Raw genomic sequence first — 54993 nt, 5'->3', positions numbered from 1 at the left:
AGAAATCAACGATCACCGGCACCTCGCGCGAGGCGTCGATGACATCGGCCATGAACGTGGCCTCGGTTCCGTCCTTGATCAGGCCGGTCGCGGCAGGCGCGGCGGGTTTGTCGCCAAGTCCAAGCATGTCGTCCTCATGTTCCCGGTTTGCGGTCTATATGATCCTTCGGCGCCAAAACGCCAAGGGGCAGCTCTCAGGCCATCGCGGCACATTCGGCATGGGCCGGACAGGTGACCAGATGATCGTTCACCATGCCAACCGCCTGCATGAAGGCATAGGTGATGGTCGGTCCGCAGAACGTGAAACCACGCGCCTTCAGCGCCCGCGACATGGCGCGGCTTTCAGGCGATTCGGTCAACGCATCCGACATCGAGGCAAGGTTCGACTGAATGGGTGCACCGCCCACGAAAGACCACAGGAAGGGCGAAAACCCCTCCTTCGCCTCGATCTCAAGATAGGCGCGGGCGCTGCGGAGCGTGCCTTCGATCTTGCCGCGATGGCGGACAATGCCCGGGTCTGCCAGCAAGCGGGCAACCTCGTCCTCGCCCCAGGTGGCAATGACCTCGGGGCGGAATCCGTGGAAGGCGGCGCGGAAATTCTCGCGCTTGCGCAGGATGGTGATCCAGCTCAGCCCGGCCTGGAATCCGTCAAGGATCAGCTTTTCCCACAGCGCCCGCGGGTCGCGCTCGGGGCGGCCCCAGTCGGTATCGTGGTACGAGACATAAAGCGGGTCGGTGCCACACCAGGGGCAGCGGGTTTCGGTCATCTGGGGCCTTTCGGAAAATCGTTCTACTTCAAGTCAAATGCCGAAGCTTTGCAGGGTGTTTACCCTTGTCCGCGCAGCCTGTCAGCCAGGACAAGCACGGCACAGGATCAGGGGATGAGCTTTCAGCGTAATGCGGGGCGTGGGTCGAAACGCCCTGCTGCAGATGTGGATGCCGAACTGGCCTCACCTCTGGCTGTGGCCGTTTCGGCCGTGGAACGTGAAACGCTGTCCATGGTGCGCAACGCCCTGATGCTGCGGCGGATGCGGCTGGCGTTCCAGCCCGCCGTCTATGCCGCCGATCCGTCGATCATCGGGTTCTATGAAGGTTACATCCGCCTGCTGGACCCAAAAGATCGGGTGATCCCGGCCCGCGATTTCATGGCGGTGGCGGAAACGCAGGAACTGGGCCGTGAAATCGACGTGGCGGCGCTGCAACTCGGCTTGCAGGTGCTGCAGCGCAACCCCGGCATCCGCATCGCGGTGAACATGTCGGCACGGTCGGTGGGATACAAACCCTGGACACAGATGCTGCGCCGCGCACTGGGACAATCGCCAGACCTTGGCCGTGGGCTGATCCTTGAGATTGGCGAGGCCAGCGCCATGCAGATGCCGGATGTGCTGATCCCCTTCATGGCCGATCTGCGGGCGGAGGGCATTGCCTTCACGCTGGATGACTTTGGCGCCGGCGCCACCTCGTTGCCGCTGCTGCAGGCCTTCGGATTCGAGATCGCCAAGATCGACGGCCAGTTCATCCGCGGGATCGACTGTTCCGAAACCAGCCAGAGAATCGTGCGCGCGGCTGCCGCGCTGGCACGGGAGTTCGGCATGTTCCTGGTTGCCGAATCCGTGGAAACCCCGGCCGAGGCGGGGTGGTTGTGCGATGTGGGCGTGGGCTGTCTGCAAGGCTATCTGTTCGGTCCCCCCGAGGTGAACCCCGACTTCAGCCGGTTTCGCCATGGCCGCAGCGGCGGGTGACGGCGAAGGTTCCCGCAGGCTGCGCATTCTGCTTGCGCAAGTTTGTTGCGGCTGTGATCTTTGCCTCCAGAGGCGAAGGTGACGCGCACCGCGCCGGTCTTCGGGAGAGGGATCACATGACCAATGTCGTAATCGTTTCGGCGGGCCGTACCGCCGTTGGCAGCTTCAACGGCGCTTTCGCCAACACGCCCGCGCATGACCTGGGCGCCACCGTGATTGAAGGCGTGGTGGCCCGCGCGGGGATCGAGAAAGCCGAAGTCGAGGAAACCATCCTGGGCCAGGTGCTGACCGCCGGCCAGGGCCAGAACCCGGCGCGTCAGGCGGCAATCAAGGCGGGTCTGGCCAAGGAAGCCAGCGCCTGGTCGCTGAACCAGGTCTGCGGCTCCGGCCTGCGGGCGGTGGCGCTGGGGGCGCAGCATGTGCAACTGGGCGACGCGCGGATCGTGGTCGCCGGCGGGCAGGAAAGCATGAGCCTGTCGCCCCATGTCGCGCATCTGCGGGCCGGGCAGAAGATGGGCGATCTCAACTTCATCGACTCGATGATCAAGGATGGTCTGTGGGATGCCTTCAACGGCTATCACATGGGCATCACGGCGGAAAACGTGGCCAGCCAGTGGCAGATCAGCCGCGAGATGCAGGACGAATTCGCACTGGCCAGCCAGAACAAGGCCGAAGCCGCGCAAAAGGCTGGCAAATTCAAGGATGAAATCCTTCCCTTCACGGTAAAGACCCGCAAGGGCGACATCGTGGTGGACGCGGATGAATACATCCGCCACGGCGCCACGCTGGACAGTATGCAGAAGCTGCGCCCGGCCTTTACCAAGGAAGGCACCGTCACCGCGGCGAACGCCAGCGGCATCAATGATGGTGCAGCGGCCGTGCTGCTTATGTCGGAAGAAGAGGCATCAAAACGTGGGCTGAAGGTGCTGGCCCGCATCGCCAGCTATGCCACCGCCGGACTTGACCCGTCGATCATGGGCGTCGGCCCGATCTATGCCAGCCGCAAGGCGCTGGACAAGGCGGGCTGGAAGGTGGCCGACCTTGATCTGGTCGAGGCGAACGAAGCCTTTGCCGCCCAGGCCTGCGCGGTGAACAAGGACATGGGCTGGGATCCGTCCATCGTGAACGTGAACGGCGGCGCCATTGCCATCGGCCACCCGATCGGCGCCAGCGGGGCGCGCATCCTGAACACGCTGATCCATGAAATGGGCCGCCGCGGGGCGAAGAAGGGCCTGGCAACGCTGTGCATCGGCGGCGGCATGGGCGTGGCCATGTGCCTGGAACGGGGTTGACCGTCGCCTGACGCTGCAAAGCAGAAAATGGATGCGCAATAAAGTTGCGCATCCATATCAGTTTCGGTAACAGGATTTCCGGTAAGTGTCCTTGGAGGAGGAATCATGGCAAAGGTTGCACTGGTCACGGGGGGGTCGCGTGGCATCGGGGCGGCGATTTCGGTCGCGCTGAAGGCGGCGGGCTACAAGGTGGCCGCCAACTACGCGGGCAATGATGAGGCCGCGAAGGCCTTTACCGCCGAGACCGGAATTCCGACTTACAAGTGGTCGGTTGCCGATTATGACGCCTGCGCCGCGGGCATCGCGAAGGTCGAAGCCGACCTTGGCCCGGTGGATGTGCTGGTCAACAATGCCGGCATCACCCGCGATGCGATGTTCCACAAGATGACGCCCGGCCAGTGGAAAGAGGTGATCGACACCAACCTGACCGGCCTGTTCAACATGACCCATCCGCTGTGGTCGGGGATGCGCGACCGCAAGTTCGGCCGGGTGATCAACATCAGCTCGATCAACGGCCAGAAGGGGCAGGCGGGGCAGGCCAACTATTCCGCCGCCAAGTCGGGCGACCTGGGCTTTACCAAGGCGCTGGCCCAGGAAGGCGCCCGCGCCGGCATTACCGTGAACGCGATCTGCCCCGGCTATATTGGCACCGAAATGGTGAAGGCCATTGACGAAAAGGTGCTGGCCGAGCGGATCATCCCGCAAATTCCGGTCGGCCGTCTGGGCGAACCGGAAGAGATTGCGCGCTGCGTGGTGTTCCTGGCCAGCGACGATGCCGGCTTCATCACCGGATCGACGATTTCGGCAAACGGCGGTCAGTTCTTCGTCTGAGAGCGGACGACGGATGGGAAGGCCCGGCATCACCCGCCGGGCCTTTCGCTTTTGCGGGTGAGCCGCTAAGGACAGCGCGGAAGCAAAAATCTTCGAAGATTTTTGCAAATTCCTTCGAAGGAATTTGTCTGCATGACACGCCAGCGCGCCACGGCAATCGGTTTCACGGCAATCCTGATGTGGGCGCTGCTGGCGCTGCTGACCATCGGGTCTGCGCCGGTGCCGCCGTTCCTGCTGAACGCGCTGTGCTTTGGCATTGGCGGCGTGATCGGCCTGATCTGGACGGCGCGCAAGGGCCTGGGGGTGCTGCGCACGGTATCGTGGAAGGTTTATGCCTTCGGAACGGCGGGGCTGTTCGGCTATCACTTCCTGTATTTCACGGCCTTCCGCCTTGCCCCCAGTGCCGAAACCGGGCTGATCGCCTATCTCTGGCCGCTGTTCATCGTGCTGCTTTCGGGCCTGTTGCCGGGGGAACGGCTGACAGCCTGGCATGTGCTGGGGGCGCTGGTCGCCTTTGCCGGCGCGGCGCTGATCGTGCTGGCACGGGGCGGTGAAAGCGCCGCTTCGGTTCCTGGCCTGATACTGGCCTTTGGCTGCGCGCTGACCTGGGCTGCCTATTCGGTGCTGTCGCGGCGTCTGGGCGAGGTGCCGACCGAAAGCGTGACGGTGTTCTGTCTGGCGACCGCGGCCCTGTCTGTTCCGGCGCATCTTCTGCTGGAACAGACGGTCTGGCCGGTGGGCGCCGTGGGCTGGGTTTCGGTTCTGGCGCTGGGCATCGGCCCGGTGGGGGCGGCTTTCTTCACCTGGGATGTGGGCATGAAAAAAGGCGACATCCAGTTGCTGGGTGTCGCCTCCTATGCTGCTCCGCTTTTGTCGACGCTGGCGCTGGTGGTGGCCGGGATCACCCCCGCGACATGGACCATCGGTCTGGCCGCGATCCTGATTGCCGGGGGGGCCGCCCTGGCCGCGCGCCGCGCGCCCTGACGCGGATCAGTGCTGCTGTTCCTGTTCGGTCAGCCGGGCAATTTCTTCCTTCAGCTTCAGCTTCTGTTTCTTCCATTCGGCAATCTGGAGGTCATCCGATCCGGGGCTGCGCTGGGCTGCGGCAACCATGTCCGAAAGCGATTCGTGCTTCTTGCGGAGTTCCGCCAGATGCGAAGCGATCGTCATGTTCATCCTCCTTTTGATGTCACCCTGATGACACCAGTCCACCACCAAAGCCCGGCCTTGTCACCCAAATTGCGACAACCTGCGTCAGCATTTCACGCCAAGTTCAATGGAACGCAGTCAGCAAAGGGGCGCCATCGCGCAGGATGGCGTTGGCTTGCGGGGTATAGCTCTCTCGGTCGCCGTCATGGGCGGGGCCGGTGTGCAGAATCAGCGGGGGCAACAGGCGGAAGGGGGCTTTGCCGCCCTTGCGGGCCCGCAGCAGGATGCGGGGGGCGGCCCGGCCTTCGCGGGGTTGCAGCGGCAGCACCGCCGCCGAGCCCAGTTTGGGCGCAAGCGCGGCCAGCAGATCAGGCAGGCTGTCGGCGCCCGCGATCAGCGTCAGCCAGCCGCCGGGGTGCAGGCGCTGCGCCGCGGCCTGCACCCAGACCGACAGCGGCAGCGTGACCTGCAAGGCGGTGGCGCGGCCCGGCCGGGGCGACGGCGTGCCCCCGGGCGGATACCAGGGCGGGTTGGCGATCACCTGCGAAAACGGCCGCCGCAGCGCAGGCGGCACCTGCGCCACGTCGCCTTCGACCACCTCCATCGCCATGCCGTTGCGGGCCGCGTTACGGCGGGCAAGATCGGCATAGTCAGGCTGCATCTCAAGCCCGGTCAGCACGAGGTCCGGCACCCGCGCAGCCAGACACAGCGACGCGGCCCCCGCCCCGCAGCCCAGATCCAGCACCGTGTCGCCGGGTTCGGCCGGACAGGCGGCGGCCAGAAGCACGGCATCGGTGGCCGCCCGGTAGCCGCGCGCCGGTTGCAGCAGGCGCAGACGCCCGCAAAGAAACTTGTCGTCGGTCAGATCGGCGTCGTTGAAGATCATGGGCTTGGCGTCAATCCGTTGTCGCGGCAGATGGCGCGGGCCAGGAACAGATCACGATCCGCCACCATCAGGCGCTGCGGCAGGATGCCCAAGCTGCCGTCAAGGATGCTCATGTGGACGTCCATGGCGAAGGCCGCTATACCCTCGCCCTGAAGAAGGGCCTGGGCAAAGGCAATCACGGTCGGGTCGGTCGTGCGCAACAGTTCCTTCATGACCAAGGGTTAATCGCGCCGGCCCGGCCGGGCAAGGGCGGCGGGGGCAGGGATGAACATGGACGGGGCGGTCGACAAGCCGAAGGATGGCCCGCAGGACCGGCTGGCGCTGGCGCTGGCCGAGGATATGGCCGCGGTGAACCTGCTGATCCGCGAGCGGATGTCGAGCGAACATGCCCCCCGTATTCCCGAGGTCACGGCGCATCTGATCGAGGCGGGCGGCAAGCGGTTGCGGCCGATGCTGACGCTGGCCGCGGCCCGGATCTGCGGCTATGCGGGCACCGATCACCGCAAGCTGGCGGCAACGGTGGAATTCATCCACACCGCAACCTTGCTGCATGACGATGTGGTGGACGAAAGCCAGCGCCGCCGTGGCCGGCCGACCGCCAACCTGCTGTGGGACAACAAATCCAGCGTTCTGGTGGGCGACTACCTGTTTGCCCGCGCCTTCCAGTTGATGGTGGAACCGGGCAGCCTGCGGGTGCTGGACATTCTGGCCAATGCCAGCGCGGTGATTGCCGAGGGCGAGGTGCTGCAACTGACCGCCGCGCAGGATCTGGCGACGACCGAGGATATCTACCTGAAGGTCATTCGCGGCAAGACCGCCGCGCTGTTCAGCGCGGCGACCGAGTCTGGCGCGGTGCTGGCGGGTGCGCCGGAAGATCAGGTGCAGGCGCTGTTCACCTATGGCGATGCGCTGGGGATTGCCTTCCAGATTGCCGATGACCTGCTGGATTACGGCGGGTCTTCGGCGGTGATCGGCAAGAACACCGGCGACGATTTCCGCGAACGCAAGCTGACGCTGCCGGTGATCAAGGCCGTGGCCAAGGCCGATGCGGAAGAACGGGCGTTCTGGGTTCGCGTGATCGAGAAGGGCCAGCAGAACGAGGGCGATCTTGAGCGGGCGATGGCGATCATGGCCCGCCACGGCGCGATGGACGCCGCGCGCACGGCCGCGCTGGACTGGTCGCGCCGGGCGCAGGACGCGCTGAAGGTTCTGCCGGAAAACCCGCTGCGCGATATTCTGGCCGATCTGGCGCAATATGTGGTGGCGCGGATCGCCTGAGCGCGGTCAGCCCAGCATCGGCGCCGCGGCGGCCCACCAGCCGGGCTGCGCGGCCCTGATGGCGCGGGCGGCGGCTTCGGCAGACGCCTGACCGGCGAACAGGCCAAAGCAGGTGGCGCCCGAACCCGACATGCGGGCCAGCAGACACCCGTCCTGCGCGGCAAGAGCCGCCTTCACATCGGCGATCACCGGGGCCAGCGCGATGGCCGGAGCCTCAAGATCGTTGCGCTGGCTGGCGACAAAGGCCACCAGCGCGGCCATATCCGGCAAGGGCGGCAGGGGGGTGGGCATGGGCGGGTTTTCCCGCCGGTCAAGCGCCCGGAACACCGACGGAGTTGAAACCGCGACGCCGGGGTTCACCAGCACCATCCAGCCGGGCGGCACGGAAACAGGGGCCAGCCCCTCGCCCACGCCGGTCATCCGCACCGCATGGCCGGACAGGCAGACCGGCACATCGGCCCCCAGCTTCAGCACGGTTTCGGCATCGGGCAGCGGCCGCCCCATCCGGGCCAGCGCGCGCAGGGTGGCCGCCGCATCCGCCGACCCGCCGCCAATGCCCGACGCCACGGGCAGCACCTTGTCCAGCGTGATCGCCACGCCGCCGCCCATGGCACGGGCGGCGCGCAGGCAAAGGTTGTCATCACTGGGGGGCAGAAGCGCGGCCTGCGGCCCGGTGACCGAAAAGCCTTCGCCCGTGGTGACGGAAACACGGTCGCCCACGCCGGCAAACACCACCAGACTGTCCAGCAGGTGATAGCCATCCTGCCGCCGCCCGGTGACATGCAGCGTCAGGTTCACCTTGGCCGGCGCGAATTCGGTCTCAGTTGCCATTCTTCGCGGCTTTGACCTCGGACAACGGGGGGGCGCCTTCTTCGGCAAGCACGGCATCCAGCCCCTTGTCGATCTTGCGGCGGATACGGTCGGCATCCTTTTCGGTCGGGCCAAAGGACAGCGCGCGGTGCCACTGGAATTCGGCTTCACGCTTGCGGCCGACGGCCCAGTAGACATCCCCCAGGTGATCGGTCACCACCGGATCGACGGGTTCCAGAAGCGATGCCTTTTCCATTGGCTCCAGCGCATCCTGATAGCGGCCAAGCCGGAAATAGGCCCAGGCCAGACTGTCGATGATATAGCCCTGATCGGGCTGCGCCTTCACCGCGCGTTCGATCATCGAAAGCGCTTCATCCAGGTTCTTGCCCCGGTCAACGAAGCTGTAACCCAGATAGTTCAGCACCTGCGGCTGGTTCGGGTTCAGCTCCAGCGCCTTGCGGAAATCGGCCTCGGCCTTGTCATAGTTTTTAAGGCTTTCCTCGCAGACACCCCGGCTGAAGAACAGCGGCCAGTGGCCGGGCTTGACCTCGGGGATCAGGGCGATGGCGGCATCATAGACGGGGATCGCCTCGGCCCAGCGCTCTTCGCGGCGCAGCAGATCGGCCAGGGCGCTTTGCACCAGAATGATCTTGCCATGGCTGCGGGCCAGAACCTGCAACGCCTCGATAGCGGCATCCTTCTTGCCGGCCGAATACAGCGCATCGGCGCGGCCGATTTCGGCGCTGTAGTAATTGGGATCATCGGGCGCAAAGCTGGCATAGACATCAACCGCCAGATCGAACTGATCGACGTTTTCCAGCATGGCCGCCGTCAGAAGCAGGGCTTCGGCATGATCGGGGCGCAGGACGCTGGCAATACGGCTGTGCAGCAGGGTGTAGATCGGGTCGGATTCGGCGTTCAGCACGGTTGCGACCGAGAAGAACACTTCGGCAATGCCGTCGCGGGCGGTACGGGCAATGTCGAACGGGATCGGCTCACCCGCCTTCAGCCGCGCGCGCAGGCTGTCAAGAAAGGGTTCTGGCTCGGTTCCGAAGGCGCGTTCAAGCAGGGCCAGCGCATCGGGGTTACGCTCAAGCTGGCTGAGGATCTGCACCCGCGCCAGCACCCCGCGCCGGTTCAGGTTCAGCGGCCCGGCGGTCTGGCCCGACAGAATGGCATCGGCCCCTTCGAAATCGCCGGCCTGCGCAAGGGCAAGCGCCTTGTGATACAGGCCGAAAGCCTGAAACCGCTTGTCGGCGGCCACCTTGTCGAAATCGGCCAGCGCATCGGCCATGCGGCCTTCGCCCAGCTTGGCCCAGGCCAGAACCAGTTCATCCAGCAGCGGGCCGACACTGCGGCCCGCCTCTGCGGCCTTGGTGATGGCGGTGTAATCCTCGCGCATCGCCTCATCCGCCAGCAGCGCCATGTCGGCGACCGGGCTTTCGATGCCGGCTTCGCGCAGCTTGGCCGCGACCTGCGCCGCAAGATCAATCTTGCCAAGGCTGAGATTGGCGAACATCGCGCCATCCAGCACGGCCGGATTGTCGGGGTCGGACAGAGCCGCGCGGGCATACCAGGCGGCCGCGGCGCGGAAATCTCCGTTCGCCTCGGCGTTGCGGGCGGCCAGATAGGCGCCAGGATCGCCATCCTGCACCTGATCCTGCGCAAGGCCGGGCGGAACCGTTACAGCCAGAAGACCGGCGGCCAAAGCGGCGGTCAGGGTCAAGCGGCGGGGCATCGGCAGTCGTCTCCTTGGATCGGCCTGCCCGTCAAGGTATCTGTCACCGCGCCCGCAGGCAATGCGGCCCGCCAGACTGCGGGAAAATGGCGCTGAACTCTTTGTGAAACGGCCCGTGGCCCCGCACGGCCAAGGGGCCCCAGGGGCCGTGCGGACGGCATCATTCCGGTCTGGGGTGATGATGCGCCCGCAGGAACAACCGCAGGGACGCCAAGCCTGCCTGTTTCAAGGGCAGATGCACAGGGAAATGCCGTCCGGCGCAAGCAGGTGCTTGCCAAATCGGCCGATGGCATCACAGACTTGCGAACATGAGTGACACGGTGATCTTTGACGAGATGCATGGGCGGGATGGGGTGCTGCGGTCGCCCTACGCCGCCTTCGATGGCTGGATGAAGGAAGAGGACGCCGCGCGCCTGCGACGAAAGCAGCGCGAAGCCGAGGAAATCTTCCGGCTGACCGGCATCACCTTCAACGTCTATGGCCGGGCCGAGGCGGCCGAGCGGCTGATCCCCTTCGACATCATTCCCCGCATCATCAGCGGCCGCGAATGGAGCCGGCTGAGCCGCGGCATCGAACAGCGGGTGCGGGCGATAAACGCCTTCCTTTACGACATCTACCACCGGCAGGAAATCCTGCGCGCCGGGCGGATTCCGGTCGAGATGATCGAGAAGAACGCGGCCTTCCTGCCCCAGATGGTGGGGGTCACGCCGCCGGGCGGGGTTTATACCCATATCGTCGGCATCGACATCGTGCGGACGGCCGAAAACGAATTCTTCGTGCTGGAAGACAATGCCCGCACGCCCAGCGGTGTCAGCTACATGCTGGAAAACCGCGAGACCATGCTGCAGATGTTCCCCGAGCTGTTCGCCAAGAACCGCGTGCAGCCGGTGTCGAACTATCCGCAAGCGTTGCGGCGCAGCCTTTCGGCCTGCGCACCGGCCAATTCGGCGGAGGAGCCTGTTGTCGCGGTGCTGACGCCCGGCCTCTATAACAGCGCCTATTACGAACACAGCTTCCTGGCCGACAAGATGGGGGTCGAGCTGGTCGAGGGGCATGACCTGCGGGTTGTCGATGGCAAGGTGGCGATGCGCACGACGCAGGGCTACAAGCCGATCGACGTGCTGTATCGCCGGGTCGACGACGATTTCCTGGACCCGCTGAACTTTCGCGCCGACAGCACGCTGGGTATTCCGGGCATCTTCGATGTCTATCGCGCCGGCGGCATCACCATTGCCAATGCGCCGGGCACCGGCATTGCCGACGACAAGGCGATCTACAGCTACATGCCCGAGATCGTGGAGTTCTACACCGGCGAAAAGGCGCTGCTGCAGAACGTGCCCACCTGGCGCTGCAACGACGCCGAGGCACTGAAATACGTTCTGGCCCATCTGCCGGAACTGGTGGTCAAGGAAGTGCACGGGTCTGGCGGCTATGGAATGCTGGTTGGCCCCACCGCCAGCAAGCGCGAGATCGCGGAATTCCGTGCCAAACTTGAGGCGAAGCCCGGCAACTATATAGCCCAGCCGACGCTGGCGCTGTCCACCGTGCCGATCTTTACCAATTCGGGCCTGTCGCCACGCCATGTGGATTTGCGGCCTTATGTTCTGGTCTCGCCCGAGGGGGTGACGATCACGCCCGGCGGGCTGACGCGGGTGGCGTTGAAGAAAGGGTCTCTGGTGGTGAATTCGTCGCAAGGCGGGGGCACCAAGGACACCTGGGTGCTGGACGAATGACGATGTTGGGCAAGACGGCAGGCGGGCTGTACTGGATGTTCCGCTATCTTGAGCGGAGCGAGAACACCGCGCGGCTGGTTGAAGCCGGGCAGCGCATCGCGTTGACGCGCAGCCGGTCGGACGACGAATGGCAAAGCGTGCTGATGACGGCCTCAAGCCTTGACAGCTATCTGGCCAAATACCCGGCGGTGACCAAGGAAAACGCCATCGACTGGCTGCTGCGCGACCGGGACAACCCTTCGTCGGTGCTGTCGGTGGTGGAATCGGCGCGCAACAACGCCCGTCTGGTGCGCACCGCCCTGACGCGCGAGGTCTGGGAAAGCGTCAACGAAAGCTGGATGCTTCTGAAAGAGGCGCTGGCCCGCCGGGTGCCCGAACGCGACCTGCCGGAAGTGCTGACCCGCATCCGCCATCGCAGCGCCCATGTCCGGGGCGCCATGGCCGGCACCATGCTGCGCAACGAGATCTACAACTTCGCCCGGATCGGCAGCTTCATCGAACGCGCCGACAACACGGCGCGGCTGCTGGATGTGAAATACTATGTCCTGCTGCCCTCGGCCCTGTCGGTGGGGTCGTCGCTGGACAATGTGCAGTGGGAATCGCTGCTGCGGTCTGTCAGCGCCGAGGGCGGGTTCCGCATGACCCATGGCCAGACGGTGCGACCGCTGGAAATTGCGCAGTTCCTGATCCTTGACCGGCGGATGCCGCGCAGCCTTGCCTTCTGCGTGGACAAGATCGCCGACAACCTGCGCTATCTGGCGGCCGATTACGGCGCCCGCTCTGCCACGCTGGCGCTGGCCCAGACGCTGATCGAAAACCGGCTGTCGCAGCCTATCGAGGCGATCTTCGACACCGGCCTGCACGAGTTCATTCAGGAATTCCTGTATGAGCTGGGCATGATCGGCCGCCAGTGTGAAATTGACTTCCGGTTTTACGAGTGATGCCCATGCGCCTGCGGATCACCCACACCACGACCTATGACTATGACGAGCCGGTGCCCTATGCGCTGCAACAGTTGCGGCTGACGCCAAAGAACGGCGCCACCCAGACGGTGCTGGCCTGGCAGACCACCATCACCGGCGGTAAAAAGGAACTGTCCTTCGATGACGCCCACCGCAACCGGGTGGATCTGGTCAGCTTCGAACCCGGCACCCGGCAGATCGCCGTGGTCAGCGAGGGCGAGGTCGAGGTGAGCGATACGGCCGGCGTCGTGGGGGTGCAGGGCGGTTTCATGCCGTTGTGGATGTTCCTGCGCCAGACCGCGCTGACCCGCCCCGGCACCGCAAGCCGCAAGCTGGTTGGCCAGATCACACCGGGCACGGCACTGGAGCGGTCGCACGCCCTTATGGCCGCGATCCATGAAGCGGTGCGCTATGAAACCGGCATCAGCCATGTGGGCTGGACGGCCGAGGATACGCTGGCCGCCGGTCATGGCGTCTGTCAGGATCTGGCGCATGTCTTCGTGACGGCGGCCCGGCTGATGGGCCTGCCGTCGCGCTATGTCTCGGGCTATCTGATGATGCCCGACCGGGTGGTGCAGGAAGCAACCCATGCCTGGGCCGAAGTTCACCTGCCCGATCTGGGCTGGGTCGGCTTTGACCCGACCCATAACAAATGCCCCGATGCCGCCTATGTCCGCATCGCGACGGGGCTGGACTATGCCGAGGCCGCGCCTGTAACTGGCACCCGCTTCGGTCGCGCCGACGAACGGTTGTCGGTGGCGCTCGAAGTGGAACAGATGCAGCAGTAAGAGCGTGCGATGACCTATTGCGTTGGCCTCAAGATGAACCGGGGGCTGGTGTTCATGTCGGACACCCGCACCAACGCGGGCGTCGACAATATCTCGACCTTCCGCAAGATGTTCACCTGGACCGATGGCGGCGATACGGTTGTTACCCTGATGACGGCCGGAAACCTGGCCACCACGCAGGCGGTGGTTTCCACCATCGACGAACGGATGAAGGCACCGGGGGACCGCACGCCGTCAATCCTGGGCCTGCCGTCCATGTACCAGATCGCGCGGCATGTCGGGCAACTGCTGGTTGACATCATAGCGGAACGGGCCGGCGGCGGGATGCGGGCGGATTCCGCCTTCAACGCCACCATCATTCTGGGCGGGCAGGTCAAGGGCAGCGAACCGCGTCTGTTCCTGATCTACCCGGAAGGCAACTTCATCGAGGCCAGCGATGACACGCCCTTCCTGCAGATCGGCGAAACCAAGTATGGCCGCCCGATCCTGGTTCGGGCCTTCGATCCGAGCATGAGCTTCGAGGCCGCCGTGAAACTGCTGCTGGTCAGCTTCGATTCCACCATCAAGGCCAACCTCTCGGTCGGGCTGCCGCTGGATCTGCACATCTATGAACGCGACAGTCTGAGACGCGGGATGGAGCGGCGGATCAGGGCCGAAGACCCCTATTTCCAGACCATTTCGAAGGGCTGGGGCGATGCCTTGAAGGGGGCCTTCGACAGCCTGCCGGACATCACCTTCTGATCTTTTCGTTTCGCCCGGTTTTCAGGCAAACCGCACACAGCTTGTGCGGCGGACCCGTCTGACCATTGCCGTGCGCTCCTGCGCATCCGGCGCAGGATACCCTGCCGTGCAGACCACGGCAGACTGGACGGATGATTCAGGAACCCGTCCTCGCCCTTGAACGGTCGCGCGGCCTTGCGCGTGTGGGTTTCGCCCTGCGGGACGGGCGGGCGGTTCTGACCGATCTGGCGCAGGCCGGGTCAGCCAAGGTGCTGTTGCCCAATGTGGCCGGGGCACCCGAGGCGGTGTTCCTCAATACCTCGGGCGGGCTGACTTCGGGCGACCGGCTGGGTTATTCGATGCGGCTGGGCGACGGGGTGACGGCCACGGCCACCACGCAAACCGCGGAACGGGCCTATCTGGCGCGCGACGGGGCCGCGCGGATTGAGGTGGTAGCGCAGGTCGGCGCGGGCGGGCGGCTGGTGTGGCTGCCACAGGAAACCATCCTGTTCGAAGACAGCCGTCTGGACCGGCAGACCGAGATTGCCCTTGCCCCCGGCGCCAGCGTGGTGCTGGCCGAAAGCGTGGTGCTGGGCCGCCGCGCCATGGGCGAGGCGCCGCGCCGCGCCCGCCTGTTCGACCGCCGCCATGTCACGCTGGCCGGCCGCCCGCTGTGGATCGAGGCGCAGCGGCTGGATGCCGGCGTTCTGGCCATGGGTGACAGGCCCGCGCTGCTGGCCGGCAATGTCGCCTTTGCCGTGGTGGCCTTCTGCGGTGCGGGGGCCGAGGCGGCGGTGGATGCCCTGCGTGCCCTGCCCGTGCCGCCGGGGGTGCAGGCCGCCGTCACCGGCTGGAACGGCCGCTGCATCGCCCGGGCGCTGGCCCCCGACGGCTGGCCGCTGAAGCAATGGCTGGGCCGCATCGCCGCCCGGCTGACCGTAGCCCCCCTGCCAAGAACATGGCAGATGCAAGGACTGACCACATGAACCTGACCCCGCGCGAAAAGGAAAAGCTGCTGGTCAGCCTGGCCGCCATGGTGGCGCGCAACCGGCTGGCCCGTGGCGTGAAGCTGAACCACCCCGAAGCGATTGCCCTGATCACCGATTTCGTCGTGGAAGGCGCGCGTGACGGCCGCAGCGTGGCCGATCTGATGGAGGCCGGCGCCCATGTCATCACCGCCAGCCAGTGTATGCAGGGCGTGCCCGAGATGATTCATTCGGTGCAGGTCGAGGCGACGTTTCCCGACGGGACCAAGCTGGTCACCGTCCACCACCCCATCCGCTGAGAGGTTGTCATGATTCCCGGAGAATTCCTGACAGCGCCCGGCGACATCGAATTGAACGCCGGCGCCCCGGTCACCGTGCTGCGGGTGGCAAACACCGGCGACCGGCCGGTGCAGGTGGGCAGCCATTACCACTTTGCCGAAACCAACCCGGGGCTGTCCTTCGACCGGGCGGCTGCTCGCGGGCAGCGGCTGGACATCCCGGCCGGAACCGCCGTCCGGTTCGAGCCGGGCCAGACCCGCGAGGTGCGGCTGGTGCCGCTTGGCGGCGCCCGCCGCGTGTTCGGCTTCAATGCCCAGGTGATGGGGGATCTCTGACAATGTTTCACACTTCAAAACCAGCCCCGATAGCGGCCTAAAGCTATGAATGCAGTGATTGCAGTACTCAGCAGAGTCAGGACAAGTTCCGTGTGCGACATGCAGGTTAGCCTTTCCTTAGAGCGCCAATTCCAGTGGATGACCAATCCATCAAATACGCAGAATAAGGCGGCTACGAAGCTATTTCTGATAATGACTTTGATTTTCAACTTTCGAGCGTCAGATTGAAAAACTTATGCTCCGCAAATAAATCCAACAAGTTGCGTGACAATTTACACGCGTTGATCAAAAATTTTTCAAAACAAAATCAAGATCATACAAGAATAGGCAATATCTTGCCAAATCATGTTTTGCTTTCATTTTCAAACCGATACCTTTCAATGAGTCTAATTTGTTTGCGTCCGCGTCGGACAGGCGTCAAAAGTAAGAAACAATCCGAAGGATAGCGTGATGGCACACACTATTTCCCGCGCAGATTATGCCCTGATGTTCGGCCCCACCACCGGCGACAGGGTTCGCCTTGGCGACACCGACCTGATCATCGAGGTGGAGCGCGACTTCACCACCTATGGCGAGGAGGTGAAGTTCGGCGGTGGCAAGGTCATCCGTGACGGGATGGGACAAAGCCAGATCAGCCGCGCCGGGGGGGCGGTGGATACCGTCATCACCAATGCGCTGATCCTTGACCATTCCGGCATCTACAAGGCCGACATCGGGTTGCGCGACGGCCGCATCGCCGGCATCGGCAAGGCGGGCAACCCCGATACCCAGCCCGGCGTGACCATCATCATCGGGCCGGGGACCGAGATCATCGCGGGCGAGGGGCGGATCGTCACCGCCGGGGGGATGGACGCCCATATCCACTTCATCGCGCCGGGGCAGGTCGAGGACGCGCTGCATTCCGGCATCACCACCATGCTGGGCGGCGGCACCGGCCCGGCGCATGGCACGCTGGCCACCACCTGCACGCCGGGGCCGTGGCATCTGGGGCGGATGCTGCAGGCGCTGGATGCCTTCCCCATCAACTTCGGCCTTTCGGGCAAGGGCAATGCCAGCCGGCCCGAGGCGCTGGTCGAAATGGTGAAGGGCGGCGCCTGCGCGCTGAAGCTGCATGAAGACTGGGGCACCACGCCCGCCGCCATCGACTGCTGCCTGTCGGTGGCCGATGACATGGACGTGCAGGTGATGATCCACACCGACACGCTGAACGAGTCGGGCTTTGTCGAAAACACCTTGGCCGCCATTCGGGGCCGCACCATCCACGCCTTCCACACGGAAGGCGCGGGCGGCGGCCATGCGCCCGACATCATCAAGGTGGTCTCGGCGCCGAATGTGATTCCCAGTTCGACCAACCCGACGATGCCCTACACGGTGAACACCATCGAAGAGCATCTGGACATGCTGATGGTCTGCCACCACCTGGACCGGCGGGTGCAGGAAGACGTGTCCTTTGCCGAAAGCCGCATCCGGCGCGAGACCATCGCGGCGGAAGACATCCTGCACGACATGGGGGCGTTCTCGATCATTTCCTCGGACAGTCAGGCCATGGGCCGGGTGGGCGAGGTGATCACCCGCACCTGGCAGACCGCCCACAAGATGAAGCAGCAGCGCGGGCGGCTGGCCGCGGAGACGGGCGACAACGACAATATCCGCGCCCGGCGCTATGTGGCGAAATACACCATCAACCCGGCCATCGCGCAGGGGATGAGCCGCGAGATCGGATCAATCGAAGTGGGCAAGCGCGCCGATCTGGTGATCTGGTCGCCCGCCTTCTTCGGGGCCAAGCCCGAGATGGTGCTGGTGGGCGGCAGCATCGCCATGGCGCAGATGGGCGATACCAATGCCAGCATCCCCACGCCGCAGCCGGTGTATTCGCGGCCGATGTTCGGGGCCTTTGGCCGGGCTGTCGAGCGGGGGGCGGTGCTGTTCGTTTCGGCCGCGGCACAGGCAGACGGCTTGCGCGGGCAGTTGGGGCTGGCCAAGGAAACCGTCGCGGTGCAGGGCACGCGCAACATCGGCAAAGCCGACATGGTGCTGAACAGCGCCATGCCGCAGATCGAGGTGCATACCGAAACCTATGAGGTGCGTGCCGATGGCGAATTGCTGACCTGCGCCCCGGCAACCGAGCTGCCGCTGGCGCAGCGCTATTTCCTGTTCTGAGGGGGCGATGGCTTTCCCGCTTCCCGCCCGCACCGTGCTGCGCGCCGGCACATGGTCTGGCCCCACCGCCGATACGGTGCGGCTGAGCTATGATGAACGCTTTTTGCGCCGCAAGCGCCTGCTGTGCGAAGGGGGCGCGGGCGTGATGGTCGATCTGGCCGCCACCACCAGCCTTGAAGCCGGCGATGCGCTAGAAACCGACGATGGCCAGCGGATCAGGGTTGTCGCGGCGGATGAGCCGGTGGTGCAGGTGCGCGGGGAAAATCTGGCGCGGCTGGCCTGGCACATCGGCAACCGGCACACGCCGTGTCAGGTGGCCAAGGATCATCTGGTGATCCGGCAGGACCATGTGCTTGAGGCGATGCTGGCGCAACTGGGGGCAAGGCTGGCCCATGTCATTGCGCCCTTCCACCCGGAAGGCGGGGCCTATGGCCATGGCCGCACGCTGGGACATGACCACGCCCCGCACGGGTTTCCGCATGGTTAGAGACGCAATTGCCGCCCGGCTGCGGCTGGTGCAGATCCTGTCACCCGCCTTTCCCATTGGTGCCTTCGCCCATTCGCAGGGGCTGGAAACCGCCATTGCCGATGGGCGCGTGGCCGATGCCGGTGATTTGCAGGACTGGATCGCCGCTGTTCTGACCCATGGTTCGGCCCGGACGGATGCCATCTTCCTGTCGATGGCCCGCCGCCCCGGGGCCGACCTTGCCGCGCTGGCCGATCTGTTCGACGCCTGGCTTCCTTCTGCCGAACGCGCCATCGAAACGGCCGAGCTTGGGCGGGCCTTTCAGTCTCTGACAAGGCCAAAAGACCCGGCCTTGCCCTATCCGCTGGCCGTTGGCGCGGCGACGCAAGACATGGACCTGCCCGAGGAGGAAGTGCTGGCCCTGTTCCTGCAGGCCGTGGCGGCGCAACTGGTTTCGGTGGCCGTGCGGTTCCTGCCCTTGGGCCAGACCGAAGGCCAGCGGGTGCTGGCCGCGCTGGCGCCGGTGATCGCCGAAACCGCGCAGGCCGCGGCCGCAGCGGGGGAAGCCGACCTTTGGTCCTTTACCCCCGGCGCCGATCTGGCCGCGATGGCGCATGAAACGCTGGAGACAAGGATTTTCCGCACATGACCGCTTCCCCAAATGGCCCGCTTCGCGTGGGCATCGGCGGCCCGGTGGGTGCGGGCAAGACCACGCTGACCGAACAACTGGCGCGCACGCTGGCATCGCGGCTGTCGATGGCCGTCATCACCAATGACATCTACACCCGCGAGGATGCCGAATATCTGATGCGGGCGCAGGTTCTGCCGCAGGACCGCATCAGGGGCGTGGAAACCGGCGGCTGCCCGCATACCGCCATTCGCGAGGATGCCAGCATCAACCTGGCCGCCGTGGCCGACCTGAGCCGCGCGCATCCTGATCTTGACCTGATCCTGATCGAAAGCGGCGGCGACAATCTGGCGGCCACCTTCAGCCCCGAACTGGCCGACCTGACGATCTATGTGATCGACACCGCAGCCGGGCAGGACATTCCGCGCAAGAAGGGGCCGGGACTGGTGAAATCCGACCTGCTGGTGGTGAACAAGACCGACCTTGCCCCGCATGTGGGCGTGGACCTTGCGCTTCTGGAAAGCGACACCCGCAGGGCGCGCGGCGCGCGGCCCTATGTGCTGGCCAACCTGCGGCGCGGTCAGGGTATTGACCAGATCATTGCACATCTGGTGGGGATGGGCGGTCTGGAACTGCGCCCCTAACCCTGCGCCTGCAACCAGCGGATCAGCGCCTGCAAGGGGCGGCCGGGGTCGCGCAGCCGGGGCCAGACCAGAAAATAGGTGCCCTCGGCCGCGGCATAACGGGCAAAGGCCGGCACCAGCCGGCCACGCCGGAATTCGGCCTCGGCCAGAAAATCGGGCAGCAGCGCCACGCCAAAGCCCAGGGCCGCGGCCTCGGCCATCTGGGCGAACTGGTCGAACAGCATCCCGCGCAGCCGCGCGCCGGGGCAGCCGTTGCGGGTGAACCATTCCTCCCAGGCGCCGGGGCGGCTTTCCAGGTGCAGCAGCGGCAAGGCCAGCAGCTCCTGTTGCGAAACGGGGCCCTGTGGCACCAGTTGCGGCGCGCAGGCCGGAATCACCCGCTCACTGGACAGTTCCAGGTATTCGACCCCTTGCCAGTTGCGGGCGCCGAAATGGATGGCGGCATCCAGCTTGTCGCGGCTGAAATCGAAGGGCGACAGCCGGGTGGACAGGTTCACCGTGATTTCGGGATGCGCCTCGGCAAAGGCGCGCAACCGTGGCGTCAGCCAGTGCGTTCCGAACGCCGGCAGGATGCCAAGGTTCAGGCTGCTGCGTTCGCCCGAGGCGCGCACCTTCAGGCTGGCCCGCGCCAGATCGTTCAGGAACCCGCGCACCGACTGGGCATAGGCCGTGCCCGATTGCGTCAGCGCCAGCCCCTTGCCTTCGCGCCGGAACAGCGCGACGCCGATCTGGTCTTCCAGCGCCTTCAACTGCCGGCTGACCGCGGAATGGGTCAGCGACAGTTCCTGCGCGGCCGCCGTGGCGGTGCCCAGCCGATCCACCGCCTCAAGCGCCTGCAGGGACGAGATTGACGGCAGAAAGCGGCGCGGGGCGATCATGTGACTTTTTCTCCAACGTGATGACCAAAATCTCGCTCATATGTTCGGAAACTTCCAGCTATGTCTGGCGCGAAACGACAAAGAGCAGCGAGCAAGCAGAATGACCACAGCCGCCGGATTTCGCCGTGCCAGCCGGATTGCCGGGCTGGAAATCTCGGAAATCGTGCAGATCAGCGAACGCGCCGCCGCGCTGAAGGCCGCTGGAAAGGATGTCGTGTCGCTGTCAACCGGCGAGCCGGACTTCCCCACCCCCGCGCATGTGGTGGAAGCGGCCCATGCCGCCGCGCTGGCAGGCAAGACGAAATACACCGCCACCGCCGGCACCGCCGAACTGCGTGGCGCCGTGGCGGCCGATGCCGGGGTGACGGTGGCCGAGGTCATCATCTCGACCGGGGCCAAGCAGGTGATCGCCAACGCCATGCTGGCCACGCTGGAGCCGGGCGATCAGGTGGTGATGCCCGCCCCCTACTGGACCAGCTATTCCGACATCGTGGCCATGGCTGGCGGTGTGCCGGTGGTGGTGCCCTGCGCCATGGAAGACGGCTTCAAGCTGTCGCCCGCCGCGCTGGAAGCCGCGATCACGCCGCAAACCCGCTGGCTGATGCTGAACGCGCCGTCGAACCCGTCCGGCGCGATCTATTCCCAGGCCGAGTTGCAGGCGCTGGCGGCGGTGCTGGACCGTCACCCGCAGGTCTGGGTGATGGCCGACGAAATCTATGAACACCTGAACTTCATTCCCTTCACCCGGCTTGCCGTGGCAGCGCCGCAGCTCAGGGACCGGCTGCTGACGGTGAACGGGGCGTCCAAGGCCTGGTCGATGACCGGCTGGCGCATCGGCTGGGGCATCGCCCCCGCGCCGCTGGTCAAGGCGATGGGCGCGGTGCAGGGGCAGGTCACCTCGGGCGCCTGTTCGATTGCGCAGGCCGCCGCCGTGGCCGCGCTGACCGGCGACAACAGCCTGATCGACGTTCGGCGGCAGGCGCTGCGGGCACGGCGCGACCGGGTGGTCGCCGCGCTGAACGCGGTGCCGGGAATCGACTGCCCGTCACCCGACGGGGCGTTCTATGTCTTCCCCCGCATCACCGGGGCCATGGCGGCCAAGGGGTTCGACAGCGACGCCGCGCTGTGCACCTGGCTGCTGGAAGATCATGGCGTTGCCATCGTGCCGGGCCGCGCCTTTGGCCTGCCCGGCCATGCCCGGCTGTCCTTCGCCTATTCCGATGCCGATCTTGACGCCGGTCTTGGCCGCATCGCCGCCGCATTGGGGGCCTGAGCCATGGCGCGTTGCGAGATTGTCCATGAGAACTTCCTGCGCCGCGTTGCCGCCGGCGATCTGCCCTCAGGCCGCGCGCCGGCCGGGCCGCTGACGGCGGACCAGGCGGTCGCGGCCTTTCGCGCCGCCTGCCTGACCCGCGCACTGGACCGGCAAAGCCGGGCCATGCAGCGGGCGGGGCAAGGGTTCTATACCATCGGCTCTTCGGGGCACGAAGGCATGGCGGCGGTGGCGCTGGCCTTGCGCACGGGCGACATGGCCTTCCTGCATTACCGGGATGCCGCCTTCCAGATTGCCCGCGCCGGCCAGGTGCCCGGCCAGAACCCCACCTGGGACATGCTCTTGTCCTTTGCCTCGTCCAGCGAAGACCCCATCTCGGGCGGGCGGCACAAGGTTCTGGGATCGAAGGCGCTGATGATCCCGCCACAAACCTCGACCATTGCCAGCCACCTGCCCAAGGCGGTGGGGGCGGCCTATTCGGTGGGCGCCGCGCGCCGCCGCCGCCCGGAACACGCGCTTCTGGCCGAAGATGCGGTGGTAATGTGCAGCTTTGGCGATGCCAGCGCCAACCATTCCACCGCGCAAGGCGCGTTCAACACCGCGGGCTGGACCAGCTATCAATCGGTGCCGCTGCCGCTGCTGTTTGTCTGCGAGGACAACGGCATTGGCATTTCCACCAAGACGCCGAAGGGCTGGATCGAGGCCGGTTTCAGCGCCCGCCCGGGGCTGAAATATTTCAAGGCCGATGGTCTGGACCTGTATGACACCTACCGCGTGGCGTCCGAAGCGGCAGACTATGTGCGCAGCCGCAAGAAGCCGGCCTTCCTGCACCTGCGCACCATCCGGCTGTATGGCCATGCCGGGGCGGATGTGCCCACCACCTATCTGAGCCGCGAAGAGGTGGAGGCCGAAGAGGCGCAAGATCCGCTGCTGCATTCGGTGCGGCTGCTGGATCAGGCCGGGGTGATGCAGCCCGCCGAGGCGCTGGCGATCTACAAGGAAACCGTGGATCGCGTGGCCCGCGTCGCCGCCGAGGCGGTAACCCGCCCGCGGCTGAAGTCGGCCAGCGGCGTGATGTCCAGCCTGATCCCGCCGAAACGCGACTGCCGGCCCACCAACGGCCCCACGCCCGAAGCGCGGGCGGCGGTTTTCGGCGGCGACCTGAAGGCAATGGAAGAGCCGCAGATCATGTCGCGGCTGATCAACTGGGCGCTGACCGACCTGATGCTGGCGCACCCCGAAATCGTGATGATGGGCGAAGATGTCGGCCGCAAGGGCGGTGTCTATGGTGTGACGCAGAAGCTGACGGCGCGCTTTGGCCCGGACCGGATGATCGACACGCTGCTGGATGAACAATCCATCCTGGGCCTGGCCATCGGCATGGCGCAGAACGGCTTTGTGCCGATGCCGGAAATCCAGTTCCTGGCCTATCTGCACAATGCCGAGGACCAGATCCGCGGCGAAGCGGCAACGCTGCCCTTCTTCTCGAACGGGCAGTTCACCAACCCGATGGTGCTGCGCATTGCCGGGCTGGGGTATCAGAAGGGTTTTGGCGGGCATTTCCACAACGACAACTCGGTTGCCGTGCTGCGCGACATTCCGGGCGTGATCCTGGCGGTGCCGTCGAACGGGGCCGACGCGGCCCGGATGCTGCGCGAATCTGTGCGGCTTGCGCGGGAAGAACAGCGCGTGGTGGTGTTCCTGGAACCCATTGCGCTGTATCCGATGCGCGACCTGCATACCGACAAGGACGGCGGCTGGATGCGGCTTTACCCCGCCCCGGATGAGGTGATCGGCTTCGGCGACGTCGGAGTTCAGGGCACGGGAACCGACCTGGCCATCGTGACCTTCGGCAACGGGGTCTATCTGTCGAACCAGGCGCTGCCCGCGATCGAGGCGGCGGGGATCAAGACCCGCATCGTGGATACGCGCTGGCTGTCGCCCTTGCCGAAAGAGGCTCTGATGCAGGCGGTTTCGGGCTGCAAGCATATTCTGGTGGTGGATGAGACACGCCATTCCGGGGGCGTTGCCGAGGCGCTGATGGCGCATTTCCATGAAGCAGCGCCGGGCGCCAGGCTGGCCCGGATCACCGCCGAGGACAGTTTCATCGCCACCGGCCCGGCTTATGCGGTAACCATGCCGTCCAAAGACGGAATCACCGCGGCCGCAACGGAGCTGTGCAAATGAAGACGGCTGTCGTGATCTGCCCCGGACGGGGCACCTACAACGCGCCGGAGCTGGGCTATCTGCGCCGTTTCTTCCCAGATGCCGGCCTGCTGGCACGGTTTGATGCCCTGCGGACGCAGGCCGGGCAGGAAACCCTGACGGCGCTGGACGGCGCGGCGAAATTCTCGCTTTCCACGCACAGCCGGGGGGACAATGCCAGCGCGCTGATCTTTGCCGCGACGCTGGGCGATTTCCTGTCGCTGGACGGGGAAGCTGTCCGGGTTGTGGGCGTGACCGGCAATTCGATGGGCTGGTATTCGGCCCTGGCCTGCGCCGGCGCCACCACGCCGGACGACGGGTTCCGCATCGCCAACACCATGGGCACGCTGATGCAGAATGCGCTGATCGGCGGCCAGCTTGTCTATCCCTGGATGGGCGATGACTGGGTGCCCGATCCGGCACGCAAGGCCGGTCTGCTGGCGCTGATGGCCGAGATTGCCACCCGGCCCGACCATGCGCTGGCGCTGTCGATCGACCTTGGCGGCCTGCTGGTGCTGGCCGGGAACGAGGCGGGCCTCAAGGCGTTTGAAGCCGCCGTTCCGCCGGTTCAGGGCCGCTTTCCCATGCGGCTGGGCAATCACGCGGCCTTCCACACCGCGCTGCAGGCCCCGGTGGCGGCGCAGGGTCAGGCCGCGCTTCCGCAGGCGCTGTTCCGCCAGCCGGCGCTGCCGCTGATCGACGGACGCGGCCATGTCTGGTGGCCGGGCGCAAACACCACGGCGGCCCTGCGGGATTATACCCTGGGCCATCAGGTAACCGAGACCTATGACCTGACCGCTGCCCTGCGCAGCGCAGCGCGCGAATTCGCGCCGGACCTGTTCATCGTCACCGGGCCGGGGAACACCCTTGGCGGCGCGGTGGCACAATCGCTGATCCTGGCCAACTGGCGCGGGATGGGCAGCAAGACCGATTTCCAGAAACAACAGACGACCGACCCGATCCTTGTGTCCATGGGGCTTGAGGATCAGCGCGGCCGTGTCACCAACGGAGCCAGATGATGACCCATTCCCCCATTCTTGCCGCAGCCGGCCTGACCGCCGCCGATCTGACCGGCGGCACGCTGGCCGTGCGTTCGCCCATCGACGGCGCCGAGGTGGCGAAAGTTCACGAAACCGATCCGGCGGCGATGCCGGCGGTGATCGCCCGCGCGCAGGCCGCCTTCCGCGCCTGGCGTGACGTTCCGGCCCCGCGCCGGGGCGAACTGGTGCGCCTGCTGGGCGAGGAACTGCGCAGCGCCAAGGCGGAGCTGGGCGCGCTGGTCACGCTGGAAGTGGGCAAGATCACCAGCGAAGGCCTGGGCGAAGTGCAGGAGATGATCGACATCTGCGATTTCGCCGTTGGCCTGTCGCGGCAGCTTTACGGCCTGACCATCGCCAGCGAACGCCCTGGCCACCGCATGGCGGAAACCTGGCACCCGATCGGGCCAGTGGGCGTGATCAGCGCCTTCAACTTCCCGGTGGCCGTCTGGTCGTGGAACGCCGCCCTTGCGCTGGTCTGCGGCAACCCGGTGATCTGGAAGCCGTCCGAGAAAACCCCGCTGACCGCCATTGCCGCACATCGCTGTCTTGAACGCGCGCTGGTCCGCTTTGGCGATGATGCGCCCGAGGGCCTGTCGCAACTGGTGATCGGCGGTCCCGCCATCGGCGAGGCGCTGGTCGTGTCGCCGGACGTGCCGGTCCTGTCGGCCACCGGCTCTACCCGGATGGGGGCCATCGTGGGGCCCAAGGTCGCGGCCCGCTGGGGCCGGTCGATCCTGGAACTGGGCGGCAACAACGCGATGATCGTGGCGCCTTCGGCCGATCTTGACATGGCGGTGCGTGCCATCGTCTTCGGCGCTGTCGGCACCGCGGGCCAGCGCTGCACCTCGCTCCGCCGGCTGATCGCGCATCACTCGATCCGTGCGGAACTGGTGGCGCGGCTGACCAAGGCCTATGCCAGCCTGCCCATCGGCGACCCGCGCAAACCCACCACGCTGATCGGCCCGCTGATCGACCAGGCCTCGCGCGACCGGATGCTGGCGCAACTGGCGAAGGCCAAGTCGGAAGGCGGCACCGTGCATGGAGGCCGCGCCGTGGCCGAGGGCGTGCCCCAGGGCGGCGCCTATGTGGAACCGGCGCTGGTGGAAATGCCGGCGCAGACCGAAACCGTGCGCGAGGAAACCTTCGCCCCGATCCTGTATGTCCTGGGCTATGAAACCCTGGACGAGGCGATTGCGCTGCAAAACGGCGTGCCGCAGGGCCTGTCGTCCTGCATCTTCACGCTGAACCTGCGCGAAGCGGAAACCTTCCTTTCGGCTGCCGGGTCCGACTGCGGCATCGCCAACGTCAACATCGGCCCCTCGGGTGCCGAAATCGGCGGCGCCTTCGGTGGCGAAAAGGAAACCGGCGGCGGGCGCGAAAGCGGCTCTGACGCGTGGAAGGGCTATATGCGCCGGCAGACCAGCACGGTGAACTATTCCGCCAAGCTGCCGCTGGCGCAGGGTGTGCGTTTCGACGTCTGACCCGCGACGAAGCCGCGCCTTGCCACCGGCGCGGCTTCGGTCTTCACTGGCCCCGAACCATAAGGTGGGGGACAATGCGGATCGACCTGAACTCTGATCTGGGGGAAGGCTATGGCCCCTGGGCCATGGGCGATGACGCGGCGCTGCTGACCGTGGTCACCAGCGCCAACATTGCCTGCGGCGGCCATGCCGGTGACCCGGAAACGATGTTCGCCACCCTGCGGCTGGCCGCCGATCATGGCGTGATCGTCGGCGCCCACCCCGGCTATGCCGACCGTGAAGGGTTCGGGCGGCGCATCATTCCCATGACCCCGGCCGCGATTGGCCGCATGGTGGCCGCGCAGGTGGGTAGCCTGCAAGCTGTGGCTGCAGTTGCCGGAACGCGGGTGCGCTATGTGAAGCCGCATGGCGCGCTGGCCAATCTGGCCGCCGATGATGCCGCCGTGGCGGCGGCCATCGTGGCCGCCATCGCGGCCCTGCCGGGCGATCTGGCGGTTCTGGCCATTTCGGGCACGGAGCTGGAAATCGCCGCCCGGGCCGCCGGGCTGAGCGCCATCTCGGAAATCTTTGCCGACCGGGGGTATCTGCCGAACGGGCGGCTGGTTCCGCGCGGCCAGCCCGGCGCGCTGATCCATGATGCGGATGAGGCGGCGGACCGGCTGATTGCCCTGCTGCGATCCGGCCGGATGCCGGTGCAGGGCGGCGGGTCCATTCCGCTGAACGCGCAGTCGATCTGCGTCCATGGCGATTCGCCGGGTGCGCTGCAACTGGCGCAACGCCTGCGCGCACGCCTTCTGGCCGAAGGCGTGACCGTCACGCCCTTTCTGGTGCCCGCATGACCCCAACCCCCGCCAGCCCGCGGTTCCGCGCCGTGGCCGACCATGCGGTGCAGGTCGAATTCGCCGAAACCCTGTCGGACGACGCCCATGCCGCCGTTCTGGCGCTTGATCTTGCACTGGCGTCGGACCCGCCGCGCGGGATGCGTGAAGCGGTGCCGGCCTATGTCAGCCTGCTGGTCGATTTCGACCCGCTGGAAACCGATCATCGCGCCGTGGAATCGTCTCTGCGCAGGCTGATCCAGGCCGGCGCGACCGTGAACCGGCAACCTGCGGAACGGGTGGTCGAGGTTTGCTATGATGCCCCGCTGGCACCCGATCTTGACGCCGTGGCACAACGCACCGGGCTGGACCGTGAGGCGGTGATCGCCGCGCATCTGGCGGGGCGCTATCACGTCTACATGTACGGTTTCGCGCCGGGCTATGCCTATCTGGCCGGGGTGCCGCCCGCCTTGCGGCTGAACCGCAAGCCTGCGCCGGTGCGCGGGGTGGTGGCGGGGTCGGTGCTGATCGCCGGCCCGCAATGCCTGGTCTCGACCCTGACCATGCCGACCGGCTGGTGGATCATCGGCCGCTCTCCCACGCCCATCCTGCTGGACGATCCGGCCCGCCCCTTCCTGTTCGATGTCGGGGACAGGGTGATCTTCCGCCGCATCACCCGCGCTGCCTTTGAACTGGCCCGCAAGGAGGGTGCCGATGACTGAGGCACTGCTTCGCGTGGTCTTTGCCGGACCGCATGTCACCCTTCAGGATGGTGGCCGCCCCGGCCAGATGCGCTTTGGCGTACCCGCTTCGGGTCCAATGGACCGCAAGGCGCTGCGGATCGCCAACACCGCCCTTGGCAACCCGCCCGACGCCACCGGGATCGAGGTTTCGCCCGGCGGGCTGGTGCTGGATTGCCTGAGCGGTGCGGTGACGCTGGCCATGGTGGGCGGCGGCTTCATCCTGCATATCGACGGCCGCAAGCTGGGGTCATGGTCGGTTTTCACCCTGCGCGCGGGCCAGCGGCTGACCGTGCGGCTTGGACCCTGGGGAAGCTGGGCCTGCCTGGCCGTGGCAGGCCACCTGATCAGCGAAACCTGGCTGGGCAGCACCGCCACCCACGGGCTTTCGGGCCTTGGCGGCGGGCGGCTGGTGGCCGGCCGGGTGTTGCGGGTGACCGGACCCAGCCAGTGCGAGACCGCCGAGCGCAGCATCCCCTGCCCGGTCTGGACCCGGCCGCGCCATCTGCTTCATGCGGTCTGGGGCCCGCAGGAACGCTTTTTCCCGCCCGAGGTGCGGACCCGCCTTGCCACCGGCACCTTCCTTGTCAGCAGCGCCATTGACCGCATGGGTCTGCGCCTGGACGGCCCGTCGCTGCCACCGGAAGAATCGCTGGGGATTCCGTCCGAACCGATCTTGCGCGGGTCGGTACAGGTGGCGGGCGATGGCCGCCCGATGATCCTGCTGTCTGACCACCAGACAACCGGCGGCTACCCCAAGATCGCCACGCTTCTGGCCGATGACGTGGACGGTCTGGTGCAATGCCGCCCCGGCGATCCGCTACGGTTCCGGCTGATCACCCCGGAGGAGGCGGTGCAGATCGCCCGGCAGCGGGCGCGGGCGGTGGACCAGTATCTTTCGGCGCTGGCGCGGCCCTATTTGCCGACGAATTCGAACGAATAGCTGCGGCCTGCGCCTTCGGGCGGGGCCGGGAACGGGGCAGACCGGCGGATGTGGCTGACCGCCACTTCGTCCAGCGCGGCATTGCCCGAACTTTGCAGCACCCGCACCCCGGCAAGGCTGCCGTCCGCCGCGATGCTGAAGCCGACCTGCACCGTTCCCCGGCCCGCGCCGGCCTGTTTGCGGGTGGCGCGAACCTTCTTCATCACCGCCTTGGCATAGGCCGCCGGAGAGACGGAGCCGCCGCTTTTGGCCTTGGCGCCCGCCGTGGGCGCGGTGGCACCGGCGGATGTGGCCTTGGAAACCTTGGCCTCTTTCGCGGGTTTGTTCTTTTTCTTCTTGGCCTTCGGTGCCTCGGGCTTCGGGTCGGCCTTGGCCACTTTCTTTGCCGGGGGTTCCTTTTGCGGCGGCAGCAGGGCCATATCGGCCTGCGCCGGCACGTCAGGCTCTGGCATTGCCATCGCGGGCCGGGGGTGCGGCAGGTCCGGGGCGGTTTCGGCCTTGGGGACCGGCGGTTTCGCTTCGGCCACGTCCATCGGATCGGCCAGATCCGGCATCTCATCCATGACCTGCGGCGCGGGGTCGGCCACGGCCGACATCGCCGGCGCCACGGCGGGCACCGGCGCCAGGTCGATCATCAGCGCCACCGGGGCGGCCCGGTCCTGCAAGGTCAGCGCGACGGCGGCGCCGGACAGCAAGGCGGCGGCAACAGTGGCGGCGGCGATCCAGCCGGGGGCGGTTCGGGTCTGCGGCAGCATCATGGCGCCCCCTCAAGCCCGACGAGGGCCACTTTCAGATAGCCGGCCCGGCGCAGCGAATCGAGGACGCCCATCAGCGCGCCATAGTCGATGCTGCGGTCGGCCCGCAGGAAGACCGGCGTGTCCCGCTGGCCGCCGGTGCGCGCGTCCAGCACGGCCGCCAGGGCGTTGCGGTCGATTTCGGTTTCGTCCAGCAACAGGGCGCGGCTTTCGGTGAAGGTCAGCCAAAGCGGGTCTGCCGGCCGGTCGGCGGGCGGGGCGGACGATGCGGGCAGGTTCACCTGCACATCCACGGTGGACAGCGGCGCCGCCACCATGAACACGATCAGCAGCACCAGAATCACGTCGATGAAAGGCGTGACGTTGATCTCGCTCAGTTCGGTGTCGCCTTCGTCCAGCCGCAGCGCCATGTGTCAGCCCCCTGCCGCCATGCGGGCATCCAGCGCGCGGCTGAAACTGCGCAGCACCTCGGCCGTGCCATCCGCCAGACGGTGGCGATAGGCCGCGATGCGCCGTGTCAGATGGTTGTACAGCAGCACCGCCGGAATCGCCGCGACCAGCCCCAGCCCGGTGGCCAGCAGAGCCTCGGCAATGCCGGGGGCCACCACCGACAGGTTGGTCGTCTTGGTTTCGGCAATCGCCATGAAGCTGTTCATGATGCCGAAGACGGTGCCGAACAGCCCCACGAACGGCCCCACCGCCCCGATCGAGGCCAGAAGCCCGGTGCCGCTGCGCAGCCGCTGCACCGCCGCCGCCTCGATTCGCGCCAGCGACAGGTCCAGCCGCTCACGCGCCGAGGCGCGCAGGTCGGAGGTCAGCCGGGCCGGCAGGTCTGCGATTTCCTGCCGCGCCGCCTGATTGCTGGCCATGAGCGGACAGGACGGCAGGCCGGAGGCGGCCTTGTCCTGCCCCAGCGCGCGGGCTGACCGGGCCAGCCGGGAAAACGCGATCCGGTATTCCACCAGCTTGTACAGGAACACGGTCAGCACCGCGAAAACGGCAGCCGCCAGCAGCGCCATCACCGCCTGCACCACCGGATGCGCCTCAAGCACCAGCGGGGCAAGATCGGCGGCCTTCGACCCATGCGCAACGGCACCCGTGACCGGCACGCCCGAAAGGGGCGGCGGGGTCAGGGCGGTTTCCGGCGTCAGCGCCAGCGCGGGCGGCGCGGTCCCCACCACGGGCGGCGTGTCGGGGGTTTGCGCCCAGGCAGGCGCGGCCAGCAGGCAGCCAAGCACAGTGACGGCAAGGCGAAGGGTCGTGCGGGGGGTGGCCTGGCGGCGCATCGGCGGGGCAGTCCCTTGGGTCTTGTCTGCAAGGGGGCTGGCCGGGCCGGTTGGCGCGCGAGGCTGGCGGCAGAGGATTCTGACTGTATCTGTCAGGAATGTCTTTAGAAAGACACCCCTGCCTTGTCAAGCATCGGTCCCGTCCGGTCAGCGCGGCTGCGGCACCCGGTCGCCAAAGATGGCGCTGCCCACCCGCACATGGGTGGCGCCCTGCGCGATGGCGGCTTCGAAATCGGCGCTCATGCCCATCGACAGGCCGGTCAGGCCGTTGCGTTCGGCCATGGCCGCCAGCAGGGCGAAATGCGGGGTGCTGTCCTGATCTTCGGGTGGAATACACATCAGGCCCGCCAGCGGCAGACCCAGACCGCGCAGCGTGGCGATGAAGGCGTCGGCGTCTTCGGGCAGGATACCGGCCTTCTGGGGTTCGGCCCCGGTGTTCACCTGCACGAACAGCTCGGGGCTGGTGCCGCGCGATTCGGCCAGACGGGCCAGCTTTTCCGCCAGGCTGGGCCGATCAACCGTGTGAATCGCATCGAACAGATCGACCGCGACCTTGGCCTTGTTGGTTTGCAGCGGCCCGATCATGTGCAGCTTCACGCCGGGAAACTGGTCGCGCCATGCCGGCCATTTGCCCGCCGCTTCCTGCACATAGTTTTCCCCGAACACCCGCTGCCCGGCGCCCAGCACCGCGGCAACCCGGTCTGCCGGCTGCACCTTGGACACCGCGATCAGCGTCACGCTGCCCGGCGCGCGGCCTGCCGCAGCCTCGGCCTTGCGGATGCGCGCCACGATTTCTGCCAATGCCATGCCGGCCCCCCGTCTGTTCATTCCGGTCTGTTCGTTCCGGTCTGTCTGTTCCGCCGGGCCGCAGTTTGCGCATCGCGGCGCGAAAGAAAACCCGGCATGGCCGGGATACAGGCCGAAAAGGCCCGGCGCAAAAAGGAAAGAGCGGGCCGAAGCCCGCTCTCCCTCAACTCAGACTGTGATCGTAAGATCAGAAGTCGAAGCGCACGCCCACGTCGGCGACGGTTTCGTTGGCAAAGCCCGACTGGACCGAACCCGAAACCTTCACGCCTTCGGCGAACTGGTAGTCAGCGCCGATACCGTAAGCGGTGTCAGCACCAGCGCGATCGATATCCGACACATAAGCACGGACGGTGGTCGCACCGAAAGCGTAGTTGCCGTAGAGGGTGACTTGGTCGCCAGCGGTCGACAGGCCGTTGTCGTACCAGTTCAGGCCAACGGTGCCAGCATCGTTGAACTTGTAGGCAGCGCCGACGAAAGCGATGTCGTTGTCAACGATACCACCGGCATCGGTGGTGTAAGCAGCGGCCAGCGAGATCATGTCGTTCGACCAGTCAGCAGCGATACCGAACTCTTCGGTCACGAGGCTGGAGTCAACGGTTTGGTCCGGGTCGACGTACGACAGGTACAGGTTGACGCCGCTGATCGAATAGGTGACCGCGATGCCATTGTAGTTGTCCAGAGCACCCGAAGCGTCATACTTCGAGTTGTAAGCGAAGAACGACGACTGCGCATCACCGAACGACGAGGCTTCGTAGCCCATTTCCGAGTCATAGGTCAGAGCGACCGAGTCGAACGCGGTGTCGACGTTGCCAACCGAAACGGTCACGCCGTTGTAGCTGGTCCAGAACTGGGCAGCGTTGCCAGCGGTACCGGCAAACGCATCGCCATCGTCCCACTGCATGCGCAGCTTGGCGCCGAAGGTCACGCCTTGGTCGGTTTCGGTGGTGCCGACGATGTTGATGCGCAGACGGCTGGAGATGATGGTGTCTTCCAGGCCGACGCCGCGGTCTTCGACATACTGCAGACCGAAGCGGCCATAGCCGTTCAGGCTGATTTCGGCGGCAGCCATGCCGGCGCCGGCGACGAGCATCGTGGATGCAAGGAGAAGCTTTTTCATTTTTTCCCTCGTTTTTCAACGGACAGCCAAACCTGGCCTAGTCCAGATCAGCTACTCACCCTATTTCGTTTCCCAAGGCGGTGATTGCAATCGTCTCTTGCCCCCCTGCCGGCATTCGCAGAATTGATGGTGCACCAAAGACACAGTGCCCCCGTGCGGCGCCCGGAACTTGCCCGCGCGCCGCGCCCCGCCGGAACAGGCCGCCTTACGCGGGCATCGCGCGCGGGCGTTGGGAATCACGTCAGATACCGGGCGGCAGGCCGAAATGCCGCGCGCCCCGGACGGGCCCCCGCTTCCCGGCCACCCGGCGCGGGTGTTGGCGGTGCCCGGGTGGAAACCGCTTGTCGGGTTTCCGGGGCTGGGCTAAATGTTCGGGTGATGGACACGGAGAGCCGAATGACATTGTGGAAGCATGCCGTTCCTGTGCTGTGCGGCGGAGCTTTGGTTCTTCTGGCAGCCTGTGGCGGGCGCGGCGGCGCGGATGCCGCCAGAACCACCCCGACCGGCCTTGATGCCGCGCCGATGACGGCGCAGGACCGCAAGGCCAAGGCGGGCGGTTCGATTCTGGGACTGTTCTCGAACCAGGCCAACCCGAACACCACGGTCGAGGTGAACAAGTATCTCTGGCAAGCCAGCCTTGAGGTGCTGAACTTCCTGCCGATTGAATCGGTCGATCCGTTCACCGGCGTGATCGTCACCGGGTATGGCACCCCGCCCGGCGGCGGACGTGCCTATCGGGCCACGGTCTATGTGCAGGATCCGGCGCTGGATGCGCGCAGCCTGAAGGTGGCGCTGCAATCGCGGGGCGGCGGGGCGGTTTCGGCCGAAACGCAACGCGCGGTGGAAGATGCCATCCTGACCCGCGCCCGGCAGCTTCGCGTTCGCGACAGCAACCTTTGACCCGCGCCGCGGGGGTTTTGCACCCCCGCACCCCCGCAGGGTATTTCTCCAAGGTGAGCAGGGGGTGGACCTTGCCGGTCCGGGCGGTGTAATCCCGCCCGGTATCCTGCATGAGGGCCGTGATGTCGCGCTATGATCCTTCGCTGATCGAACCCAGATGGCAACAGGAGTGGGAAAAGGCCCAGGCCTTTACCGCGCGGCACGATCCGGCCAAGCCCAAGTATTATGTGCTTGAGATGTTCCCCTATCCGTCGGGGCGCATCCACATGGGGCATGTGCGCAACTATACCATGGGCGACGTGGTGGCGCGCACCAAGCTGGCGCAGGGCCATGCGGTGCTGCATCCGATGGGCTGGGATGCCTTCGGTATGCCGGCCGAAAATGCCGCGATGGAACGTGGCGGCCACCCGAAGGACTGGACCTACGGCAATATCGCCGACATGAAGGCGCAGATGAAGCCGCTGGGCCTGTCGATCGACTGGAGCCGCGAGCTGGCGACCTGCGATCCCGAGTATTACGGCCAGCAGCAGGCCATGTTCCTGGACATGCTGGAGGCGGGCCTTGTTTACCGCAAGGCCGCCGTGGTGAACTGGGACCCGGTCGACATGACCGTGCTGGCCAATGAGCAGGTGATCGACGGCAAGGGCTGGCGGTCGGGCGCGGCGGTGGAACGGCGCGAGCTGGTGCAGTGGTTCTTCAAGATCTCGGACTATTCCGAGGAACTGCTGGCGGCGCTGGACGGTCTGAAGGACTGGCCCGAAAAGGTGCGCCTGATGCAGGCGAACTGGATCGGCAAATCGCGCGGGCTGCAATTCGCGTTCCAGACGGTAGGCGCCCCGGACGGCTTTGAAACGCTGGAGGTCTATACCACCCGCCCCGATACGCTGATGGGCGCCAGCTTCGCCGCGATCAGCCCCGATCATCCGCTGGCGAAGGTTCTGGAGGCCGATCCGAAGGTGGCGGCTTTCGTGGCCGAATGTCGCAAGGGCGGCACCTCGGCCGAGGAAATCGAGACGGCCGAAAAGATTGGCTATGACACCGGCATCCGGGTGAAGCACCCGCTGAACCCCGATTGGGAACTGCCGGTCTGGATCGCCAACTTCATCCTGATGGATTACGGCACCGGCGCCATCTTCGGCTGCCCGGCGCATGACCAGCGCGACTTCGACTTTGCCACCAAATACGGGCTGCCGATCAAGGCGGTGTTCGTGGCCGAAGGCGCGGAAGACGCCGCCCTGACCGAAGCCTTCGTGCCGATGAAATCGGAAAAGGTGCGCTTCGTTCGCGGCTTCGCGGGGGCCGACGTGCAAACCGGCGACGAGGCCATCGCCTCGGCCATTGCCGCCGCCGAATCGCAGGGCTGGGGGCGCGGCGTCACCAAGTTCCGCCTGCGCGACTGGGGCATTTCGCGGCAACGCTACTGGGGCTGCCCGATTCCGGTGGTGCATTGCGCCACCTGCGGCGTGGTGCCCGAGCGCAAGGAAAATCTGCCGATCGAGCTGCCCTATGACGTGTCGTTCGACGTGCCGGGCAACCCGCTGGACCGCCACCCCACCTGGCGCGATTGCGCTTGCCCGAAATGCGGGGCGAAGGCGCGGCGCGAGACGGACACGATGGACACCTTCGTCGATTCGTCCTGGTACTATGCCCGCTTCACCGCGCCCCGGTCGAAGACGCCGACCGACGCGGCGGAAGTGGATTACTGGATGACTGTCGACCAGTATATCGGCGGCATCGAACACGCGATCCTGCACCTTCTGTATTCGCGCTTCTTTGCCCGCGCCATGCACAAGACCGGCCACCTGCCGGCCCGCGCGGTGGAACCGTTCAGCGCGCTGTTCACGCAAGGCATGGTGACGCACGAAATCTACAAGACCACCGACGCGCAGGGCCGCCCGGTCTATCACCTGCCGGAAGACGTGATCCGCAGCGAAAGCGGGGCCACGCTGCAGGACGGGACGGCGGTCGAGGTCATCCCCTCGGCCAAGATGTCGAAGTCGAAGAAGAATGTCGTCGACCCGATGAACATCATCGCCCAGTTCGGCGCCGATACAGCGCGCTGGTTCGTGATGTCGGACAGCCCGCCCGAACGCGATGTGGAATGGACGGCCAGCGGCGCGGAGGCGACGTTCAAGCACCTGTCGCGCGTCTGGTCGCTGTGCGACCGCATCGGCCAGATGCCCGCCGACCACAAGGGCGAGGGGGACGATGCCCTGGCCCGCGCCACGGCCCGCGCCATTGACGAGGTGACGCGCAGCATCGAGGGATTCGCCTTCAACAAGGCGATTGCCGCGCTTTATGCCTTTACCAACACCCTGTCGAAGGCCAACGCCTCGACCCCGGTGATGAAAGAGGCAATCCGCACGCTGGCCAAGCTGATGTCACCCATGACCCCGCATCTGGCCGAGGATATCTGGGCGCATCAGGGCGGCACGGGCCTGTGCGCGCTGGCGCCCTGGCCAAAGGCCGACCCGGCGCTGCTGGTCGATGACACGGTGACGCTGCCGATCCAGATCAACGGCAAGCGGCGGGCGGAAATCAGCGTGCCGAAGGATATGGCCGCGGCCGAGATTGAAAAGATCGCGCTGGCGAACGAGGATGTGATCAAGTTCCTTGCCGGCCAGCCGGTGAAGAAGTTCATCGTCGTGCCGGGGCGCATCATCAATGTCGTCGTATAACCGCCGCTTCCTTCTGCTTTCGCCGCTGGCGCTGGCCGCCTGCGGCTTTACCCCGGCCTATGCGCCCGGCGGGGCGGCCACGGCGCTGTTCGGCACCGTCCGCGCCGCCGACCCGTATGATCGCAACACCTTTGATTTCGTCGAACGGATCGAGGAACGGCTGGGCCGGCCGCAGGACGTTCGTTACAATCTGGCCTATTCCATCTCGACCGGGGTGGCAGGGGTTGGCGTGACCACCGACAACCAGACCACCCGCTACAACCTGACGGGCGCGATCAGCTATACGTTGACCGATGCGGCCAGCGGCCAGCGGGTCACCGGCGGCCGGGTGCAAAGTTTCACCGCCTTTGCCGCCACGGGGTCAACCGTGGCCGGCCTTGCGGCCGAGGAAGACGCGGCGCTGCGGCTGATGCGGATTCTGGCCGATCAGATCGTGACTCGCCTGATCGCCGAGCTGGACGCGCGATGATTCTCAAGGGGGCCGAGGCCGCGCGCTATTGCGCCAGGCCCGACCCGGGCCGTGCCGGCCTGCTGCTCTTTGGCGCCGATGCGATGCGCGTGGCGATGAAGCGGCAAGAGGCGATTGCCGCGCTGGTTGGCCCGCAGGGCGAGGCGGAAATGCGCCTGACCCGGATTCCGGCCGGCGAGTTGCGCAAGGACGGCGCGCGTCTGGGCGATGCCATACGCGAGACCGGCTTCTTTCCGGGGCCGCGCGTGGTTTTTCTGGAAGACGCCACCGACGGGCTGACCGAAACCGTTGGCGCCGCGCTGAAGGACTGGCGCCCCGGCGATGCGGTAATTGTGGTCACGGCAGGCGGGTTGACCGGGAAATCCACTCTGAAGACCCTGTTCGAGAAGGCGCCCAATGCGGTGTCCATCGGGTTTTATGACGACCCGCCCACGCGCGAGGAAATCGAGGCCGAATTGTCGCGTGCAGGTCTGGCGCAGATCGACCCTGCCGCCATGGCGGACTTGGGCGTTCTGGCGCGGGCGCTGGACCCGGGCGATTTCCGCCAGACGCTGGAAAAGATCGGCCTTTACAAATGGGGCGACACCACGCCCCTGACCCCGGCCGAAGTGGCCGCGCTGGCCCCCGCCACCCTTGAGGCCGAGGTGGATGATCTTCTTCATGCGGTGGCCGAAGGGGAAAGCCGTGCCGTTGGCCTGCTGATGCGCCGGCTTGAGGGGCAGGGCGTTCTGCCCGTGACACTGTGCATCCAGGCGCTGCGGCATTTCCGGGCGCTGCACATGGCGGCGTCAGACCCCGGCGGCGTTGCTTCGGGGCTGGCGCGGGCGCGCGTGTTCGGTCCGCGCCGCGACAGGATGCAGCGGCAGGCGCAGACGCTGGGCACGCGCGCGCTGGAAGGCGCCGTCGCCCTGCTGCTGGACACCGACCTGACCCTGCGGTCAGCCAGCCGGGCGCCCGGCATGGCGCTGATGGAGCGCGCGCTGATCCGCATCGCGATGATGCGGCGCTGATCTGCGCAAAGCAAAACCCCGGACACGCGGCCCGGGGTTTGTTCGTGTCGTCAGACCTGCGGCCTTAGCGGCGACGGTCGTCCTCTTCCTCATCATCGTCCGTAGAATCGGGCAGGTTGAAGAAGCTGTCGGCATCAGAATAGTCGCCCTTCGGCGTTTCGTCCTTGTCCTCGTCGCCGAAGACTTCAAGCCCGGTCAGATCGGCGCCGATCTTCGGCTCATCCGGGGCCATCGACAGGGAACGGTCGGTCGGGAACAGCTTGCGCCGTTCGTCATCGGTCATGACCGCGCCTTCGGCCGCTTTCTTGCGCGCGGCCGCCTGCACGGCGGTATCCAGTTCGGACTGACGGCACAGCCCCAGCGCCACCGGGTCGATCGGCGTGATGTTCTGGATGTTCCAGTGCGACCGCTCGCGGATCGACTGGATCGTCGGCTTGGTGGTGCCCACCAGCTTGCCGATGGCGCCATCCGAAAGCTCGGGGTGGAACTTGACCAGCCACAGAATCGCCGCCGGCCGGTCCTGCCGCTTGGACAAGGGCGTGTAGCGCGGACCGCGGCGCTTTTCCTCGCCCACGGCGGCGGCGTTGAACTTCAGCTTCATACGATACAGCGGGTCGGCCTGACCACGGTCGATCTCGCCCTGATCCAACTGGTTCGACGCGATCGGATCGAATCCCTTGACGCCGCCGGCCACGTCGCCATCGGCGATGCCTTGCACCTCAAGTTCGTGCATACCGCAGAAATCGGCGATCTGCTTGAAGGTCAGGGTGGTGTTTTCCACCAGCCACACGGCCGTGGCGCGCGCCATCAGGGGCTTGGTCATCGAACGTCCTCTTGGCTTGGGCACGCCCGAAGGGGCCGGCCCTTTACAATTCTCTCCCGTGCCGAGAAAACGGCTGCGGGCTTGGCCCGCGGTTCCTCGATGTCGGGGAGTTGGGCGTTCGTATAGTGCCTTTCCAGGCCAAGGGGAAGTGGAAATGAAACCCGTGCTGCTGGCCCTGCTGCTGGCGCTGACCAGCCTTCCCGCCCGCGCCGAAGGCGAACGCGCCGGCGATTTCGACTATTATGTGATGTCGCTCTCCTGGTCGTCAGCCTGGTGCGCGCTGGAAGGCGACGCCCGCCGCGATCCGCAATGCGACGTGGGGCGCGGGCTTACGTTTGTGCTGCACGGCCTTTGGCCACAGAACGAAAGCGGCTGGCCGTCCTATTGCCGCACCGGCCAGCGCGATCCGACCCGCAACGAGACCGCCGCCATGGCCGACATCATGGGTGGCGCCGGCCTTGCCTTCTATCAATGGAAGAAGCACGGGCGCTGCTCGGGCCTGTCGCCGCGCGACTATTTCGCCACGGCCCGCCGCGCCTTTGACAGCGTGACGATTCCCCCGGTCTTTGCCCGCATGTCGAAAACGCTGAAGGTGCCGGCAGAGGTGATCGAGGGCGCCTTTCTTGAGGCCAACCCCGGCCTGACGGCCGACCAGATCACCATCACCTGCAAGGACGGGCTGATTCAGGAGGTCAGGCTGTGCCTGACCCCCGATCTTGAGCCGCGCCGTTGCGGGGCCGATTCCATTCGCGATTGCCGCCTGTCTGATGCGGTTCTTGAGGCGGTGCGCTGACCGAGCAGCCGTCCCGTCAGGGCGTTGCCGGCTGGGGTGGCGTGAAGTCGGGCACCACCCACAGCTCGACACGGCGGTTCAGGCGGCGGCCGATGGCGGTTTCGTCGCAGGCCATCGGCAGCGCCTCGCCAAACCCTTCGGTGCGGGGCAGGTCTTCGGGGCGCAGGTCAGGGGCCACGGCGGCAAGGTCGGCGGCCACACGCTGCGCACGTTCGGCTGACAGGGCACGGTTCGCCTTGGCATCCCCCTTGCCATCAGAGAACCCGGCCAGGATCAGCGCCTGCGCCGGGAAACGGCCGGCGGCGATCAGGCGGCCCAGTTGCGCAAGGTTTTCCTGCGAACTGGCATCAAGGATCGAGGTGCCCTCTTCGAACCGGAAGGTCAGCGACAGCCGGTCGGCCCCATCCATCACATCGGCCAGACGCTTGAGATCGGCCAGCGTCACATCCTCGCCCGCGCCCTGAATGGCGTTCAGCAGGCGCAGACCGTCCTGTGTCATCGGGGCGCGTTCAACGGAACGGTCGATATAGCCCGCCTGCGCCACCGCCGTTTCCGCGGCGGGGGTTGCCAGAAACTCCAGAAACTCGCGTGCCAGAAGCGGCAGGCGGCGCGGCGGTGTCAGCAGGAACAACGGAAGCGCCAGCGGATAGTCCTCGGCCTTGACCGAGATGGGCGTGGGCAGCAGCGGGAAGCCGCAACTGTCGGTCAGCGGCATGATCCGCGCCGCGCCCGCCTCGGACCGGCCGGTGATGGCCAGCGCCCAGGGGTCGCGGGCCACGGCGGCGGCAAGGCTGGCCATGTCGGGATGTGCGATGGCCTCGGCCAGCGGCTGTCCCAGCCGGTTGGCGAGGGCGCGCTGGAAATCGGTGCCGGCGTCCAGGGCGTGCAGCACGATGGGCATATCGGGGCCGCCCAGATCGGCCCAGTTCCTGGCCTCTCCGGTCAGGGCGCGGGCCAGATCGACGGTCGAGATCTCGGGCGTCGGGTTGCCCGGCGCGGCGATGGGCACCAGCGCATCCAGCGCCAGCGGACGCGCGCCGAAATCATCATCCGACAGGGCGGAAACCTTCAGCTCGGCCGCCCCCGATTCGACGGCTGCCGCCGCTTCATCCGGGGGCAGCGCGGCAAAGGACAGTTCCGCCAGAATCTTGCCCGTTGCCGGATCAAGGATTGTGGCGGCCCAGCCGGCCGAGGTTTCGGTGGGCGCATAGACCAGACCGCGGCCTTCAGCAAAGGCGCGGAACAGGCCGGGCAGAAGCCGGGCGCCGGCATCCGGCGCCCCGACCAGCCGGATCACCGCCTTGGGCGCGGTCAGGTCGGGGCAGGCCGGGCCTTCGCAAATGACGCCCTGCGAATCAACGGTCAGCGGGCCATAGGTCGTATCAAGCCGGTAGAATTCACCGTCAAAGCCCTGCAGGCTGCCGGTCAGGACGATGTTCCCTTCGCGTGAGACCAGCGTGACGTCTTGCGCCAGCGCCGCCCCCGTGCCGGAAAAGAGAAGCGCGGCGAAAATCGCCGCGCGTCCTGCGATGAACTGCATCTGGCCCCTGCCTGCGCGCCCTAGTTGACGGCGGCGAGTGTCACGTCGGGGACAAGATTGTTCAAGACCAGAATATCGCCCACCGCGTCGCAGGGCGGCATCGACAGGGTCAGGTCGGTCAGGGTGGTGGTGCCTTCGGTCAGCAGCAGGGTTTCGCCCAGCAGATCGCGGCCGCAGGTGGCCGGGGTGATGGCCGCCTCGACCACAGGGCTGATCCGCTGGGACGCGGGCCAGGTATAGACCTGCGCCTGCATCGGCAGATCAACCGAGGGGTCGCCAAGGCTGGCCAGAGCGGGCAGGTTTCCAACCACGCCCGGCCCGACATGCAGTTGAAAGGCATCCTCGGCCACCCATTGCACGGCAAAGCGGCGCAGTCCGCCAAGGTCGGGCACCGGCACGGCATCGCGCAGCACAGTGCCATCGGACAGAAGCACGGACACCTTGCCCCCCGCATCGAAGGCCGGCAGCGGAACGGCAAGACGGCCATCGGCATCCAGCGCCTCGGCCACCGCAAGGCCGGCATGGCGAAGCACCACCCGTTCACCCCCACGACAGGGGGAATGGATCATCACGGTGATCATCGCGCCGGGCGTGGCGGCAAGGGTCAGCCGGTCGGCGCAGGCGGGCGCGGCCTGCGGCAAAGGGTCGGGCTTCTGCGGTATCGGGGTGGCGGCGGCGTCGATGCTGGCCTGAACGGGCGTCACGGCGGTGGGCAGCACCGCGATCGCCGGCGTCGGTTCCGCCCTGGACGGGCTGCCGGCGGTCATGGTCTGGACAAGGTGCCCGGCGGCAAGCGCCACGGCCAGCACCGATGCGGCACGAATCAAACTGCGCTTGTTGGTCATCATCGCCCCCCGGTCTGATCCCAGACCAAGGGACTATGTTCGCCAATGGTGGCAATGCCGCGGCTGAAACGGGGAATGTTTCCTGGCGCCATGAAGTCAGGCCAAGGGGAATCGCGACGGGTGCCGTTTTCCCGCCGCAATCCCGACGTGGTTCAGGCCAGACGGCCGTGGCAGTGCTTGAACTTCTCGCCCGATCCGCAGGGGCAAGGGTCATTGCGGCCCGGGTTGCCCCATGTGGCGGGGTCCGTCTCGTCAAAGCCCGCAAGCCGCGCGTCGGCCTGCAATGCAGGGGACGCCGGGGCCTGCACGGGTGCCGGGTCGATGGCCGGTTCTGCCGGGGCATGTTCGGCGGAAATCGGCGCCGTGGCGGCAGCAGCCTGCTGCTGGGCGGCAACCATCTGCGCCATCATCTGATCCTGCTCTTCGCGGGTCAGCGGGCGGATGCGGCCAAGCTGTTCGGTCACCTGTTCCCGCAGCGAATTCAGCATCGAATCGAAAAGCTGGAAGGCTTCGGTCTTGTATTCGTTCAGCGGGTCACGCTGGGCATAGGCCCGGAAGCCGATGACCGACCGCAGATGTTCCAGCCGCAGCAGGTGTTCGCGCCACTTGCCGTCAATCGCCTGCAGCAGAACCTGCTTCTCGATGCCTTCCATCGTGGCCTTGCCGAAAGACTCGGCCTTGTCGGCCATGAACTTGTCGGTGGCCTCGATGATGCGCTCCGACAGCGCGGCCTGATCGACACCCTCTTCCGCGGCCCATTCCTGAACCGGCAGGTCGACGTTCAGCTTTTCAACAAGGGCGGCACGCAGCCCTTCGGTATTCCAGGCGTCGGGGTAGGATTTCGGCGGCAGGAACTGGTCAATCAGATCGTCGATCACCTGCCAGCGCATGTCGGCGGCAATTTCCGAAACATCCTCGGCCTGCATGATTTCCAGACGCTGGCCAAAGATCGCCTTGCGCTGGTCATTCATCACGTCGTCGAACTTGAGCAGTTGCTTACGGATGTCGAAGTTGCGGCCTTCAACCTTGGCCTGCGCCTTTTCCAGCGACTTGTTCACCCAGGGGTGAACGATGGCTTCGCCTTCCTTCATGCCCAGCGAGGACAGGATCTTGTCCAGCCGCTCGCTTCCGAAGATGCGCATCAGATCATCGTCCAGCGACAGGAAGAAGGCCGAACGGCCCGGGTCGCCCTGACGGCCGGACCGGCCGCGCAACTGGTTGTCGATCCGGCGGCTTTCGTGGCGCTCGGTGCCCAGAACGAACAGACCGCCGGCGGCAATCACGCGGGCCTTTTCTTCGGCGTGCTCGGCCTCGATGCGGGCGCGCACTTCATCGGGGTGCAGGTGCGGGTCGGCGGTGATGGCCGCCAGAACCTTCATTTCCACATTGCCGCCAAGCTGGATGTCGGTGCCGCGGCCCGCCATGTTGGTGGCGATGGTCACGGCGCCGAACCGGCCGGCTTCGGCAACGATATGGGCCTCTTGCTCATGCTGGCGGGCATTCAGCACGTTGTGCGGAATGCCTTCCTTCTTGAGCAGCTCGGACAGAAGTTCGGATTTCTCGATCGAGGTTGTGCCGACCAGGATCGGCTGGCCCTTCTCGTGCGCTTCCTTGATGCAGACGATGATCCCGTCAAACTTTTCGCGCGCGGTGCGGTAGACCTGATCGTGGTCGTCCTTGCGCGCCACCGGGCGGTTCGTCGGAACCTCGACCACGCCAAGACCGTAAATCTGCATGAATTCCTCGGCCTCGGTGGCCGCGGTGCCGGTCATGCCGGCCAGCTTTTCGTAAAGCCGGAAATAGTTCTGGAAGGTCACGCTGGCCAGCGTGACGTTCTCGGCCTGGATCTTGACGCCTTCCTTGGCCTCGATGGCCTGATGCAGACCATCCGACAGGCGGCGGCCCTTCATCATGCGGCCGGTGAATTCGTCGATCAGGATCACCTCGCCATCGCGGACGATGTAATGCTGGTCGCGGAAGAACATCGTATGGGCCCGCAGCGCCTGGTTCAGGTGGTGAACGATCGTGGTGCTTTCCGGATCGAACATGTGCTGCCCCTCGGGCAGGATGCCGGCGGCACGCAGCAACACCTCGACGGCATCGTTGCCTTCGTCGGTGTAGGTGACGTTGCGCGCCTTTTCGTCCAGCTTGTAATGCTCGGGCTGCAACTGCGGGATCAGCTTGTCGATCTGGGTATACAGTTCGCTGCGGTCCTGCGCGGGGCCGGAAATGATCAGCGGGGTGCGGGCTTCGTCCACCAGGATCGAGTCGACCTCGTCGACGATCGCAAAGTGGTGGCCGCGCTGCATCATCTCGTCGATGGTCGACTTCATGTTGTCGCGCAGATAGTCGAAGCCCAGCTCGTTGTTCGTGGCATAGGTGATGTCGGCGCGGTAGGCGGCACGCTTTTCGGCATCGGGCTGGTAGGGATAGACGACGCCGGTTGTCAGGCCAAGCTGACCATAGACCTTGCCCATCCATTCCGAGTCACGCTTGGCGAGATAGTCGTTCACCGTGACGACATGCACGCCCTTGCCGGTCAGCGCGTTCAGATAGGCCGGGAAGGTGGCGACCAGTGTCTTGCCTTCGCCCGTGCGCATTTCGGCGATGTTGCCCTGATGCAGGAAGATGCCGCCCATCAACTGCACATCGAAGGCCCGCAGGCCAAGCGCGCGTTTCGCGGCTTCGCGGCAGTTGGCAAAGGCTTCCGGCAGGATGGCATCCAGCGTTTCGCCGCCTTCCTGAACGCGCTTCTGCAGCTCGCGCGTCTTGGCGACGATGCCCTCGTCTGTCAGGGCGGAAAACTCCGCTTCAAGCGCATTGACCTTGGCGACCAGCGGGCGCGCGGCCTTGATCTTGCGGTCGTTCGGCGTGCCGAAAACTTTCCGCGCGAGTGAACCCAGACCCAGCATGATCTCTCCGTGAGGCGTCATTTACGAGATCGTGTGAGGCGTGGCCTTGCCCGCCCTCACCGCCTTCCATAGAAGGGCCAAGAAGGACCCGGACGGCCCCGTCTCACGCGACTGCCGCGATGTAAGGGTTGGGGCGGGCTTAGTCAACGTCGCGCGGGCTGCGCGGCCCATCAGGAGTGGGTGATATGACCAAACAGATGCGCCTTGGACTGGCTTTCGCGGCCATGATCGCCGCCGCAGGGCCGACCTGGGCCGAGGGCGAGACCGCCGATACGGTGGTGGCCACCGTGAACGGAACCCAGATCACGCTGGGGCAGATGATTGCGCTGCGCGAAAGCCTGCCCGAACAATACGCGGCCCTGCCCGATGACGTTCTGTTCAAGGGCATTCTTGAGCAGCTTGTGCAACAGGAAGTGCTGACGCAAACGGCACCCGAGCTGACGGCGCGCGACAAGGCAAATCTTGAGAATGCCAAGCGCGGCTACCTGTCCGGCAAGGTGATTGACGGCATCGCCAAGGCCGCTGTCACCGACGAGGCCCTGCAAAAGGCCTATGACGACAAGTTCAAGGATGCCGCGCCGCAGACCGAATACAACGCCGCCCATATCCTTGTGGACAGCGAGGAAAAGGCCAAGGACCTGAAGGCGCAACTGGATGGTGGCGCCGATTTCGCCGAACTGGCCAAGGCCAATTCGATCGACACTGGATCGGGCGCTGCCGGTGGCGATCTGGGCTGGTTCGGCCTGGGCATGATGGTCAAGCCGTTCGAGGATGCTGTGGTTGCGGCCCAGGTGGGCAAGGTGTCTGACCCGGTCAAGACCGATTTCGGCTGGCATCTGATCCTGGTCAAGGAAACCCGGATCGCCGAAAAGCCGTCGCTGGACGACATGCGCGATGAGCTGGCCTCCGAGATCGAGAACAAGGCGATCGAGGACAAGCTGAAGGCGCTGACCGAGGCCGCTAAGGTTGAAAAGCCGGGTGAGGCGATCGACCCGGCGATCCTGAAGAATGGCGCGTTGATCGACTGATCAGGGGGGCGGGGACATGGCGAAAACCGATTGGAAGGCCGAAGCGAAGGCGCTGAAGAAGAAGGTGAAAGCGCTGAAGTCCACGCTCTCTGCCGCCGCCGGCCCGATGGCCGAGGCGGTTTCGGATGCGGTGGGCGATGTGGTCGCCGCAGCGAAAAAGGCGATGAAGCCGGTTTCGCCGCTGGCACCGGCGGTTTTTCCCGAACTGCCGGTGATCGCGGGGGCCGAGTTCGCCGCCATTGGCGCGGGGATCAAGTATCGCGACCGCAAGGATGTGATGCTGGTCCGGCTGGCGCCGGGCACCACGCTGGCGGGGGCGTTCACCAGATCTTCCACCCGTTCCGCCTGCGTGCGTGACGGGCAGGCCAAGCTGGTGGCCAAGGCTCCGGCAGGCGTGGGTGCGGCGATCCTTGTGAACTCGGGCAATTCGAACGCCTTTACCGGCAAGCTGGGCGACGATGCGGTGGCTGCCGTCACCGGCGGCGTGGCCGAGGTGCTGGGCATCCCGGCGGGGCGCGTCTTCTCATCCTCGACCGGGGTGATCGGGGAACCGCTGCCGCATGGCAAGATCACCGCGGTGATCCCTGCCCTGGCAAGTGCGCTGTCGGAAACCGGCATCCACATGGCCGCCGAAGCGATCATGACGACCGACACCTTCCCCAAGGGTGCCGCTGCCACGGTGCAGGGCGACGGTGGCCTGATCCAGATTGCCGGCATCGCCAAGGGTTCGGGCATGATCGCGCCCGATATGGCAACGATGCTGGTCTACATCTTCACCGATGCGAAGATCAGCCAGGCCAATCTGCAAAAGATGATCGACCGGAATGTCGGCGCGACCTTCAACTCGATCACTGTGGACAGCGACACCTCAACCTCGGACACGCTGCTGGTTGCGGCCACGGGACAATCGGCCGCGGCCGAGGTGAAGGGCACGGTTGCCAAGGCGTTCGAGGCCGCCCTTGCCGGCGTGATGCACGATCTGGCGCTTCAGGTGGTGCGCGATGGTGAAGGCGCGACCAAGCTGATCGAAGTGCGGGTGACAGGGGCCGCCAGCGAAGAAGACGCCGCGAAGGTGGCCTTCAGCATTGCGAATTCGCCGCTGGTCAAGACCGCCGTCGCCGGCGAAGACCCGAACTGGGGCCGGATCGTGATGGCGGTCGGCAAATCCGGTGCCGCCGCCGAGCGTGACAAGCTGACCATCCGCTTTGGAGACATCGTGGTGGCTGAAAAGGGCTGGCGCGCGGAAAGCTATACCGAAGAGGCGGGGGCGGATTACATGAAGCAATCCGAACTTCTGATCGCGGTCGATCTTGGCCTGGGCAAGGCCAAGGGCACGGTCTGGACCTGCGACCTGACCAACCGTTATGTCGAGATCAACGCGGATTACAGATCTTGAGAACGCTGCTTGTCTCGGCCGTGGCGTTGATCGACGCCGACGGCCGGGTTCTTCTGGCACAGCGCCCGCCGGGCAAATCCTTGGCGGGGCTGTGGGAATTTCCCGGCGGCAAGGTAGAGCCCGGCGAAACCCCCGAGGCCTGCCTGATCCGCGAGCTGAAGGAAGAACTGGGCATCGACACCTGGAAATCCTGTCTGGCACCGCTGACCTTTGCCAGCCATTCCTATGAGGATTTCCACCTGCTGATGCCGCTGTTCGCCTGCCGCCGCTGGGAGGGGATTCCGCTGGCGCAGGAAGGCCAGACGCTGGCCTGGGTGCCACCCGCCCGGCTGCGCGATTACCCGATGCCCCCGGCCGACCTGCCGCTGATCCCCATCCTGCGCGACTGGCTCTAGACGCCCTGCGGTTGTTTGGGCCGTGCTTCATTATTTCTTTGCGATTTTACCCCAACAGGTATTACGCTTACGGTCAGCATCGACCTTGAGGGGGGACTCGAATGCTTCGGACCATATTGATTGGAAGCAGCATCTTCGTGCAGGGGATTTTCGTTGGCCAGACGCCAGACGGAAAGACCATTGTCCGCGTTGACGAAAAGGATTTCGTCGGAACCTCGGTGGTCTGAACAGGCCCGCCATTCCGGCACTGATCCTGAAAAGAAAAAGCCGGGCGTTTGCCCGGCTTTTTCCATGTCTGGTGCAAGAGGTCAGCTCAGCGAACGCTGAACTTCCTCGCGCTCGAAGATTTCGATGACATCGCCAGCGCGGATGTCCTCGTAGCGTTCGAAGGCCATGCCGCATTCCTGGCCCGAATGCACTTCCTTGACCTCGTCCTTGAAGCGCTTGAGCGTCTTGAGCGTTCCTTCGTGGATAACCACGTTGTCGCGCAGAAGCCGCACGCCCGCGGAACGCCGTGCCACGCCTTCGGTGATCAGGCAGCCCGCAACATTGCCAGCGCCGGTGATGCGGAAGACTTCCTGAATCCGCGCATAACCAATGAAGTTTTCGCGAACTTCGGCCTTGAGCAGACCCGAGGCGGCTTTCTTGATGTCGTCGATCAGGTCGTAGATGATCGAGTAATAGCGGATCTCGACACCCTTCTGCTGGGCCGAGGCACGAGCCGTGGCATTGGCGCGGACGTTGAAGCCGATGATCGGCGCGCCCGAGGCTTCGGCAAGACCGACATCACTGTCGGTAATGGCGCCGACGCCATAGTGCAGCACGCGAACGCGAACCTCTTCGTTGCCAACCTTTTCCAGCGCCTGAACGATGGCTTCGGCAGAACCCTGCACGTCGGCCTTGACCAGAACCGGCAGCTCCGACACGTCCTGGTCGGCCTTGGCCTTGGCCATAAGCTGTTCCAGCGTGGTGGCGGCACCTGCGGCGGCCCGTTTGTCCTTGGCGGCCTTCTCGCGGTAATCCGCGATCTCGCGTGCCTGGGCTTCGGTATCCACCACGTTCAGCACGTCACCGGCTTCGGGCGTGCCGTTCAGGCCCAGCACTTCCACCGGAACGGCGGGGCCGGCTTCGGTGACGGTCTCGCCCTTGTCATTGACCAGCGCGCGGACCTTGCCCCACTTTTCGCCGACGACAAAGATGTCACCCTTCTTGAGCGTGCCGTTCTGCACCAGAACCGTCGCCACCGGGCCGCGGCCCACGTCAAGTTTCGCTTCGATCACGGCACCCGAGGCGGCCCGGTTCGGGTTCGCCTTGAGTTCCAGGATCTCGGCCTGCAAGGCAACCGCTTCCAGCAGGGCATCAAGGCCCTTGCCGGTCAGGGCCGAAACCTCGACATCCTGCACATCGCCCGACATGGCTTCGACCACGACTTCGTGCTGAAGCAGATCGGTGCGCACCTTCTGCGGGTTCGCGGAAGGCTTGTCGCATTTGTTGATGGCGACAATCATCGGCACCTTGGCGGCCTTGGCGTGGTTGATCGCCTCAATCGTCTGCGGCATCACGGCGTCATCCGCCGCCACCACGAGAATGACAATGTCGGTGACCTGTGCGCCACGGGCGCGCATACTGGTAAAGGCCGCGTGGCCGGGCGTATCGAGGAAGGTGATCAGCGCGCCATTGGCGGCCCGCACCTGATAGGCCCCGATATGCTGGGTAATGCCGCCGGCTTCGCCCGAGACCACGTTGGTCTTGCGGATCGCATCCAGAAGGCTGGTCTTGCCGTGGTCAACGTGGCCCATGATCGTGACGATCGGCGGACGGGTCTGCAGGTTCTCTGCCTTGTCCTCGACCGTGTCGATCACCTGTTCCACGTCGGCGTCCGAAACGCGAACCGCCTTGTGACCGAATTCCTCGATCACCAGTTCGGCGGTGTCGGCGTCGATGGTCTGGTTCATGGTGACCATCATGCCCATCTTCATCAGCGATTTCACAACATCGGCGGCCCGTTCGGCCATCCGGTTGGCAAGTTCGCTGACAACAATGGTTTCCGGCAGTTGCACGTCGCGCACCTGCTTTTCGGCCTTCATGCCCAGGCCAAGCGCCTTGGCACGGGCCTTTTCCTGTTTGCGCTTGATCGCGGCAAGGCTGCGCTGACGGCCGCCTTCGTCCGAAATCGCGTCGGACAGCGTCAGCTTGCCCGACTTGCGGCCTTCGTCACCGCGCTTGGCGCCACGGTCGGTGGCGCGGTCATCGCGTTCGCGGTCGGTCTTGCGCGGGGCAAGGCCGGGCTTGGCGCCATGGCTGTCGTCGCCGGCAGCCGGAGTGGCCCCCGGCTTCGGACGGCTTTGGCCGGTCGAACGGTCCGTCGGGGTTGCCGCGGCCGCTGCCGGGGCGGCAGGCTCTTCCGGCTTGGCCGGCTGACGGCGCTGCGTACCGAGGATGTCGGCCTTGCGGGCGGCCGCCTTGGCAGCAGCCTCGGCCTCAGCCTCGCGGCGGGCGCGTTCTTCTTCTTCGGCCTTGGCGCGCAGGGCAGCTTCACGCTGCCGGTCTTCGCGCTCCTTGGCTTCAATCTCTTCGCGGCGGCGCTGGCGATCTTCCTCACGCGCCTTCTCATCGGCGGCGCGCTTGGCAGCTTCTTCCTGCTCGCGCGCCTTGGCGCTGCGCAGCGCATCCAGACGCCGCTGCATCTCGGCTTCCGAGATGCCTGCGGGGCGCCGCGACGGATCCCCGACGGGCGCCGAAGCGGCGGCGCCGCCAGCGGTGCCCGAAACGCCGGGCTTCGCCGGCGCGGGCACAACCACGCGCTTGCGCTTGGTCTCGACGACCACCGCATGGGTGCGGCCATGGGAGAAGCTTTGCTTCACCTGACCGGAACGGGGGGCGCCACCCAAGCCCAGGGGTTTCTTGCCGTCAGTATCGCTCATGCGTCCTTCGTATCCTTCCCGGCGGTCTTTCCGCCGTCCTGCCTGCCCGCTTCATCCCGAAGCCCGGCAAGCCTTGCCGCTTCCTCTACAACACGGGTTGTGAGTCCACCAGCCGCAAGCGCCGCGTGTATGGCACGTTCGCGTCCGAAAGCCAAACCGATTTCCCCTGCCGAAAGGCAAGAAATCAGGCTGTTTTCACCATCTGGCGCCCGAAGCTTGGTCTTGCCGCGCTCCGACCCGTCTTCGGCCTGAATCAGAACCCTTGCGCGCCCCGAGACAAGCCAGTCTTTTACCTTCTCATAACCTGTCACCGCATCGCCTGCCTTGCGGGCCAGCGACAACAGATCAATCACCCGCCGCGTCATCAGCGTTTCAACCAGATCGGCCAGATCGGCCGGCGCCTTGACCGGCATCTTCGCGGCCCGGCTGAACAGGCCCTTGGTCGCCGCCCGGGCGATCATGGCGCGGTCGGCGGAAACATAGATGCCCCGCCCCGGCAGGCGGCCCGCCAGATCGGGCACCACCATATCTTCTGGTCCCACGACAAAGCGGATGAGCCCCGGCTTGGGGCCCACCGCACCGGAGACGATACACTTCCGCTCCGGTCCGTCCTGGTCTTTTTCCCGGCCGCCGCGTGTCATGGGCGGGGTTCCCCAGGGCCTGAGATCAGGCCCCGGCCTCCTCTTCAACTTCGGCCGGCTCTTCTTCCGCCGCCATCTCGGTCGGGTCGACCCAGCCCAGCATGACCCGGGCGGTCATCACCAAATGCTGCGCCTCTTCCAGGCTCATGTCGAACTTCTCAAGAATGCCTTCGTCCTTCTTGCGCTGACCATTCTCGGTGGTCCAGCCGCCCGCCAGTTCCCAGTCGGCGCAGGTGGCAAAGTCTTCCAGGGTCTTGATGCCGTCCTTGCCCAGCGCTTCCAGCATCTGGGGGGTCAGCCCTTCAAAGCCGATCAGGCTATCGTCCACACCCATGGCGCGGGCAGATTCCAGCGCCTTGCGGGCCTGTTCTTCCAGATAGTCGCGGGCGCGGGCCTGCAGCTCGTCTGCGGTGCCTTCGTCGAAGCCGTCGATCGACAGAAGTTCGTCCTGATCGACATAGGCCACTTCTTCCAGGTTGGTGAAGCCTTCCGCCACCAGAAGCTGGGCCATCATCTCGTCAACGTCCAGCGTATCCATGAACAGCTTGGTGCGTTCGGCGAATTCGGCCTGACGGCGCTGCGATTCCTCGGCCTCGGTCAGGATGTCGATGTCGAGACCCGTCAGTTGCGAGGCAAGGCGCACGTTCTGGCCCCGGCGGCCGATGGCCAGCGAAAGCTGCTCATCCGGCACCACGACCTCGATCTTGCCGGCGTCTTCGTCCACCACGACCTTGGACACCTGCGCCGGTTGCAGCGCGTTCACCAGGAACGTCGCCTGATCCTGGTTCCACGGAATGATGTCGATCTTTTCGCCTTGCAGTTCGTTCACCACGGCCTGCACACGGCTGCCGCGCATACCGACGCAGGCGCCGACCGGGTCAATGCCGTTGTCATAGGAAATGACGGCGATCTTGGCGCGCGAACCCGGGTCGCGGGCGACGGCCTTGATCTCGATGATGCCGTCATAGATTTCCGGCACTTCCATCTTGAACAGCTCGGCCATGAACTGCGGATCGGTGCGCGACAGGAAGACCTGCGGGCCGCGCACTTCGCGGCGCACGTCCTTGATATAGCAACGGATGCGGTCGCCGATGCGATAGGCTTCGCGGCCGATCTTCTCGTTCCGGCGCAGGATGCCTTCACCACGGCCGATGTCCACGATGACGTTGCCGTATTCCTCGCGCTTGACGACGCCGTTGATGATGCTGCCCTTGCGGTCGCGGAATTCCTCGAACTGGCGGTCCCGCTCGGCCTCGCGCACCTTTTGCAGGATCACCTGCTTGGCGCTTTGCGCGGCGATGCGGCCCAGATCAACCGGCGGCACCTCATCAACGATCTCGTCACCGATCTGCGGGTCGGCCAGATAGGTCTTGGCCTGCTTGACGGTCAACTGGGCGTGGTGATTCTCCAGCAGATCATCCTCGACCACGGTGCGAATACGGCTGAAGGACGCGCGGCCGGTCTTGCGGTCAATCTTGACGCGGATATCCATCTCGGCGCCGTAGCGCGACTTGGCGGCACGGGCGAGGCTGTCTTCCATCGCCTGGATCACCAGTTCCGGGTCGATCATCTTTTCCCGCGCAACCGCCTCGGCGGTCTGCAGAAGTTCGAGCTGGTTGGCCGAAGTGATTGCCATGGGTCGTGCCCCCGTCAGTGTTTCGTTTCGGGGGCGATGGTTTCATCATCTTCCCCGTCGGTTTCTTCGATTTCGTCAAAGCCGCCATCCTCGGGCAGCGCCACCTTCTTCTGGCGCAGCATTTCGGCGATCAGCTCGTCGGTCAGAATCAGCTTGGCGTCGGACAGCCATTCGAACTTCAGGCCGATGGTCACATCCTGACCACCTTCCTCGATCTCGATCAGCACCTCGTCGCCCTCGACGCCCATCAGCCCGCCCTTGAAGCGGCGGCGGCCGTCGATCAGTTCGGTGGTCTCGATCCGGGCTTCCCAGCCCTTCCAGACCTCAAAGTCCTTGAGCCGGGTCAGCGGACGGTCGATGCCGGGGCTGCTGACTTCCAGCACATACTGGTCTTCGATCGGGTCTTCCACGTCCAGCACGGCCGAAACCGCGGTGGAAATCGCGCCGCAGTCTTCGACACCGATGCCGCCATCGGGCCTGTCGGCCATGATCTGCAGCGTGCGCGTCACCTTGCCCAGCCCGCCCATCAGGCGCAGCCGGATCAGTTCGAAGCCCAGCCCTTCGATCACCGGGCCGACAATGTCGGCCAGGCGGCGGTCGATGGAGGTCTTGGCGATAAGATCGTTCATCCGAACCCTGTCAAAACAAAAAAGCGGACCCAGCGGCCCGCCCGTGTCTGCCGGTAGCTTCGAGTTTGGACCCCGAAACCGCTGTTGAAGGCCATATACGCCTTGTGACCCCTTGGCGCAAGGGCTGCGTGCGCAGCCCCTGCACCGGCAACTGTCACAGCTTGCGGAACACCATCACCAGCCCGCGGTCATCCTTGTGCGGGTGTTCGGCCCCTTCGTAGATGGGAATGTCGCGCCAGACGACGGGGGTGATCCGGCCGGCAGCCACCAGCCGTGCCAGGGCGCTGCCGAAACCGGCGCCGTCCAGCACCGGGCCGATGGTGCCGCAGGCAAACACCGCGCCGGGGCGGGTGATGCGCAGCAATTCGGGCAGACATTCCGGGCCGACATGGCCATGGGTGAAGGTGCCACAGGACACGATGGCGTCATAGGAACTGTCGGGAATGTCCAGCGGCTGCGTCAGATCCCCCAGACGCAGGCTGCGATACAGGCCCTTGGGCCGCGCGACATCAAGCATTTCGGGCGTGATGTCGATGGCATCAACCGTCAGGCCGCGCAGGTGTTCGGCGACAAGGCCAGTGCCGGCGCCGATGTCCAGGATCGCCGCCCGCGGGTCGATCTCTGCCCGCAGGATCGTCGCAATCTCGCGCGGGGCGATATAGCCCCAGGCGCGGCCGAAACTTTCATCATAGGTTTCGGCCCAGGCGCCATACATCTCGCGCGCCTCTTGTGGCCCATGAATCTCATAGGCTTCTTCCAGATCGTATCCGTCCAGCGACATGGTTTCCCCCGTGGTTCGGTGTGGCGACCACCAGACCATACCGGGGTGACAGCGGCATGACGGTGGCACATCGCGCCCGCGCCAGCCTGAGGCACCAAGACTTGTTGCCCTTTCCCGGCCAATTGCCATAGTTGGTGCCCAAGCTACCGGGGGTTGTCGTGTCGCGTGCCAGGTCTTTTCGTTGTCGGGTCTCGGGTGTTGCCATGGCATTTGCCTTGGCATCCGCCCTGCCCTCCTTTGCCCTGGACCGGCTGGACTTCACCGTTTCCTCGGGCGGCGACGCGGTTGAAAAGGCGGTGCGCGGCGCTTCGCTTCTGCTGGCACAACAGACCGACGGTGCCACCGATGCGCAGGACATGTTCGCGGCGGCCCGGTCGGATTATGCCCGCATCCTGGGCGCGCTTTATGCCGAAGGGCATTATTCGGCCGTCATCCACATCCTGATTGACGGGCGCGAGGCGGCGGGGATCGCCCCGCTGGACGCCCCGTCGCGGATCGGCACCATCACGGTGCGGGTGGACCCGGGCCCGCAATTCGCCTTCAGCACAACCCGCATTGCCCCGCTGGCCGGCGGAACCAAGCTGCCCGAAGGTTTTGCCCCCGGCCAGCCGGCCCGTGCCGGCGTGGTGGAAGATGCGGCGGGGGCTGCAATCCTGGCCTGGCGCGAAGCCGGCCACGCCCGTGCCAAGACCACACGGCAGGACATTCTGGCCAATCACGCCGATGCCCGCCTTTCGGCCGACATCGCGCTGGACCCCGGCCCCGAACTGCGCTTTGGTCCCACCATCGTGACCGGCGCCAAGCGGATGGAGGTGCAGCGGAT

The 54993-nt window shown here is 65.8% G+C and carries 55 protein-coding genes (2 of these 55 running past the window's edge); 32 read left to right on the top strand and 23 right to left on the bottom strand.

Annotated elements, in window-relative coordinates:
* Positions 1-127 carry the 5' portion of a thioredoxin gene (gene trxA / locus C5F44_RS01600; protein ID WP_107671733.1) on the bottom strand. Its footprint begins 782 nt before the window's first position, so the window shows 127 of its 909 coding nt (coding positions 1-127); it begins with the start codon at positions 125-127; its stop codon lies off the left edge, out of view.
* 67 nt (positions 128-194) lie between these two features.
* Positions 195-767 carry a DNA-3-methyladenine glycosylase I gene (locus C5F44_RS01595; RefSeq protein ID WP_107671732.1) on the bottom strand — a complete coding sequence of 191 codons (573 nt, stop codon included), beginning with the start codon at positions 765-767 and terminating at the stop codon, positions 195-197.
* A gap of 114 nt (positions 768-881) precedes the next feature.
* Between C5F44_RS01595 and C5F44_RS01590 the strand changes: the two genes are divergently transcribed.
* The 4 genes from C5F44_RS01590 to yddG all read left to right on the top strand — a co-directional run bounded on the left by C5F44_RS01590 (position 882) and on the right by yddG (position 4849).
* Positions 882-1742, top strand: coding sequence for an EAL domain-containing protein (locus tag C5F44_RS01590; protein ID WP_107671731.1), 861 nt, complete (start codon positions 882-884; stop codon positions 1740-1742).
* 116 nt (positions 1743-1858) lie between these two features.
* Entirely contained in the window at positions 1859-3034 is a 1176-nt protein-coding gene (locus C5F44_RS01585; protein WP_107671730.1) for an acetyl-CoA C-acetyltransferase, read from the top strand.
* Positions 3035-3139: 105 nt separating this feature from the next.
* The gene (gene phbB, locus C5F44_RS01580; protein ID WP_107671729.1) at positions 3140-3865 is read left to right on the top strand and encodes a beta-ketoacyl-ACP reductase; all 726 of its coding nucleotides are present in this window, start codon (positions 3140-3142) and stop codon (positions 3863-3865) included.
* A gap of 132 nt (positions 3866-3997) precedes the next feature.
* Positions 3998-4849, top strand: a complete 852-nt coding sequence (gene yddG / locus C5F44_RS01575) for an aromatic amino acid exporter YddG (protein ID WP_107671728.1) — start codon at positions 3998-4000, stop codon at positions 4847-4849.
* A 6-nt stretch (positions 4850-4855) separates the two neighbouring features.
* On the opposite strand, the gene C5F44_RS01570 is transcribed toward yddG, so the two are convergent.
* From C5F44_RS01570 to C5F44_RS01560, 3 genes are all read right to left on the bottom strand, one after another.
* Positions 4856-5035 (bottom strand): YdcH family protein, encoded by a 180-nt coding sequence (locus C5F44_RS01570; RefSeq protein WP_107671844.1) that lies wholly within the window; start codon positions 5033-5035, stop codon positions 4856-4858.
* 103 nt (positions 5036-5138) lie between these two features.
* The gene (locus C5F44_RS01565; protein ID WP_107671843.1) at positions 5139-5897 is read right to left on the bottom strand and encodes a tRNA1(Val) (adenine(37)-N6)-methyltransferase; all 759 of its coding nucleotides are present in this window, start codon (positions 5895-5897) and stop codon (positions 5139-5141) included.
* Complete coding sequence (locus C5F44_RS01560; RefSeq protein WP_107671727.1) at positions 5897-6112, bottom strand: putative signal transducing protein; 216 nt, start codon at positions 6110-6112, stop codon at positions 5897-5899. Before C5F44_RS01560 ends, C5F44_RS01565 begins: the two co-directional genes overlap by 1 nt.
* Before the next feature lie 52 nt (positions 6113-6164).
* On the opposite strand from C5F44_RS01560, the gene C5F44_RS01555 reads away from it, so the two are divergent.
* The gene (locus C5F44_RS01555) at positions 6165-7178 is read left to right on the top strand and encodes a polyprenyl synthetase family protein (RefSeq protein ID WP_412917515.1); all 1014 of its coding nucleotides are present in this window, start codon (positions 6165-6167) and stop codon (positions 7176-7178) included.
* Between the two features lie 6 nt (positions 7179-7184).
* Here C5F44_RS01555 and C5F44_RS01550 read toward each other — a convergent pair whose 3' ends face one another.
* The gene (locus C5F44_RS01550) at positions 7185-8009 is read right to left on the bottom strand and encodes a 4-(cytidine 5'-diphospho)-2-C-methyl-D-erythritol kinase (protein WP_107671726.1); all 825 of its coding nucleotides are present in this window, start codon (positions 8007-8009) and stop codon (positions 7185-7187) included.
* Entirely contained in the window at positions 7999-9726 is a 1728-nt protein-coding gene (locus tag C5F44_RS01545; protein WP_107671725.1) for a tetratricopeptide repeat protein, read from the bottom strand. Before C5F44_RS01545 ends, C5F44_RS01550 begins: the two co-directional genes overlap by 11 nt.
* 308 nt (positions 9727-10034) lie before the next feature.
* On the opposite strand from C5F44_RS01545, the gene C5F44_RS01540 reads away from it, so the two are divergent.
* The 11 genes from C5F44_RS01540 to ureG all read left to right on the top strand — a co-directional run bounded on the left by C5F44_RS01540 (position 10035) and on the right by ureG (position 19427).
* Positions 10035-11459 carry a circularly permuted type 2 ATP-grasp protein gene (locus C5F44_RS01540; protein ID WP_107671724.1) on the top strand — a complete coding sequence of 475 codons (1425 nt, stop codon included), beginning with the start codon at positions 10035-10037 and terminating at the stop codon, positions 11457-11459.
* A gap of 2 nt (positions 11460-11461) precedes the next feature.
* Positions 11462-12400, top strand: coding sequence for an alpha-E domain-containing protein (locus C5F44_RS01535; RefSeq protein WP_107671841.1), 939 nt, complete (start codon positions 11462-11464; stop codon positions 12398-12400).
* Positions 12400-13209, top strand: coding sequence for a transglutaminase family protein (locus C5F44_RS01530; RefSeq protein ID WP_328588434.1), 810 nt, complete (start codon positions 12400-12402; stop codon positions 13207-13209). Before C5F44_RS01535 ends, C5F44_RS01530 begins: the two co-directional genes overlap by 1 nt.
* Before the next feature lie 9 nt (positions 13210-13218).
* Positions 13219-13950: a proteasome-type protease gene (locus C5F44_RS01525; RefSeq protein WP_107671723.1), complete on the top strand. Its 732-nt coding sequence runs from the start codon at positions 13219-13221 to the stop codon at positions 13948-13950.
* Between the two features lie 131 nt (positions 13951-14081).
* On the top strand, positions 14082-14915 hold the full coding sequence (locus C5F44_RS01520) for an urease accessory protein UreD (protein WP_107671722.1): 834 nt from the start codon (positions 14082-14084) through the stop codon (positions 14913-14915).
* Positions 14912-15214 carry an urease subunit gamma gene (locus tag C5F44_RS01515; protein WP_107671721.1) on the top strand — a complete coding sequence of 101 codons (303 nt, stop codon included), beginning with the start codon at positions 14912-14914 and terminating at the stop codon, positions 15212-15214. The genes C5F44_RS01520 and C5F44_RS01515 overlap by 4 nt, the downstream gene beginning before the upstream one ends.
* A 9-nt stretch (positions 15215-15223) precedes the next feature.
* Entirely contained in the window at positions 15224-15529 is a 306-nt protein-coding gene (locus tag C5F44_RS01510) for an urease subunit beta (RefSeq protein ID WP_107671720.1), read from the top strand.
* 450 nt (positions 15530-15979) lie between these two features.
* Complete coding sequence (gene ureC / locus C5F44_RS01505; protein WP_107671719.1) at positions 15980-17689, top strand: urease subunit alpha; 1710 nt, start codon at positions 15980-15982, stop codon at positions 17687-17689.
* A 7-nt stretch (positions 17690-17696) separates the two neighbouring features.
* Entirely contained in the window at positions 17697-18176 is a 480-nt protein-coding gene (locus C5F44_RS01500) for an urease accessory protein UreE (RefSeq protein WP_107671718.1), read from the top strand.
* Positions 18169-18804 carry an urease accessory protein UreF gene (locus tag C5F44_RS01495; RefSeq protein ID WP_328588442.1) on the top strand — a complete coding sequence of 212 codons (636 nt, stop codon included), beginning with the start codon at positions 18169-18171 and terminating at the stop codon, positions 18802-18804. The genes C5F44_RS01500 and C5F44_RS01495 overlap by 8 nt, the downstream gene beginning before the upstream one ends.
* Positions 18801-19427, top strand: coding sequence for an urease accessory protein UreG (gene ureG / locus C5F44_RS01490; RefSeq protein ID WP_107671716.1), 627 nt, complete (start codon positions 18801-18803; stop codon positions 19425-19427). The genes C5F44_RS01495 and ureG overlap by 4 nt, the downstream gene beginning before the upstream one ends.
* Here ureG and C5F44_RS01485 read toward each other — a convergent pair.
* The gene (locus tag C5F44_RS01485) at positions 19424-20305 is read right to left on the bottom strand and encodes a LysR substrate-binding domain-containing protein (RefSeq protein WP_107671715.1); all 882 of its coding nucleotides are present in this window, start codon (positions 20303-20305) and stop codon (positions 19424-19426) included. The genes ureG and C5F44_RS01485 overlap by 4 nt on opposite strands.
* Before the next feature lie 100 nt (positions 20306-20405).
* Here C5F44_RS01485 and C5F44_RS01480 point away from each other — a divergent pair, with 100 nt between their 5' ends.
* The 7 genes from C5F44_RS01480 to C5F44_RS01450 all read left to right on the top strand — a co-directional run bounded on the left by C5F44_RS01480 (position 20406) and on the right by C5F44_RS01450 (position 28805).
* Positions 20406-21578 carry a pyridoxal phosphate-dependent aminotransferase gene (locus C5F44_RS01480; protein WP_107671714.1) on the top strand — a complete coding sequence of 391 codons (1173 nt, stop codon included), beginning with the start codon at positions 20406-20408 and terminating at the stop codon, positions 21576-21578.
* Between the two features lie 3 nt (positions 21579-21581).
* Positions 21582-23765 carry a dehydrogenase E1 component subunit alpha/beta gene (locus C5F44_RS01475; RefSeq protein ID WP_107671713.1) on the top strand — a complete coding sequence of 728 codons (2184 nt, stop codon included), beginning with the start codon at positions 21582-21584 and terminating at the stop codon, positions 23763-23765.
* Entirely contained in the window at positions 23762-24802 is a 1041-nt protein-coding gene (locus C5F44_RS01470; RefSeq protein ID WP_107671712.1) for an ACP S-malonyltransferase, read from the top strand. Before C5F44_RS01475 ends, C5F44_RS01470 begins: the two co-directional genes overlap by 4 nt.
* Positions 24802-26304 carry an L-piperidine-6-carboxylate dehydrogenase gene (amaB, locus tag C5F44_RS01465; RefSeq protein WP_107671839.1) on the top strand — a complete coding sequence of 501 codons (1503 nt, stop codon included), beginning with the start codon at positions 24802-24804 and terminating at the stop codon, positions 26302-26304. Before C5F44_RS01470 ends, amaB begins: the two co-directional genes overlap by 1 nt.
* 74 nt (positions 26305-26378) lie before the next feature.
* A complete protein-coding gene (locus C5F44_RS01460; protein ID WP_107671711.1) occupies positions 26379-27143 on the top strand; it encodes a LamB/YcsF family protein in 765 nt (254 codons plus the stop codon).
* The gene (locus C5F44_RS01455) at positions 27140-27844 is read left to right on the top strand and encodes a 5-oxoprolinase subunit B family protein (protein WP_107671710.1); all 705 of its coding nucleotides are present in this window, start codon (positions 27140-27142) and stop codon (positions 27842-27844) included. Before C5F44_RS01460 ends, C5F44_RS01455 begins: the two co-directional genes overlap by 4 nt.
* A complete protein-coding gene (locus C5F44_RS01450) occupies positions 27837-28805 on the top strand; it encodes a 5-oxoprolinase subunit C family protein (protein WP_219908651.1) in 969 nt (322 codons plus the stop codon). The genes C5F44_RS01455 and C5F44_RS01450 overlap by 8 nt, the downstream gene beginning before the upstream one ends.
* Here C5F44_RS01450 and C5F44_RS01445 read toward each other — a convergent pair.
* The 5 genes from C5F44_RS01445 to C5F44_RS01425 form a co-directional block, all read right to left on the bottom strand.
* Complete coding sequence (locus tag C5F44_RS01445; RefSeq protein WP_107671708.1) at positions 28778-29563, bottom strand: energy transducer TonB; 786 nt, start codon at positions 29561-29563, stop codon at positions 28778-28780. The genes C5F44_RS01450 and C5F44_RS01445 overlap by 28 nt on opposite strands.
* Positions 29560-29970: a TonB system transport protein ExbD gene (gene exbD / locus C5F44_RS01440; protein WP_107671707.1), complete on the bottom strand. Its 411-nt coding sequence runs from the start codon at positions 29968-29970 to the stop codon at positions 29560-29562. Before exbD ends, C5F44_RS01445 begins: the two co-directional genes overlap by 4 nt.
* A gap of 3 nt (positions 29971-29973) precedes the next feature.
* Entirely contained in the window at positions 29974-30846 is an 873-nt protein-coding gene (locus C5F44_RS01435; protein ID WP_107671706.1) for a MotA/TolQ/ExbB proton channel family protein, read from the bottom strand.
* Between the two features lie 147 nt (positions 30847-30993).
* Positions 30994-31653, bottom strand: a complete 660-nt coding sequence (locus C5F44_RS01430; protein WP_107671705.1) for a YggS family pyridoxal phosphate-dependent enzyme — start codon at positions 31651-31653, stop codon at positions 30994-30996.
* A 187-nt stretch (positions 31654-31840) separates the two neighbouring features.
* Positions 31841-32770, bottom strand: coding sequence for a porin (locus C5F44_RS01425; protein ID WP_107671704.1), 930 nt, complete (start codon positions 32768-32770; stop codon positions 31841-31843).
* A 396-nt stretch (positions 32771-33166) separates the two neighbouring features.
* Between C5F44_RS01425 and C5F44_RS01420 the strand changes: the two genes are divergently transcribed.
* The 4 genes from C5F44_RS01420 (at position 33167) to holA (ending at position 37827) form a co-directional block, all read left to right on the top strand.
* On the top strand, positions 33167-33670 hold the full coding sequence (locus C5F44_RS01420; protein ID WP_107671838.1) for a DUF3576 domain-containing protein: 504 nt from the start codon (positions 33167-33169) through the stop codon (positions 33668-33670).
* 122 nt (positions 33671-33792) lie between these two features.
* Complete coding sequence (gene leuS / locus C5F44_RS01415) at positions 33793-36348, top strand: leucine--tRNA ligase (protein ID WP_107671837.1); 2556 nt, start codon at positions 33793-33795, stop codon at positions 36346-36348.
* Positions 36335-36817, top strand: coding sequence for an LPS assembly lipoprotein LptE (gene lptE, locus C5F44_RS01410; protein ID WP_107671703.1), 483 nt, complete (start codon positions 36335-36337; stop codon positions 36815-36817). Before leuS ends, lptE begins: the two co-directional genes overlap by 14 nt.
* Positions 36814-37827 (top strand): DNA polymerase III subunit delta, encoded by a 1014-nt coding sequence (gene holA / locus C5F44_RS01405; protein WP_107671702.1) that lies wholly within the window; start codon positions 36814-36816, stop codon positions 37825-37827. Before lptE ends, holA begins: the two co-directional genes overlap by 4 nt.
* A gap of 64 nt (positions 37828-37891) precedes the next feature.
* Here holA and C5F44_RS01400 read toward each other — a convergent pair whose 3' ends face one another.
* On the bottom strand, positions 37892-38650 hold the full coding sequence (locus C5F44_RS01400) for a DUF1013 domain-containing protein (RefSeq protein WP_107671701.1): 759 nt from the start codon (positions 38648-38650) through the stop codon (positions 37892-37894).
* Between the two features lie 154 nt (positions 38651-38804).
* Between C5F44_RS01400 and C5F44_RS01395 the strand changes: the two genes are divergently transcribed.
* Positions 38805-39443: a ribonuclease T2 family protein gene (locus C5F44_RS01395; protein ID WP_107671700.1), complete on the top strand. Its 639-nt coding sequence runs from the start codon at positions 38805-38807 to the stop codon at positions 39441-39443.
* 16 nt (positions 39444-39459) lie between these two features.
* Here C5F44_RS01395 and C5F44_RS01390 read toward each other — a convergent pair whose 3' ends face one another.
* The 3 genes from C5F44_RS01390 to secA form a co-directional block, all read right to left on the bottom strand.
* Positions 39460-40983 carry a phosphate ABC transporter substrate-binding/OmpA family protein gene (locus C5F44_RS01390; protein ID WP_107671699.1) on the bottom strand — a complete coding sequence of 508 codons (1524 nt, stop codon included), beginning with the start codon at positions 40981-40983 and terminating at the stop codon, positions 39460-39462.
* Positions 40984-41003: 20 nt separating this feature from the next.
* A complete protein-coding gene (locus C5F44_RS01385) occupies positions 41004-41828 on the bottom strand; it encodes a hypothetical protein (RefSeq protein WP_146161885.1) in 825 nt (274 codons plus the stop codon).
* A 152-nt stretch (positions 41829-41980) separates the two neighbouring features.
* A complete protein-coding gene (gene secA / locus C5F44_RS01380; RefSeq protein ID WP_107671697.1) occupies positions 41981-44740 on the bottom strand; it encodes a preprotein translocase subunit SecA in 2760 nt (919 codons plus the stop codon).
* 185 nt (positions 44741-44925) lie between these two features.
* Between secA and C5F44_RS01375 the strand changes: the two genes are divergently transcribed.
* The 3 genes from C5F44_RS01375 (at position 44926) to C5F44_RS01365 (ending at position 47559) form a co-directional block, all read left to right on the top strand.
* A complete protein-coding gene (locus tag C5F44_RS01375; RefSeq protein WP_107671696.1) occupies positions 44926-45768 on the top strand; it encodes a peptidylprolyl isomerase in 843 nt (280 codons plus the stop codon).
* Positions 45769-45931: 163 nt separating this feature from the next.
* On the top strand, positions 45932-47164 hold the full coding sequence (gene argJ, locus C5F44_RS01370; protein WP_412917517.1) for a bifunctional glutamate N-acetyltransferase/amino-acid acetyltransferase ArgJ: 1233 nt from the start codon (positions 45932-45934) through the stop codon (positions 47162-47164).
* Positions 47161-47559 (top strand): (deoxy)nucleoside triphosphate pyrophosphohydrolase, encoded by a 399-nt coding sequence (locus tag C5F44_RS01365; RefSeq protein ID WP_107671694.1) that lies wholly within the window; start codon positions 47161-47163, stop codon positions 47557-47559. Before argJ ends, C5F44_RS01365 begins: the two co-directional genes overlap by 4 nt.
* Here the strand turns inward: C5F44_RS01365 and C5F44_RS17895 are convergent.
* The 6 genes from C5F44_RS17895 to C5F44_RS01340 all read right to left on the bottom strand — a co-directional run bounded on the left by C5F44_RS17895 (position 47556) and on the right by C5F44_RS01340 (position 54170).
* Complete coding sequence (locus C5F44_RS17895; protein WP_181318143.1) at positions 47556-47852, bottom strand: hypothetical protein; 297 nt, start codon at positions 47850-47852, stop codon at positions 47556-47558. The genes C5F44_RS01365 and C5F44_RS17895 overlap by 4 nt on opposite strands.
* A gap of 15 nt (positions 47853-47867) precedes the next feature.
* Positions 47868-50483 (bottom strand): translation initiation factor IF-2, encoded by a 2616-nt coding sequence (gene infB, locus C5F44_RS01360; RefSeq protein ID WP_107671693.1) that lies wholly within the window; start codon positions 50481-50483, stop codon positions 47868-47870.
* The gene (locus tag C5F44_RS01355) at positions 50480-51124 is read right to left on the bottom strand and encodes an RNA-binding protein (protein ID WP_107671692.1); all 645 of its coding nucleotides are present in this window, start codon (positions 51122-51124) and stop codon (positions 50480-50482) included. Before C5F44_RS01355 ends, infB begins: the two co-directional genes overlap by 4 nt.
* A gap of 25 nt (positions 51125-51149) precedes the next feature.
* Complete coding sequence (gene nusA, locus C5F44_RS01350) at positions 51150-52760, bottom strand: transcription termination factor NusA (RefSeq protein WP_107671691.1); 1611 nt, start codon at positions 52758-52760, stop codon at positions 51150-51152.
* A 14-nt stretch (positions 52761-52774) separates the two neighbouring features.
* Entirely contained in the window at positions 52775-53389 is a 615-nt protein-coding gene (gene rimP, locus C5F44_RS01345; protein WP_107671690.1) for a ribosome maturation factor RimP, read from the bottom strand.
* 154 nt (positions 53390-53543) lie between these two features.
* Complete coding sequence (locus tag C5F44_RS01340) at positions 53544-54170, bottom strand: class I SAM-dependent DNA methyltransferase (protein ID WP_181318142.1); 627 nt, start codon at positions 54168-54170, stop codon at positions 53544-53546.
* Positions 54171-54373: 203 nt separating this feature from the next.
* On the opposite strand from C5F44_RS01340, the gene C5F44_RS01335 reads away from it, so the two are divergent.
* On the top strand, positions 54374-54993 hold the 5' portion of the coding sequence (locus tag C5F44_RS01335; protein ID WP_107671689.1) for an autotransporter assembly complex protein TamA. 1156 nt of this gene lie beyond the right edge of the window; only the first 620 of its 1776 coding nucleotides appear in the window; the start codon lies at positions 54374-54376; its stop codon lies off the right edge, out of view.

The sequence above is a fragment of the Fuscovulum blasticum DSM 2131 genome (genome assembly GCF_003034965.1).
GTDB lineage: Bacteria > Pseudomonadota > Alphaproteobacteria > Rhodobacterales > Rhodobacteraceae > Pseudogemmobacter > Pseudogemmobacter blasticus.
This window is presented reverse-complemented; position numbering and strand designations above follow the sequence as displayed.

Coding starts and splice junctions, on each gene's coding strand:
- C5F44_RS01450 (WP_219908651.1), top strand. CDS start 27,837: ATGACTGAGGCACTGCTTCGCGTGGTCTTTGCCGGACCGCATGTCACC.
- C5F44_RS01355 (WP_107671692.1), bottom strand. CDS start 51,124: ATGACACGCGGCGGCCGGGAAAAAGACCAGGACGGACCGGAGCGGAAG.
- C5F44_RS01420 (WP_107671838.1), top strand. CDS start 33,167: ATGACATTGTGGAAGCATGCCGTTCCTGTGCTGTGCGGCGGAGCTTTG.
- C5F44_RS01475 (WP_107671713.1), top strand. CDS start 21,582: ATGGCGCGTTGCGAGATTGTCCATGAGAACTTCCTGCGCCGCGTTGCC.
- C5F44_RS01540 (WP_107671724.1), top strand. CDS start 10,035: ATGAGTGACACGGTGATCTTTGACGAGATGCATGGGCGGGATGGGGTG.
- infB (WP_107671693.1), bottom strand. CDS start 50,483: ATGAGCGATACTGACGGCAAGAAACCCCTGGGCTTGGGTGGCGCCCCC.
- exbD (WP_107671707.1), bottom strand. CDS start 29,970: ATGGCGCTGCGGCTGGACGAAGGCGACACCGAACTGAGCGAGATCAAC.
- C5F44_RS01495 (WP_328588442.1), top strand. CDS start 18,169: ATGGTTAGAGACGCAATTGCCGCCCGGCTGCGGCTGGTGCAGATCCTG.
- C5F44_RS01430 (WP_107671705.1), bottom strand. CDS start 31,653: ATGGCATTGGCAGAAATCGTGGCGCGCATCCGCAAGGCCGAGGCTGCG.
- holA (WP_107671702.1), top strand. CDS start 36,814: ATGATTCTCAAGGGGGCCGAGGCCGCGCGCTATTGCGCCAGGCCCGAC.
- C5F44_RS01525 (WP_107671723.1), top strand. CDS start 13,219: ATGACCTATTGCGTTGGCCTCAAGATGAACCGGGGGCTGGTGTTCATG.
- C5F44_RS01340 (WP_181318142.1), bottom strand. CDS start 54,170: ATGTCGCTGGACGGATACGATCTGGAAGAAGCCTATGAGATTCATGGG.
- ureG (WP_107671716.1), top strand. CDS start 18,801: ATGACCGCTTCCCCAAATGGCCCGCTTCGCGTGGGCATCGGCGGCCCG.
- phbB (WP_107671729.1), top strand. CDS start 3,140: ATGGCAAAGGTTGCACTGGTCACGGGGGGGTCGCGTGGCATCGGGGCG.
- amaB (WP_107671839.1), top strand. CDS start 24,802: ATGACCCATTCCCCCATTCTTGCCGCAGCCGGCCTGACCGCCGCCGAT.
- C5F44_RS01595 (WP_107671732.1), bottom strand. CDS start 767: ATGACCGAAACCCGCTGCCCCTGGTGTGGCACCGACCCGCTTTATGTC.
- C5F44_RS01470 (WP_107671712.1), top strand. CDS start 23,762: ATGAAGACGGCTGTCGTGATCTGCCCCGGACGGGGCACCTACAACGCG.
- C5F44_RS01530 (WP_328588434.1), top strand. CDS start 12,400: ATGCCCATGCGCCTGCGGATCACCCACACCACGACCTATGACTATGAC.
- C5F44_RS01455 (WP_107671710.1), top strand. CDS start 27,140: ATGACCCCAACCCCCGCCAGCCCGCGGTTCCGCGCCGTGGCCGACCAT.
- C5F44_RS01395 (WP_107671700.1), top strand. CDS start 38,805: ATGAAACCCGTGCTGCTGGCCCTGCTGCTGGCGCTGACCAGCCTTCCC.
- C5F44_RS17895 (WP_181318143.1), bottom strand. CDS start 47,852: ATGGAAAAAGCCGGGCAAACGCCCGGCTTTTTCTTTTCAGGATCAGTG.
- ureC (WP_107671719.1), top strand. CDS start 15,980: ATGGCACACACTATTTCCCGCGCAGATTATGCCCTGATGTTCGGCCCC.
- nusA (WP_107671691.1), bottom strand. CDS start 52,760: ATGGCAATCACTTCGGCCAACCAGCTCGAACTTCTGCAGACCGCCGAG.
- C5F44_RS01545 (WP_107671725.1), bottom strand. CDS start 9,726: ATGCCCCGCCGCTTGACCCTGACCGCCGCTTTGGCCGCCGGTCTTCTG.
- C5F44_RS01400 (WP_107671701.1), bottom strand. CDS start 38,650: ATGACCAAGCCCCTGATGGCGCGCGCCACGGCCGTGTGGCTGGTGGAA.
- C5F44_RS01500 (WP_107671718.1), top strand. CDS start 17,697: ATGGCTTTCCCGCTTCCCGCCCGCACCGTGCTGCGCGCCGGCACATGG.
- argJ (WP_412917517.1), top strand. CDS start 45,932: ATGAAGCCGGTTTCGCCGCTGGCACCGGCGGTTTTTCCCGAACTGCCG.
- C5F44_RS01570 (WP_107671844.1), bottom strand. CDS start 5,035: ATGACGATCGCTTCGCATCTGGCGGAACTCCGCAAGAAGCACGAATCG.
- C5F44_RS01585 (WP_107671730.1), top strand. CDS start 1,859: ATGACCAATGTCGTAATCGTTTCGGCGGGCCGTACCGCCGTTGGCAGC.
- C5F44_RS01535 (WP_107671841.1), top strand. CDS start 11,462: ATGTTGGGCAAGACGGCAGGCGGGCTGTACTGGATGTTCCGCTATCTT.
- lptE (WP_107671703.1), top strand. CDS start 36,335: ATGTCGTCGTATAACCGCCGCTTCCTTCTGCTTTCGCCGCTGGCGCTG.
- C5F44_RS01375 (WP_107671696.1), top strand. CDS start 44,926: ATGACCAAACAGATGCGCCTTGGACTGGCTTTCGCGGCCATGATCGCC.
- C5F44_RS01555 (WP_412917515.1), top strand. CDS start 6,165: ATGAACATGGACGGGGCGGTCGACAAGCCGAAGGATGGCCCGCAGGAC.
- C5F44_RS01445 (WP_107671708.1), bottom strand. CDS start 29,563: ATGATGCTGCCGCAGACCCGAACCGCCCCCGGCTGGATCGCCGCCGCC.
- C5F44_RS01435 (WP_107671706.1), bottom strand. CDS start 30,846: ATGCGCCGCCAGGCCACCCCCCGCACGACCCTTCGCCTTGCCGTCACT.
- yddG (WP_107671728.1), top strand. CDS start 3,998: ATGACACGCCAGCGCGCCACGGCAATCGGTTTCACGGCAATCCTGATG.
- C5F44_RS01390 (WP_107671699.1), bottom strand. CDS start 40,983: ATGCAGTTCATCGCAGGACGCGCGGCGATTTTCGCCGCGCTTCTCTTT.
- C5F44_RS01520 (WP_107671722.1), top strand. CDS start 14,082: ATGATTCAGGAACCCGTCCTCGCCCTTGAACGGTCGCGCGGCCTTGCG.
- C5F44_RS01485 (WP_107671715.1), bottom strand. CDS start 20,305: ATGATCGCCCCGCGCCGCTTTCTGCCGTCAATCTCGTCCCTGCAGGCG.
- C5F44_RS01425 (WP_107671704.1), bottom strand. CDS start 32,770: ATGAAAAAGCTTCTCCTTGCATCCACGATGCTCGTCGCCGGCGCCGGC.
- C5F44_RS01590 (WP_107671731.1), top strand. CDS start 882: ATGAGCTTTCAGCGTAATGCGGGGCGTGGGTCGAAACGCCCTGCTGCA.
- C5F44_RS01480 (WP_107671714.1), top strand. CDS start 20,406: ATGACCACAGCCGCCGGATTTCGCCGTGCCAGCCGGATTGCCGGGCTG.
- C5F44_RS01460 (WP_107671711.1), top strand. CDS start 26,379: ATGCGGATCGACCTGAACTCTGATCTGGGGGAAGGCTATGGCCCCTGG.
- C5F44_RS01385 (WP_146161885.1), bottom strand. CDS start 41,828: ATGACCAACAAGCGCAGTTTGATTCGTGCCGCATCGGTGCTGGCCGTG.
- C5F44_RS01510 (WP_107671720.1), top strand. CDS start 15,224: ATGATTCCCGGAGAATTCCTGACAGCGCCCGGCGACATCGAATTGAAC.
- rimP (WP_107671690.1), bottom strand. CDS start 53,389: ATGAACGATCTTATCGCCAAGACCTCCATCGACCGCCGCCTGGCCGAC.
- secA (WP_107671697.1), bottom strand. CDS start 44,740: ATGCTGGGTCTGGGTTCACTCGCGCGGAAAGTTTTCGGCACGCCGAAC.
- C5F44_RS01550 (WP_107671726.1), bottom strand. CDS start 8,009: ATGGCAACTGAGACCGAATTCGCGCCGGCCAAGGTGAACCTGACGCTG.
- C5F44_RS01515 (WP_107671721.1), top strand. CDS start 14,912: ATGAACCTGACCCCGCGCGAAAAGGAAAAGCTGCTGGTCAGCCTGGCC.
- C5F44_RS01560 (WP_107671727.1), bottom strand. CDS start 6,112: ATGAAGGAACTGTTGCGCACGACCGACCCGACCGTGATTGCCTTTGCC.
- leuS (WP_107671837.1), top strand. CDS start 33,793: ATGTCGCGCTATGATCCTTCGCTGATCGAACCCAGATGGCAACAGGAG.